Source organism: Rhodococcus sp. EPR-157 (assembly GCF_001647195.1).
Lineage (GTDB): Bacteria > Actinomycetota > Actinomycetes > Mycobacteriales > Mycobacteriaceae > Rhodococcoides.
On the sequence record NZ_LVCV01000161.1, the window covers coordinates 1 to 56343 of the forward strand.

A 56343-nucleotide genomic window follows, 5' to 3' on the forward strand; every position below is an offset into this window, starting at 1 on the left:
GGCTTCTTCATGGTACTGCCGTATCTGTCGGTGCACCTGACGAGCGATCTCGGACTCGGGGCCGCGCTGGTCGGCGTCGTACTAGGTATCCGAACGTTTTCCCAGCAGGGATTGTTCTTCGTCGGTGGGACACTCGCCGACCGCTGGGGCATCAAGCCGGTCGTGCTCATCGGATGCGTGTTGCGTGTGATCGGCTTCGTGGGCCTTGCCGCGTTCGACTCCCTGGCAGGCGTGCTGGCCGCGACTGTCCTCGTCGGCTTGGCAGCTGCCCTGTTCTCCCCAGCGGTCGAATCGGCCGTGGCCATCGAGGCAGGCAAGAGTGAACGTGACGGCGGACCTCGACGAGTCGAGACGTTCGCGTTGCTCTCGGTATGCAGTCAGATCGGATCCTTCACGGGCCCACTCGTCGGATCTCTGTTGCTGCTGGCCGACTTTCGAATTGCCTGCCTGGTGGCGGCCGGAATCTTCGTCGTGATCATTGCTGCCCACGTTCGGTGGCTACCGAACGAACCGGGCGAGCACCGTGACGAACCCTGGCTGTCGGGGTGGTCCGATGTCATACGCAACCGAGTGTTCGTGCTGTTCGCGATTGCGATGAGCGCACAGCTGGTCGCCTACAACCAGCTGTACCTTCTACTTCCGCTCGAGGTCGAACGTGCGTGGGGGTCGCAGACGGTCCTTGGCTGGTTCTTCGCCGTCTCCGCGGTGTTCGTCGTGACGACGCAGCTGCCGATCACAAGGTTGGTCGGGAAGTTCTCGCCTCGGGTGGTTCTCCCTGTTGGATTCGCCGTCATGGCGCTTTCGTTCGTAGTTGTTGCTGTGGCGTCGCCGCTGCAACTGAACGGTGTGCTCGGCCTCCTACCTGCGGCCGTGTTCGTCCTACTCCTCGCCCTCGGCCAGATGATTGCGATGCCGCAAGCGCGCGACCTGGTGCCGCAGTTGGCCGCCGAGCAACGACTGGGCTCGTACTACGGATTCATGGCCTCTCTCGGCGGAATCGGCGTCCTCATCGGATCGGTCGCGCTGGGTGCGGTCATCGATGCTGCACCCGACACGGGCTGGGGCGCCGCGATCCCCTGGCTGGTCGCATCGGCCTTTCCCGTCGCCAGTGTGATCGGACTGCGCGTCGTGCTGGCCAAAACACCGTCGTACGAGACGAATTGACGACGTCGGGCAACTACTGAGGTTCTCCGTCGGTACGGATCGGGGGCGAGGACGCCGTCAGAGCCGCGATCACGGCGCTGCGGCCGTGTTGCCACACAGGCCCTGCTGCAACGAATCCAGCGGATCTCATCGAGAACACATGGTCCTCTATGGACAGTTCGTTGTCGCGCTCGTGTGCCGGCACTTCGTGGGCGCGTCGAGCCAGCAGTGGTGCGAACGCCGGCTCGGATTCGGCCGCCCGCCACCATCGATCCCAGTCCTCGGGCGCAGCCCGCTTCGTTCGTCGGGCCCGGATGTCATCGGACGCCGAAAGAACCTGTGTCCATAACTTATTGGTGGGATAGAACTGATCGGCGTCGACCAGGATGGACTGCGGTCCGAGTAGGCGGTAGCAGTCGCGGTAGATCCCGTCCAGAACCTTTCGCGTGGGATAGTGCAGCGCCGTGCTGGAGATGATCGCGTCGATGCTGCCTGCATATATCGCGAGCTGCCTTGTCCACCCGTCGGCTCCGATGTCGGCCTGAACGAAGACGAGCTGAGGGTGAGCGGCAGTCCCCAGCGCGAGCAGAAAAGGATCTTGATCGACGGCGACGACTGTCGCATCCGGGAACCGCCGAGCAGCCCGAAGCGCCAACGATCCTGGACCACTGCCTAAATCGACGATCACGCGTGGCCGAGTCCGCACGGTCTGCACTACATCGAGAACGGAGTCGAAGCGCTCCTCTCTGTCACCGGCGTACAGCTGCTGTTGATCTTCCCACCGTTCGTACCAGTGCCGCGCCAGCGGCGTGCTGATCACGACGGGACCGTCGTCTTCACACCGTCGAGTGCCGTCGCAGTCGCCGCCACGACTGCTGCCACCACCGCGACGCCGCCCGCTGCCACACAGAGCCAGAATCCGAGGGCCGGCCCGCCGGGCGAATCCACGATCGGACCGGCTATCGCAGCCCCGCCCGCAGCGCACGACATGTTGATACACGTGAACCATGTGTAGCTTTCGGTGATCATGGATGCCGGGACGGTGACGTCGACCAGCTCGGCCAATACGGTGACCGCCGGCGCGATGACCGCCCCGGTGAGCATCAACACCACAGCAAGCTGCACCGAGTTGTCTGCAGCAATCCATGCCGCGTACCCGACGGTGAGTCCGAGCAGCAACACGATCAACCGCTTGGTCAGCGTCTGCGACGTGTCGGCCGGACGAAGAGGTAGGGCCCCGTAGAGAATTCCGCCGGCCGCGCTTCCGACGCTCCACACTGCGATCAGCACGCCCGCGGTCACGCCGCCCGCGACATCACCGGATGATTGCGCGAACGCCGCAATGGCCACCGGTGATGCGCCGAATGAAAACGCTACCCCGGCCGTGACCGTCAGAAGCAGGACGAACGCGGGCATACGCAACGGCCCTACGCCCATCGTGCGGGCTGATGCGGCTTCGCTTCGAAGTGCCTGTATTGCGCGACCCCGGCACACGACGACGGTCCCCACGAGCGTCGTTATCGTCGCGAAGGCGATCGCGGCGCCGGCCCCGTACATCGTCGGCTGCGTTGTGCTGTGGTCGGCCAGAATGATGAACAACGACGTGATGAGTGGACCGAGAACGAACACCAATTCGAACACCGCAGATTCTGCCGCCATCGCAGTGGTTCTCAGGGTGGGGTTGGGGCCGTCGGGTCGTGTGGCGTGCGTCCACGCCGAGCGCAGAGCCGGCGACATCGGAGGGAACAGTGCTCCGGTGAACACGGCCAGCACCAACAGAACCCAGAGAGACGACTCGCTGAGCACCGCTCCCAGCAGTGCAGCGTGGCCGAGCGCGTACCCGATCGCATACAGGGGTAGCACGCGGGCAGCGGAGAAGCGATCGACCAGGCGGCCCGCAACCGGCGCAGCGAACGCGGTGGCGAGCGAGACGGCTCCGGTCACGAGACCTGCTGTCGCATAGTCACCGTTGACCTCTCTGATCAGAAGCAGCCACGCGACGATCGTCACCCCGTGACCGATACGGGCCGCAGTCCCGCCGACGATCAGCATCGGTGCACCGGGCAATCGCCACAGCGCCGCGTACTTCCTCATACGTGTTCCTTCTCGTGAATTTCGACGGTGGTACCCGCTATCGCAAATTGTTGTGCAACAGCGTGTATGGCCTCTTCTATCGCGCTGGACGAACGGCCCCTGAAGCGGAACCGCCCGCCCACATGCTCGTAGTACGCGGCGGCATCCGGAATGATCTCCCCGACGGCACTGGTTTCCTCGGCATACAACTCCGGCGGCGCCCACGCTTCGCCCAGCGCCCGGTCGATCGACGTGATGCGGCACGGGCGGATCGCCGGTGAAGGAACCAGAAGAAAGCCCGCGTACTCGGTCGACTCCAACGTCCGCCTGTCCGGTTCCGGTGAATAATCGCCGAGGGCACAACGGAATGCCTCGCCCATCAGATCGAACTCGTGAACTTCACGCCATACGAATGGGATTTCCGCGCCCCCGACCCGTGCAGCGACCTCCACGAAGACACAGGACAGATGTCCGTCGCTGTCTGGTCGTAGAAATAGCTCCAGATGGAAGGGCATCGGTCGGTCCGTCAGGGCCGACAGCAAGGTATTGGCGTAGGACTCCACAACGGCAATTGCTTCCGGATCGTCCAGCTCCACCGAGCCGAGCCATCCGCCGGTTCTGAAGTCCAGCGGGCTGCCTACATAGCGAGAAACTCGCCACGGGTACATGATCCGATCATCGAAAATGCCATCGACATGCACAAGTGTGCCGTCGACGAACGACTGCACGATGGCACCGTCGGAACCTGCTCGCCAGGTCGGGTCGATGTCGCCGCTGCCGAACACGTGCACACCCTCGCTCGAACTTCCGCGCCGGGGCTTGACCACGACCGGCCATCCGTGACGGTCGCCGAATGCGAGCACGTCGGCCGGACCGGATGCCGACGCGAATGGTGGCTGAGCCAGTCCGATAGCGTGCACCGCCGTGGCCATCGTCAGCTTGTCTCGAAACACTTCGAGGTCGCCGGGCCGCCGTCCGGGTAGGCCGTACTCGACCGTCAACTGCGCGGCGGTGAGAAGGTCGTCTTCCTTCAGTGCGATGATCGCGGTCGGATCACCGTACCGTGCAGCGAGATTCGCAACCGCTGTGCGCACTTCGACGATGTCGTCGGTTGCCGAGACCAACCCGACCCCCGCGGCGGCGAGCGGAACACCCGCTGCGCCGACCTCGGTGGGCACGTACGACACGTGATGGCGGGTGTGGTCGAGGTAGCTCTCGTAGAGGGCATACGGCGCACGCCAACGGTGGAGAACGACGACGTGGTCGGTCATGTCGATGTACCGTCGCCGACGGCACCCCGTGAGGGCGACGCAATGTCGTAGAACCCGTCGCCGTCGAGGAACAGTACCGTCGACAGATCTCGTTCCAAGATGTCACGCACCGGGTGGGTGAGGCCGATCATCATGGGTTCGGTGACATCGGACACCGTGCGGTGCAGTCGTTCTCCCGGGGCGACGACGATCTGATGATCGAGATAGCTCGGCAGCGCCAGTACCTGGTCGAGCTTCGGATAGCCGCGGAGCGAGCCCTCGTAGGGAGATGTCATGAAGACCATCGCGGCATGAGATCGTTCCTGTGACGGTCGAGTGTGGATGCGGGCGAATTCGTCCGGTTCGGTGAAGGCCATCACCGTCCACTCGATCTGTGATTCACCCCGGGCGATCTGGGCGTACCGCGCGGTGTCCGCGCCGCACAACCGCGCCCCGATCTCCACGAGATGTGGACCCTGTGGCGTCATCATGATCTCCAGATGTGCTGGGCCGTAGTCGATACCCAGTGCATCGAGCACGCCCAACGCGTACTCTGCCAGAGCGTTCGTACGCGGGTCGTCGTCGGGGACGGAGACCGCGGCTGCCACCCGATCCGATACTCCGTTGGCAGAGATCTTCACGTACTTCCACATGTCGGTGACGCGGTGATCACCGGCACAACTGACGGTATTGACGACGTATTCACCTCCGACGAGGAACTGTTGCGCCACCACGCCCTCGTTGGTCACTCCGAAGATGTTCTGCTGATCGACTATTCGGCCGTACGCCTCGACCGAATCGGACGGGTCCCTGCAGAACTGGACACCGTCGTTGCCCGCGCTCCGGGTCGGTTTGACGACGACCTGTCCACCGATGGCTGTGTGCCACGCGAACAGTGTGTCTGCGTCAGGCACGAGAAGCTGCTCCGTTGCTCGCAGACCCTGAGCACGCAACCGTTCGACCATGGCGAACTTGTCTCTGCGGACGCTGCTCAACGCGGTGCCGTTCGACGCAAGGCCCAGTCGGTCGGAAAGGAGGTCCGCCAGTTCGACGCCCGTCTCACCGCCGGTGGTGACTGCCACTGGGTTCAGCGACGCCACCGCGCCGAGTGTGGCAACGAGTTGTTCACTGTCTGTGAGTCCTCCGTGGTGGACGATCTGACCGGCCAGACCGTTGCCGATGAACCCGCGATAGACGGGAGGGATGTCCGGGGTGCTCTGCAGTTGGACGACGTCGAATCCACGGTCCATGTAGCCCTGTGCGAGCCGCATGGTAGGGCCGTACAGATCGACCATCACGATCGTTCCGGTCATACGGCACCGTCCAATTCGGTTAGTACTTCGAGGAGTCGGTCGATCTCGCACCTCGTGTTGTACACGTGGACGCTGGCGCGTACCGATGCCGAGTCCTCACCGGCGTGGGCCTGACAGTGTCCGTCCGCTCGAACCATGAACCCTCGGCTCTCCAGGACGAACCCGAGGTCGTTCGACGAGATACCGCGATGTCGGAAGGTGACGATCCCCTGGCGTCGTTGGACATCCGAGTCGAGGCTCAGACTGGACTGACACCCCAGTACTTCGTAGGAGTTCAGCCGAGACAATCCGTCCGTCAGCACCGCGCCGAGCGCCGTCGTCCAGGAATGGATGTTGCCGAGTCCTGCCGCACCTAGCCACTCGAATGCCGCACTGAGACTGACGATTCCGGTGGTGTTGGGGCTTCCCTTCCATCCTGCCGGCTCGAACGGAAGTCCGCGCTTGTTTCGGGCCCACACCGCACCGATCCCGGGGAGTGCCATCGCCTTGTGACCGGAGAAGACTACGAAGTCGACGTCGAGTGCCGACACGTCGACGGGTTGGTGGCCCACGCTCTGAGCTGCGTCGAGGCAAATGACCGTGTCGGGCCCACACGCATTGCGAATCCGGTGCACGTTCATGTCGTTTCCGTAGACGTGGTGCACATGTGTGACGGCGACGAACTTGGTTCGCGGGCCGAGAAGTTTCGTGAATGCGTCGATGTCGTAGTCGCCGGAGCCGCTGACCTCGTACGGGAGGGCATGCACCGTCACACGGCGCCCTCGGTCGGTCAGCATCTGCTGCGCTTCGACCCACGGCATCGCATTGGCTTGGTGGTCGGCGAACGGCACGATGATCTCGTCACCATCGGTGAGATGCTCGATCAACCAGTCCTGGGCTACCTTACGCAAACCGCTCGACGCTCCGTCCACGAAAACGACGGACGATGAATCGGTGTTCCTGTCTCCTAGGAACTCGTGCACTGCCGCACGGCCTGTCTCGACGAGTTCGGTGGTGCTGTTGGCCCAGCCATAGGTACCGCGGCCTGCATTCGCATTCGTGGTGACGAGATAGCCGAGCACCGCGTCGAGGACGGGACGCGGCTTCTGCGCGGTGGCAGAGCTGTCGAGATAGGTGAGCGATGGGTGCGAGGTGACTATGGGGAAGTCTGCGCGCAGGTCTCGTTGCCAGCTCGCCAGGCGGTCGAGGACCGCATGGGGAGGCTCTGCACGCCTATCCGTGAATTGTGCTGTGGTGAGGGACATGTTCTCGCTTCCGTTCTCTAGTCGCGGACCAGTGGCGCGCCGGCGTCGCGCCAGGCGATGACGCCGCCCTCGAGGCTGCGCGTGTCGTTGTGGCCCATCCGTGAGAGTGCGGCAGCGTAGCGGGTCGATTTTTCCCCGACGGGGCAGACGAGCAGGACCTTGCGGCTCGTGCCGAACGGCACCCCGCCACGAATCAGCTCGCCGAACAGTTCGTCGACGATGTTGATCGATCCCTCGATGTGCAGGGCGCGGTAGGCGAACGCACCACGAAGGTCGATTACCAGGGGAGATTCCGTCTGGATCCACCTACGTGCATCGTCTACCGACAGTGTCTGTACGGCAGCGACTTCGGCGTCGGACAGCGTCGCAACGCTACCCGGGCGCGCCGGTTGTTTGAGCAAGTCCGGACGTCGATTGCGGACGTACGACATGTAGCTCTCGATGCGGTCGCAGACGATGAATACCGCGCTCTCGCGGCGGCCGGTACCGTCGAGTTGCGCATCGGCTTTCGCGAGATGACGAACGGCGCCGAAGTAGGCGGCTCCACCGGTGGGACCGGCCAGCATGCCGCAGCGTCGAACGAGGGTCAGCATCCCGTCGATCGCGTCGTCCGCGCTGACCGATTCGATGGTGTCGTAGGTGTCGGGATCGAAGAGTCCCACTTCGTGGACTTCGTCGATGTTTCGGATGCCCGGTATGAAGTCGGATTTGTGCGCGACGAGTCCGAGCACCTGCACGTCGGGATCGGCAGCACGCAGAACCTGTGCGACGCCGGTAGATGATCCCGCGGTGCCCACGCAGGCGATGAAGTGCGCGGGCGCGCCGCCCAGGTCTTCGATGATCTCCGGGCCGGTCCCATGGACGTGGGCGTCGACGTTGCGTTTGTTGAAGTACTGGTCGGTGTGGAAGTAGCCGCTACCGGGGCCGGAGATCTCCCGGTGGATGCGAGCCAGCGGGTCATCGGCATCGGTGGGATCGAGACACTCTGCCTGACCGGGCAATTCTTCGATGTCGGCGCCGATCAGTAGCAGCAGGTCTTTGATCTCCGGCACCTTCATGCGATTGGTGACCGATCGGAAGCGGACCCCGTGCATGCCCGCAATGACCGCGAGCGCTTTGGCGGTGTTGCCGCTGGACAGCTCGATCATCGTCTGATCGCCGTCACGCGCAGTGTCGATGCCGGCGCTCGCCATCGACCACGCCGCCCTGTCCTTGACCGATCCGAACGGATTGAGCATTTCGAGCTTGGCATACAGGTCGATGTTGCGCAGGCCCGTCACTTCTTCGCCGATGTGCACCAGCGGGGTGTCGCCGATGACGTCGATGACGCTGTCGTACAGCATTGTTTCTCCTCAGTTCGATTCGGTTCGTCGTGTGCTCGGCCCGTGAAACGGATCCGGCCAGTACTGCTCGTCGAGTTGCCACGACCAGCCAGCGGCGTTGCGCGACAGTGCGAGCACGCGCGCGATCGGTTGGTCGAGCGCGTGGTCGGCGCTGAAGTCCATGAAGTACCCGGCGGTGTTCACGAACGCGAGAAGATCTCCGGCGACGGGTAGCTGTTCGAACCAGATCTTCCGTCTGCTGATGAAATCAGCTTCCAGGCAGAGATTTCCGATCATGTAGCCCGAGCCGGCGCCGCGCTCACATGCGCGCGAGGGGATCAGAACCGGATCGAGGTGGACTCCGTGTTGCTCCAGGCTGACGTCTCCGGCATTGAGATCCAGTCGAATGAAATGCGTGTCGTCGGTCGCCGGGCGTACCTCGAGTACACGGGCGATCACCACGCCGCATTGATCGAGAAGGGAACGTCCGGGTTCGATCCACAGCTCGTGCATGTTGTCCAGTACGGCAGCGGCGAGAGTCGAGCCGAGATTCGGTGCAGCGGTGTTCAACAGATCGTCGAGGTACCGCGGTCCGCTGACCGGTCGATGCGCGGGATACAGGCCGAGGTTGCCGCGCAGCCGTCCACCTTCGTTGCGCAGTCCGTAGCCCGCGCCCTGCCACGTCACCGGTGCGCGACGCCCGAGAACTGCTTCGGCGAGTGCAGTTGTGAATGCCTCCCATTCCGCGCCGTCGGCCAGGTAGTCCACGCCGAACCCGCCCCCGATGTCGACCACACGTGGATCATGGCCGCGGACACGAGCTTCTTCCAGTGCCAGCAGGCAACCGTCGAAAGCGCGAGCCTTCTCGGGAATGCCGATGGTGTCGAGGTGGTAGGCGAACCCGAGCAACGTCAGGTGCTCTGGGTATTTGTCGAGAACAGCGAATACCGAGTCGAGTTCGTCGGTCGCAACCCCGAATCGAGAGGGGCGGCTCAGCATGGTGGCTCCGGAGTTGCTGAACGACGACAAACGCACCAGGATCTCCAGCTTGGGGAGCGCGTGCGCCTGTGCGATGTCACCGACCATTGCGAGCTCGTCCACCGTGTCGACGTTGACAGTGACCCCTGATCGCACTGCCAGCCAGAGAAATTCCGGCGTCTTGGGTCCTGTGGTCATGATCCTCGCGGGTGCGAAGCCGCTACCGAGTGCGCGTTGCAATTCGGCCAGGGAAGCTACGTCGATCCTTGCCTGAGTCGCAGCCAATTCACGAACGAGCGCCGCCGATCGATTGGCCTTGTGGGCGTAGTACACGGCACCCCGCATGCCGTGTGCGGCAATGGTGCGTTGGAACTCGTCGACGTTGTCTCGAATTTGTTGCGGTAAAACGACATTGAGTGGTGAGCCGAGTGCGTGAGCTAGTTCGAGAATCAGCGGAGTGTTCGTCAGAAGATCTTCGACAAGGTCGGACTTTTTGGGGGTCAGCGGGAGTGGTGCGGAGTTGGTCACGATGAGACTGCTTCCTTCAGTGGTCGCGGTGACTGTTCGAGGACGATCACACGGTCGACGTGACGCCCGACGAGTTCGAGGTCATGCGAGACGATGAGATATGCGAGGCCGAACCGGGCGCGTAGGTCGTCGAGTAGCTCCATGATCACCGTGCGTAGCGGCGCATCGAGCGAGGAGACGGGTTCGTCCAGCACGAGTAGTTCAGGTTCGAGGGCGAGAGCGCGCGCGATCGCCACGCGCTGTTGCTGGCCTCCCGACAATTGACGCGGATGGCGCCGTAGAGATTCCGGCGGCATTCCGACGAGGTCGAGCAACTCGCTGATTCGTTCGACCGGCGCGGGTCGGCGGTGAATCAGAAGGGGCTCGGCGATGATGGCCTCGACGCTCATTCGAGGGTCGAGGGAATCGCTCGGGTCCTGGAAAACGGCCTGCATCCGCGTTCGGATTTGCCGTCTGTCGGCAGCCGACATGTCGGCAGGATCCTGTCCGAACACTTCGATGCGCCCCTGCGACGGTGCACGCAGCGCGAGGACTTGTCGAAGCACGGTTGTCTTTCCGCTTCCGGAGGGACCGACGAGGGCGACGGCTTCTCCGGCGGACACGGTGAGCGAGACGTCGCGGCAGGCTACGACGGCGGGTCCGCGGCGGCGAAGGCCTGATCGAGCGTAGGTGACCGTCAGAGCGTCGATATCGAGGACCGTCGGGTTGCTGTGCGGTCCAGACTGTTTCACGATCGTGGCGCCGCAGGTAGAGGCAGTGACGGCGCCGTTCGGTGTAGTGGGGACGACCATCCCGTTCGAGACGGTGATGACGCGATCGCTCATGCGTTCCACGACGGCCGGGTCGTGGGAGATCAGCAGCATCGCCATGTGTCGCTCACGAAGCAGATCGTGGAAGAGGTCGAGTATCCGTGCGCCGATGTCGGCGTCGAGTGCGCTCGTCGGTTCGTCGGCGATCAGCAGCTCAGGTTCGTTGGCCACTGCGAGGGCGATCGCGACCCGTTGCCGCATGCCACCTGACAGTTCGTGTGGGTATGAGTCGACTCGGGTGGACGGGTCGGGGATGCCGACGCGTCCCAGTAGCTCGATGGCCAGCGTGCGTGCTTGTCGACGGGAGAGGGGTTGGTGCAACGTGATCGCCTCGACCATGTGCCCTGCGATCGTGCGGGTGGGAGTGAGCGAACCCATGGGGTCCTGGGGGATGAAGGACATCCGGTTTCCTCGGTACCGACACAGTTGCTTGTCGTCCAATGTTGTGAGTTCCGTGCCCGCGAACCGGATCGAACCGGTGATGCGCGCGGAGTCCGGGGCGAGGCCCATGACCGCCGACGCGGTCATCGACTTGCCGGAACCGGACGCGCCAACCACCCCGAGGACCTCGCCTCGTCGAATCTCCAGTGCAACATCCTGGAGTACCTTTCGGGCTCCGATGGTGACGCCGAGACCGTCGACGAGCAATAGTGGCTCAGCGCTCTGCGGTGTCATAGGGTTGCCGCCTCCCTCGAACGTCGGATGCCTTCGCCGACGAATCCGACGCCGAGCACCGTCAGGACGAGAGTGACTGCAGGAGCGACGAAAACCCAGGGATAGGTGACGGCCGAGGCGCTTCCTGTGGCGATCAGCGTGCCGAGTGAAATGTCGGGTGGCTGCACACCGAACCCGAAGTAGCTCAGTCCTGCCTCGGCGAGCACCGCTGTCGCGACCGTCAGCGCACAGTCGACGGACAGCAGTGGAATCATGTTCGGCAGCAGATGCTTTCGCATCACATGCCATTTGGATGCACCCATGGTGTCGGCTGCCCTGACGAAGCCGCTGACGCGCAGGGTGAGGGTGCGGGCGCGGATCATTCGAGCCGGGAGCATCCATTGGAACGCGGCGATAGCCAGGATGAGAAATAGCCACGATCGATCGACGAAGAGCGGTGAGAGCACTGCAATCACCAGTATCGGCGGGAGGACGAGCAAGGTGTCGACCGCCCACATCGACGTCTTGTCCACTGCGCCTCGCGCGAGGCCGGCGAGCATGCCGACCACCGCTGCCGCGCCGGTTGCAAGGATGGCTGCTGCGACGCCGATGAGCAGCGACTTCTGCAAACCGTGCAGCGTCTGGGCAAGAATGTCTTCACCCAGGCGAGCGGTGCCCAACCAATGTCGAACCGTTGGTGCCTCGAGTATCGATCCGTGATCCTGCTCGGAGTAGTGGAAGGTCAATGCATGCGGGCCGATGAATGCGACCGCAGTCAGCGTCACGAGAATGCCTGCGCCCAGGTATGTCAGGACCCGGCCGTCGCGTCCCGGTGGTGTGGCGGTACGGGCGGGTAGTCCGTCGGCGTCGATGAGCGTCCGCTGTTGTGCGTCCAGTGTCTGTCGTGCGTCCTGCGTCGTGCTCATGAGTTGGCTCGCAATCGAGGGTCGAGGGCGACCGACGCCAGGTCGGAGATCCAGCCCGCGAGCACGACGAGGACGCCGAACAGCAGCGTGACCGACGCGCACACCCGGGCGTCGTGGTCGTGGATGGCTGTGATGATCCAGTCGCCGAGTCCGTACCAACCGAAGATGCGCTCGGTGAAGACGCCACCCGCAAGATGGATGCCGAAACTGAAGGCGAACAACGAAACAACCGGTATGACGGCTGATCTCAGGCCGTGACGCCAGAAGGCAGTGCGTCGGGGAAGGCCACGGGCGCGTGCTGCTCGCACGTAGCCACTGTTCGCGACATCGAGGGCGGCCGCGCGTTGATACCGGCTGAAGAACGCGATTTGAGGGAGTGCAATGCAGATGGTCGGGAGGACGAGGTGCTGCAGTCGATCGACCAGGGCAGCCGTACCGGTGAAGTCGGCCCCGGCCGTGCGTTCACCGGAGAAGTAGAGGATCTGTGTTCCGGCCACATCATTGATCGGCAGCCACAGCATCTTCAACACCGTGCCGAGGACGAAAACCGGGACGGCGAGCACGGTCAGCGTCCACAGCATCGACCACTGGGCGCGCAGTGCACCCGTCGAGAGCGCGCCGCGGACGCCGACCACGATGCCGAGCGCCACTGCGATCGTCGCACCGATCAGATACAGCCGCAGGGAAGTTCCGGTTCGCGTCCACAGCTCGTCACCGATTTCCCGGCCGCCGACAGTGGTACCGAAGTCGCCGGTCAATACGCCGCCGAGCCAGGAGAAAAACCGCAGCGGCACAGGCTGATCCAGCCCAAGCCTGGCGGCTTGCGCGTCGATCACCTGTTGTGGTGGTCGGGGCTGCCGCGATTCGTACACCGCTAGGGGATCGAAGCTGTACGACGCCAGGCAGTAAGCAAGGAAGGTTGCCGTCAGGCACAGTGCCACCCGCGCGAACAGTCGGCCGGTCAGCCGGGCGACCCAGGTTCCCCCCTGCGACCCACCACGAGGGCGGACCGCAGGGGTGTCGGAGCCAGTCGGCTCCGCGGTGAAAGACGTTGTCACTCCTGCCAACCGGCGCTTTCGAAGCCGTAGGCTCCAAGTCCACGTGCGCCATAGTTGGCAAGTTCGGCGCGAACTGCATAGGCGCCCGAGTCGGCATACAGAGGAAGGTGATGTGCGTATTTCCATGCCAGCACGTCGATTTCGTTGGCGATCTCGTTGCGCTTGTCGGCGTCCAGTTCGGTCAGGCCGCGGTCGTAGAGTGCGTCGATCTCGGGGATGTAGATGCGGCCATAGTTGCTGCCTGCGTCGTCACCTTCCGGCTTTTGAAAGACTGGACGGTCGTGTGCGAACGGCGATGCTGACTTGGTCCATTCGAACGCAGCCAGGTCGAAATTGCCAGGGATGAGGTACTCGTCGTAGAACTGGTCCGGCGACACCGAGTTGACCTGTACCCCGATTCCTGCGGCGGTGAGCTGATCGCGGAGAACGCCGGACACCGTGTTCCCCACGGGGGTGTTCTGAGCCAACAGTCGCAGTTCGAGGGGCGCGCCGTCTTTCGTCCGAACACCACCGTTCTGTGCGGTCCATCCCAGTTCGTCGAGCAATTGTCCTGCTGCGCCGGCATCGTGTGGCAGGGTGGCGGAATTGTCGACGTACCCCGCATCGGTCGGCGGCAAGATGTGGTTGCCGACCGGTTCGGCTCCGGGAACGATGCGGTCCATCAAGACGGTAGTCACAGCGGCCGGGTCCAGGGCTTGGGCCACCGCGATGCGCAGTTGCTCGTCGGCCAGGGCGGCGCCTTCGGCACCGTTGAAAGTGATCTGCCCTGCCTTGCGCTCGGGAGCCTGCCTGATCTCGACGCCGTCGATCGACTGTGCGCGGGTGAACAGGTCGATATCGCCGCCGATCGGATACAGGTCTATCTCGTTGTTGGCCAATGCATCTGCACGAGCAGAGGGATCGAGGGCACGGAAGACGATCTGGTCCAGTGGGGGCTTCTCGCCCCACCAGTCGCTGTTGCGCTCCACCGCAATTGTTTTCGCGGTCTCGTCGATGCTGTTCACGATGAACGGGCCCGCGGTGATCGTCGGTGCGTCGACCCAGGCTGTGTTGAACGCATCCGCGTTGCCGGTCACCTCTTTGGGCGCAATGAGATTGAACAGCCCCTGCCATTCGGCGAACGGTGTCTCGAAGGTGACGACTGCCTGCTTGTCCGAGGCGCCGCGCTCGACCTTCTCGATGTCGGAGTAGCCGACGTTGCTGTAGCCCTCGAACGCGGTGTCGGCGCCACTGAGGGACCGGGCCTGGGACTCCAGATCCTCCCAGTCCATGGCGCGCCCGTTCGACCAGGTTGCGTCCTCGTTGATCTCGTACGTGACCACCTGTGGAGACTCGGATGTGAGCTCAGCTGAGGAGAAGAAGTCCTCCGCGAGGCGGTGGCGGCCGTCGGGTCCATCGCGGAACGCACTCGGCAGGAGGGCCTCGGAGAGCTGCCATGTGACCACACGGGCACCGTTGATCTGCAGAGGGTTGTAGTTGGTGGGCAATGCATCGACCGGGATGCGGAGTTCGCCGCCTTCGCGCAGCGAGGACGCCTCCTGCGCGTTGATCTGCTGTCCCCCGTTCGCTGCAGGCGAGCGTTCGGCGTCGCCGCCCGAACTGCACCCGCCCAACACCACTGTGCTTGCCATCGCGGCGGCCAGCACACGCCAGCGCCGAACTGTCATCGTCATCGGTTGTCTCTCCAGTTGGTTGTCCGGCCATTAATGTAAACAATAATCATTGTCATTAAAAGTCCGGACGTTGGTGCTTGGGTCCTGGGGAGCACCGATTCGTTCGTGCCGTCGTTTGTTCGTGGCAGGCGAAGAGGGGACGCAAGCGCGCCGGACGAGAGAACGTGAAGCGAACTGGCTTCGTTCTTCGCCGACGGTCTTACTCGTATGCTGGAGGGGCAGGGCTTTGGCTAGTCGAGCGCGCTGACGCTCATTCCGTATGGAAGGAAGCGCACGCGACGGGTCGGGTCGGTGTTGTCCTTGTGAGCACGAAGGGCATCGAGTTCAGTGGCGAACACCTGGTCGATGGCTGCGCCGTCGTCGGTGACCGTATAGATGGTCCAGACGCCGTCGCCCTTCTCGCCTGTGGTCTCGGGGGCCGGCTTTGCGCGAGGAGTCGCTGCCTCGCCGAAGAATGCACCCCAGGGTCCGACGGCGCCGGATTGGCCGATGATCTTACCTACTTGGCCGACCACGTCGCGGAGTCCATCGCTCGCTTCTTTCGCGAATCGATCGAAGTCCTCGGGGTCGATGTTGAACGGTCCGTTGTTTGTCATCTCTCCAGTGTGCGCCTGCGAGCCGCGCACCCGCATCACTGCTGTTGGAGCCGCGACCCGATGGTGCTGTGCAGAGCCCGCAGCGAGTTCTGGCCCAAGGACACGGTCTGCGACTCGATGTGCTTGAGTAGGTGACCGTCGTCGAGAACCTTCTCGCTGGACTGAATGAGGACGGTGCCAGCACCGGTGAAGTCGAACTGGCGTTCCTCGCCGCTGTTGGCGCCGAGGAATCCGCGTGCCGCACCGAGGAAGTTCTGCATCCACCCTGCGTCGAAGTGGTGCGACGGCGACGGGCAGTCGGCCCAGCCGACGAGCGCTTCCGGGTCGATACGCAGGGGCGGCTCGGCGAACATGACTGTCCCGTTCGACGACGCCAGGAACTTGCCGGTACCGAGCAACGTCAGGAACCCGGGAACGATGGACTGCTTGAGATCGAGCGTCGGCTCGAACGCGAGCAGATTCGACGCCCGGATCGTCAGGTTGCCTTCGTCGAGGTCGTAGCTGTTGATGTTGAATCCGCGGTCGCCGAGGATCAGCTTGCCCTGGCCTTGCGCGAGTACCCAGTCGTTCGAGTACAGCGGCGAGGAGAATCTCGCGGCCACGATCGCGGGCATCGATGTCTGACCCAGCGGTTCGAATCGGACGTTGCCGTAATACGCGATCATCGCGCCCTTGGAGGTGAACCACGGCTGGCCTGCGAGTTCGACGCAGAACGCGTAGTCGTTTCCGGGAACATTGTCGTTGACGGGAAGCGTGTACGGGGTGTGGATTTCGAGGCCCATGTGTGTGCTCCCTTAGAACTTCTGCTCGGAGGCCTGGACCCACACGGTGCCCATACCCGTCATTTTCAACTGGATCGCCTCGCCGCTGCCTTTGCCGACGGCGTCGCGCCAGCCGACGTTCGCCGAGATGTCCACGGTGATGTTGCCGATGTGGCAGACGTACGCCTGCGGGTCGACCACGACCTGTGGGTGTTCGGGTCCGACCTGCAACGGAGTTGCGCCGCCGTGCGACAGCACCGCGACACTGCCTTGTCCGGTGAGTTGCGTCGTGAACAAGCCCTGCCCGGTCATGGCGCCGCGGACGGCTCCCCGAACTCCACCTTGCGACGTGAGCGCGACGATCGAGCTTTGTAGGTACCCGTCGTGCACGAGTAGACGATCGGCTTCGACGGTCAGCATCGACGAACCGTCGAGATGGATCACCTCGACGTACAGTCCCGCGTGTCCGTAGAAGACCTCACCCTGACCTTCGGCGGCCATCATCGCGACGTGTTCGCCGGACATCATCCGACCGGCCATTCCGGCGACCCCGCCCATGCTCGGCATGGCGCTGGCAGCTCCACCCATCGAGTGTGGGATGAAGTGCACATCGCCGGTGTAGTAGAGCATCGCGCCCTTGCGGGCGAGAACGTTCTGTCCTGGTGCGAGAGTCGATTTGACGACTTTGCTGTTGACGAGTTCGAGCGGCACGTCAGCGCTCCTCGGGTTGGATGTAGACGACGCCTTGGCCGTCGAAACGGAGCGAGAATGCCTCACCGCTGCCACCGCCGATGGCGGATCGCCACGTGACGTCGGTGACGAAGCTCTGGTTCAGTTGACCGCGGTGCGCGACGAACGAATCGGGGTCGACGACGAGTGGGTACTGCGGATCGACGGCGAGCGCGATCAACGGACCCCCTGCCGAGAGCAGCGCGACGGTGCCGGACCCGCTGACGACCGTCGTGAAGAGTCCCTGTCCGGAGCTCGCGCCTCGGAGCCCAGAGAACTTGACCTCGGTCTTGAGCTGACCTGTCAGAGCGAGAAGTTGCGATGCTTCCACGTGCATGGAGTCGTTCGCGATCTCGACGATGGTGATGTCCTGGGCGTCGACGGCGAAGTAGACGGTTCCTTTCCCGGATACCTCCATGAGAGAGAGGGATTCGCCTGCGACCTTCTGCTTCAGAGCAGCGCGGAATCCGCCGCCGCCGCCCATCCCTGCGTTCTTGAAGGCCACATCGCCCTCGTACGCGACCATGGATCCGGAAATCGCACGCAGCGAATCGCCGGTGAGATTCGCGACGAGCACACGGTGCCCGTTCATTGTCAGCTGAGCCACGCCGGGAACTATGCCACGCGCGGTTCCGACGTGCCAGGGATACGCGTGCAGCCGTCGGTCGAGTACGCGATCGGAATGGACGTCCGAAGCGGCCGCGTACTCGACCTCGTGATTACACGAGCGGACGCAGCGTCTTGCCCGCTAGTTCGACGATGCCCGGCTCGTGGCCGTTGGTGACCAGGTTGATGATGATCCCGTCGATGCCCTGATCGAGCACCCGCTTCTGCACCTGCTCGGCGACGTCGTCCGGGGTACCGCAGAAATGCCGGTCCGTCGCGGCTGCCCTGTCGGCGTCGTCGAGGTTGGACAAGTCGACACCCGTCGACAACAGGTAGTCGCTCTGAAGCTTCTTCGCTTTGTCACCGTCTTCGTCGATGATGACGAACGCGAGGAAACTTGTTTCGAGGTCCTTGGGATCGCGATCGACTTCTTCGCACCGTGCTTCGACGGCCTTGACTTTGCGCGGCAATTCGCTTGCGTTGCAGATGATGTTGAGGTGATCAGCGAACTGTGCAGCAAGGCCGAACGTCTTCTTCTCGCCACCGCCGCCGAGCATGATCGGTAGATCGTCCCGAATGCGAGGTTCGTTGATGGCGTCCTCTACCTGGTACCAAAGGCCGTCGAACGTCGGACGCTGCCCGCGCAACATCGGCTCGATGATCTGCAGTGCCTCGTCGAGCCGCTCGAACCGATCGGTGAACGTTCCGAACTCCAACCCGAAGCTGGTGTGCTCGAGCTCGAACCAGCCCGCCCCGATCCCAAGGATCGCGCGACCGCCGCTGACGACGTCCAGCGTGGTGACGGTCTTGGCGAGAATCGCCGGGTTTCGGTAGGTGTTGCCCGTGACGAGGGCGGACAGCTGAATGGTGTCGGTTGCGGTGGCCAGAGCGGACAGGGCCGAATACGCCTCGAGCATCGGGTCGTCGGGCTTGCCGATCCCGGGTAGTTGGTAGAAGTGATCCATGACGAACGCGGTGTCGAATCCCGCGGCCTCTGCCTCGCGCGCCTGCGCGATGACCTTGGGGAACAGTTCTTTCACGGAACCGTCGTAGCTGAAGTTGGGCATCTGGTAACCGAGACGGATAGTCACCTGATCAAAGCTACTCCCGTCGGAGGCGTATGCCGCGGGTCTGACAAGGGCGACACCGGTTTCGCTGCAGAACACAACGGTCGGGGGAACAATCGGCGGCATGCCGACACTCGAACTCACTCGACCACCGTTCTCCGGATTCGCCGTCGATGACATCGACGCAGCCCGAGCGTTCTACGCCGATACTCTGGGGCTGACCGTCCTCGACGGCGAGATGGGGCTCCTTCGTCTGCAGCTGAGCGACGCTGTGGAAGTTCTGATCTATCCACGCGAACATCACCATCCCGCGCCGTACACGATCCTCAACTTCCCGGTCGCCGACATCGAGGCAGCGGTCGACGCATTGGCCGCCAAGGGCGTCGTATTCCAGCAGTACCCGGACATGGGTACCGACGACCGCGGAATCTTTCGGCACGGCGGGCCACTCATCGCTTGGTTCACAGACCCGGCGGGAAACGTCCTGTCGGTGCTGGAAGCGAAGATCACGCGGTCGGTGTACCGACCTCCAAGGTGACCGACTGTTGCTGGCGGACACCTTCTTCGGTGATCCACTCGAGTCGAACGGTGTCGCCGGGTCTGCGCCCGATCATTTCCGTGGAGAGTTCATCGGATGTCCGGACGGGTCGGCCGTCGAAGGACACGATGACATCCCCCTGGACCAGGCCGGTCCGCTCCGCCGGTGATTCGTACTGGACGGATGCCACCGCGGCTCCTTGTGTCGGTCCAGCCGTGCGGAAGGCGGATACATCGCGCACCCCGATTCCCAGATACGGCGTCGGGCCGACGTGCACTGTTCCTTCCGAGCGACCGTCACGAACTTGGTCGACGACGGCAATCGCGTCATCGATGGGGATCGCATAGGCCTCGGAAGCCTGCGTTTCGCGCGCCTCGTCGGAGAGGCCCGCGGCATCCACTCCGATGACGTTGCCCCATGCGTCCACGAGTGGCCCGCCGGAATCCCCGGCACGCACGTCGGCATCGATCTGAATCATGCCGACCAGCTCGTTGCGAGACCCGTCGACCGAACTCTGCGCGATTACCGAACGATCGAGAGCGACGATCTTGCCGGGCGCAGGCACGAGAACTCCGCCACCGGAGGCATTTCCGATCGCGGTCACATCGGCACCGACTTCCAGATTCGCCGACGACCCGATGGCCGCAACCTGCAGGTCGGATGCGGTGGCCAGCTGCAGCACGGCCAGATCCCGCGTCTTGTCGTAACCGAGCACGGAGGCGTCGTAGATCAGTCCGTTGCCCATGTGGACGGCCGTCACCGCTGTCGCCTCTTCGACCACGTGGAAGTTGGTGAGGACAAGTCCGCCCGGATCGACGACGAATCCCGTCCCCGCGACACCGTAGAGACCGAACTCGGCGGCGATCGTGACGACAGTCGGATTCACCTGCGCAGACAATTGCTCCAGTGTCAGGGGCGGCGGGGCTTCGACCGGAGGCGGGAGTGCAACGGCAGGGGGTACCTGGTCCGCGAGGAGGGTGCTGTCGAGTACGCCGGGGGCGAGGGGCGTCGCAAGTGCGGAGGCAGCGAGAGTCAACGCTACGAGGAACGCCGTGCGGCCCGTTGCCTGCATGACTACACACTATGGCCGCGTTGGGGGAGAACTGCGGGTTTCCGGCCGAGCGCATGGCTGTAGGCGGCACATGTGGAGCTCTGTGCCGCTGGCCGCTGGCCGCTGGCCGCTGGCCGCTGTTGCGATGGGGCGGGTGTGCCGGTCGGAGTCGGGCCGGCGTTCGGGCGACCCGTTCTGCTGCGGGTCGCCGCCCCGTCTCAGGCGGGTGGGTCGCCTGATTCTTGGCCGCCTGGCATTGAGCCTGGTGGCGGACTCGGTGGTGAGCCGCTTGTTTCGGCGGTGCCGGGAAGGGGGACGTCGGCGGGGTAGATGTACTCGTTGGGGTGGTGGAAATGATTGATGCGCCCGCGGCGCAGTGGATCGAGACTGATCGGTGGGTGCCAGAGGGTGCGGCCGGGGTAGGGGTGGTCAGGACCGGCTTTGGTTGTGGCCCAGTCGGTTTCCGCGGGTCCGACAAGGGGGTGGTGGGTATCGCAGCCGAATGTGAGTGAGTCGATGTCGGTGTTGCCGCCTGTCCCCCATTCGTCGACGTGGTGGACCTGGCTCCAGGTGGCGGGGCGGGTGCAGCCGGGGAAGGTGCATCCGCGGTCGGCGGCGATGAGGACGATGCGTTGATCGGGTGTGGCGATGCGTTTGGAGCGGCCCAGGTGCAGGGGGCGGCCGTGGTCGTCGAAGATAACGAGGTAGTGGTGGGCGTGGGAGGCCATGCGGATTGCGTCGCGCATGGGGATCAGTGATCCGGTGGCGGTGATGGCGTGGCCTGTGGCTTCTTCGAGTTCCTTCAGCGTCATGGTGACGACGGCAGTGACGGGGAGCCCACGGTGGCGTCCGAGTTGGCCTGAGGCGAGCATCTGCCGCAGGATCACCTTCAGCGCGTCGTGTTGGCGTCGGCCTTTGCTGCGGTGATCGCGTGCTGCGCGGCGTTCGGCATCGGCGTCGGTGATCGTGTCCCTGTCCGCACCAGCACCAGCACCAGCACCAGCACCAGCACCTGACCCTGTCCGGTCGGGTTCATCGCCGGGTTGGTCGAACAGGCTCGGGTCCTGTGTCGTGGTATCAGATTCGCTGCTGGCGGTGGGGTCGGGATCGTCGACGACGGGTGTGCTGTCGGCGGGGTTGCACATGCCGGGTTTGGCCCATTTTGCGAATCCGGCTTCGAGGTAGGCGCGGGTTTCCGCGTCGACGAGGAATTTCCCCCTGGTGAGTCCGTCGGCGCCGGGGTCGTCGAAGGAGACGAAACAGCGTGCGGCGATCTTGTCTTCGTCGTCGAGTTCCCCGTCGGGGTCGAGGACTGCAAACAGTCGCGCGGCGGCGGCCCGGAATTGGTCTGGGAGGAGTTCCCGGGCGAGTTGGGCCAGTTGTTTCTCTGCGTTCTCGCGGGTTTCGATGTCGACTTTGCGGCCGAGCAAGCGGAAGAAGTTCTTGATGATGCGTTGGTGTTCTTCGTCGAGAGCTCCGCTTTCGGCGGCAGTTGCGGTGGCGGGTAGGACCGGGTCCAGCCGTTCTCCGGTCATGGAGGTGCGTTGCCCGTATTCGTCGGCGAAGCGGATGCGTTGCGAGGCCCGTGCGACGGACAGGCATAGCAGTACCGCCACTGCTTGGGGTACGGAGCCGTAAATGTCGTCGAGACCGCGCTGGGCCATGAGGTCGGCGAGCCAGGTGTGGGAATATGCGAACAGGGAGCGGGCTACTTTTTCCATGCGGACCAGAAGTGCTCGCTGGTCGGCGGTGGATGCGGCGGACATGTCGATCCGCCCGAGGAGCTCTACCTGTTCTTCGATGGTGGCGACGAGGTTCGCCAGGAACGCGGCCTCGATCACCGGCACCCCAGACGCCGCAGCATCACCCGAGCCAGCAGCATTGCCCGTGTCAGCAGCATTGCCCGAGACACCAGCATCCCCTGCCGTGTCGTCGACCGTGTCGGTCATCCCTGAGTGGCTATCCCCCGAAAGCATGGACTCAAGATAACCCCACCCACCGACAGAAATTCGAACACCAGTTCGATCTACCGCTTCGGTAGCTCCTTAGGTATCACGATCGGACGCGAACACCGTGATCGACTCGGCATCAAGCGATGTGGGCGCGAACTCGATGAACACCACTCCACTGCCGAAGGATCCGTCCATCGTCACGCTCACTGTCCTGCCCGCGGCGAGGAACTTCCGGTAGGTTGCGCCGCGGAGCACCTGGGAGGAAACCGGTTGTCCCAACGCATCCGTCATGGGTGAACTCTTCAGCAGTTCCGCGGCCGCTTCTCTTCCCTGTGCTCCGACACTTCGCAGTCCGCCCATGAAGCCGAGGGCTCCGGCTATCCCCTGGTTTCCGATCAACTGCGGCGTCAGTTTCGCCCCCGCGATCAGTCCGCGGGAACCCGCGCTGAGAAGCTGACCGATCATCGACCGCAGCTCCCAATGGGCGGCGAGGCGCGAAATCTTCAGCTCACCGTCTTCCTCGACGAGGTCGTAGCGAATGTGCATCGGCACGTTCAGCACCGCGCCGGTCGACATGATCGTTTCCAGTGACAGATCTCGGACGACGGACATCCCGCAGACGAAGTCGTTCTCGATGTGAAAGTTGATGGTGTTCGGTGCGATGAAGGTGTCGTAGAAGCGCTCGATCGCCTCCCTCCCGCGGTGTGGCTTCGACCCGACGGGGTCGTTGACGACGCCTTCACGTGCGTAGAGATCGACCCACGTCGCCCGATCGTGAATCGCAACGGCATCGGGTGAACACTGGACTGCGGCGAGGAGGTCCTCAGCGGTGCGCATCTCTCGACGTTATCGCCCAGCGGCCCAGTGTGAGCCGAAATCGAAGGATCACGCGCTCAGCGTGCGCTGACTGCCCGCGGCACATCTGCACGCAGAGTGAAATCGGTGACGAACTCGCCGTCCTCGGGGAGGAACCGCCTGCGAGGGTCGAAGCTTTCGACGTCGTAGCGGTCCAGCGTAGGCGAATGCGTTGTCACGGCCAAGGTTTCACCGTCGATATCGAACTGGAGCATCCGTTGGAAGCCCGTTGCTCGCTCGCCGTCGATCTCGAAGTACTGGTAGTCGGCCAGTAGCTGTACGACGGTGCGGCCGGTGTCGTCGACGTCGCGGTCCACGACGGTGGCCTGCCCGTCGACGTGCCCGGACAGCACCAGGAACACCGATTCGAAGGGCTTCACGAGGCGGTTCCAGATCTGCTGGCCGGAGCTGGCACCGATGTCGCCGAATGCCATCAGCTTCTTCTCCCCGCCCTCGTCGAGGTAGTAGTGGGAGCCGATCACCACATTTCGATCCGGATGATCCGCGAGCACCTGCTCGGCCCACTTCATCACCTTCTCGGGCGGGTTGTATCCGATGTAGAGCATCAGGAACTTCGCACCGGCGATGTCGATCAGGTCGTAGTGCGCTGAATTGTCCTCTGCCGTGAACGAATCGCCCCACCACGGCTGGTCCCGATACCGATCCGGCCCGAAGTACTCGTTGTACAGGGCATGATTCTCCTCGTGCATTCCCGGCACGAGCTTGCCTGCTACGTTCCACAGATTGTCGTGGTTACCCGGCAGGACGCCGTGTGGAAGGTTCGCGTTCTCGAGAAGCTCCATCGACTTGCTCGCGGCTTCGAATTCGATGCGAGACTGCGTATCCGGTCGACCCGGGCGGATCCAGCTCTGAATGATGTCGCCGGTGTGCATGCTGTAGTCCACGTCGTACTCGGCGGCATTGTCGACAGTCCATTGCGTCATGTCGTCGTAGACGGACGGATTGTCCTGCGAAATGTACTGGGTATCGGTGATGTGTTGCAGCGCAAAGTCATAGGTACCGGGCTCGGCGAACGAACCGTCTGCCTCGGCGTTGTTCTCGGCGAACGAGCGGTCCTCGCGGGGGCTGTCGACGATCATGACCTCGACGGGGCCGTCGATTCCCGTCACCTGCGCGGTGAGGCTCACGAGTCCTCCGGGCGAGTCGGGTTGCGCGACGGCGACGGCAGGCCCCCAGCGTCTTTCGACAGGATCGAGGACGTGCATTGCCAGGTCGTTGGTGTTGACCGAGGTGCCCTGCCACGAAATCTCGGCACTGTCGACGTCGGGATCGAACGTGGCGGTGTACCGGAGATACGGGAATTCGTTCCACGCGGACGTACGAGATTCGAAGCCGGACGACTCGGTGCCGGCTTCCATGCTGCCGCTGACCTCCTTGCCGCTGACACCTGTGCCGCTGACACCTGTGCCGCTGACACCCGCGACCATCTCGGCGGAGACGGCGTGTGGAACTGCGACAAGGCCGAGCGCGGGCATCGCAGCAGCGGGCGCCTGGACGCGTGCCGCGGCGGGGTCGGCTACCGCGTCGGCACCTACGAGCGCGCAGGCGAAGAGAAGCGATCCGATGGTCGGTGCGGCCTTCACTCTGTTCAGGTTACATACTGTCGCAATGGCATCGCGGAAACGTCTGTCGGACGTCAGAATCGGCATTTCCGGTTGGACGTACGCGCCGTGGCGCGGCGACTTCTATCCCACGGGACTCGTGCATCGACGCGAGTTGGCATACGCATCGGAGCGATTGTCGTCGATCGAAATCAACGGGACCTTCTACGCGATGCAGAAGCCGTCGAGCTTCGCGAAGTGGCATGACGAGACCCCCGACGATTTCGTGTTCTCGATCAAGGGCGGTCGATACGTCACACATGTCAAGCGACTGGTCGGTGTGGAATCAGCGCTGGCCAACTTCTTTGCGACGGGTGTGCTCGGGCTGGGGAAGAAGCTCGGCCCCATTCTGTGGCAGCTTCCACCGAACCTGCAGTTCGACGCCGACAAGCTGGCCGCCTTCTTCGCTCTCCTCCCTCGAACCACGTCCGAGGCTGTCGCGCTGGCCGGGCGACGGGACGAGAAGCTGCCGGAGGATCGGGTGAGCCTCGTCGTCGCAGGCGAGCGACCGATACGCCATGCGCTCGAGGTTCGCCACCCCAGCTTCGATACTCCCGAGGCGATTCAAGTTCTGCGACAGCACGACATCGCCTTCGTCGTTGCGGATTCGGCAGGCCGGTACCCCTTCGTGGACACGCCGACTTCCGACTTCATGTACGTACGGCTTCACGGTGCCGAGGAGTTGTACGCGAGCGGATACGACGACACGTCACTGGACGCGTGGGCCGCCCGTGTCGCCGCGTGGACAACGTCGAAGCTCGACGTGTTCGTGTACTTCGACAACGACGTCAAAGGCTACGCGCCGCACGACGCGATGAGGTTGATCAGCCGTATCTGATCGTATTCTCTGCTGTCACAGGGGTTTTCTGCCGTCGAGCATTGCAATCAGCAGCTCACGCGGGAGCGAGAGTGGTGGCATCGAATCGAGATGAATGGCGTCGCTCGACTCGCCGCCCTTGATTTCGGCGACCTCGTCGTGCAGCCGTTCCATGGTGACATCGAGTCGATTCGCGCTGTCCGCTGCCTCGGTGAGCTCGGCGAGGAGCGGAGCGGGAATGGTGCCGTGGTACTTGTAGAAGATCTTGTGCTCGAGGCTTGCCCAGAAGTCCATCGCGATCGTGCGGATCTGCAGTTCCACCGGGACCGGTTGAATGCGGTCGCTCATGAACACCGGTATCTCGACGATGAGGTGAAGGCTCTTGTAGCCGTTGGGTTTCGGAGCGGCGATGTAGTCCTTCACTTCGAGCACGCGGACGTCGGTCTGGCTGCCGATCATGTCCGCGATGCGGTAGGTGTCGGAGATGAAGCTGCATGTGATGCGAATGCCTGCGATGTCGACGATGTTGGTGCGGATGTCGTCGAGTGTGAGAGGGCAGTTCTTTCGTCGTGCCTTGATGATGATGCTCTCCGGAGTCTTCAGCCGCGAACCGACGTGCTCGATCGGGCTGTACCGGTGGATGTGCGTGAACTCTTCCTTCAAGATATTGATCTTGGTCATGAGCTCGTCGATCCCGAACTTGTAGCTCATCATGAAGCGGGTGAAGTCGCTCCGAAGCTGATCGAAGTCGGCTATCTCGACGGCCTTGCCCCCGTTGTCCGTGGCGTTGCTTTCCATGGGTCGATTCTGTACTAAGCCCGGTTCGAACCGTCATCTGTGCTGGTCGGCGCCGCGTGAGTCGAAGCTGGCGTCGGCGCACTGCGGTCCGAGTCGAGGGCTGAACGTCACGTCACCGCACGTTCGGCAGGCATGGGTGCGGTGATGTCCCCGGCCGCAGGAGCACGCCCTCGACCCGACCAGCACGGTTCGCGGGCCGAGGGCGTGACCGTGAGCGCACCATTGCGGTGCGCTCTCGACCCATCGATCGCCCAATCGATGGAGTGTGTGGCCGGCATCGCCGGCTCCGGCAGGGGTGTTCATCTGGGACCGCCGATCGGAGTTGGACCGTCCGCGAGCGGGGGCTCCCGGACGGCCCGATCAGGTTACCATGTATTCGAACGTATGTTCCCATTGCTTCGGTGAACGATCCCGAATACGGTATTCCGTAATTACGGAAAAACAGAGAGGGATACCGATGCGTCGCACCGTCGCTGCTTCCGCCGGATGTGTGGCCGCACTGTTCGCGGCCGGATGCTCCGCTACGGAGTCGAACACGCAAGAACCAGACAACTGCGCCCCGGTGATGTCGACTGATTTGAACACCCAGGAGGGCTGGCTGGGGTTGATCGAGCAATCCCCGGAGACGGTATCTCTCGTCGTCGACGATGGCCGTGGCCACGTCGTCGAGCATCGGCAGGACGAACAGCAGGCATTGGCTTCCGCGGTCAAGGTCGTCCACCTGGCCGCGTATTCGCGTGCGGTCGCCGCTGGACAATTGGACGCCGACGAGCAAGTGCCACTGCTGGATTGGGAGCGCTGGTACGTCCCAGGGACCGACGGAGGTGCGCACCCGGCGGCGCTGGACAGGTTGGGCATTGCCAACGACGGTGTCGGTGCCACGGACCTCGGCGCAACAGTCCGACTGGACGACATGGTCACCGCGATGATTCAGGAGAGCGACAACGCGGTGCCCGACTACCTCCGCTACCGACTCGGAGACGATGTACTCGTAGAGGCCGCTGCGGCAGGCGGCTGGGAAGGATTCGAGGCGCCGACGCTCGTCACAACTGTTCTGGCGGTGTTCGATCCCGCTCTGGGCGAGGGTGATCAGTGGGCTACTGCCCAACGATGGGCATTCGACGAGCAATTCCGCGCCGTCACCGGCGCAGACGTCGTGGTACCCGCCTACGCAGATCAGGCCGCGTCGGTAGAGCTTGTGGGCGCGAGAGGTTCTGCTGCGCAGCTCGATTCGATGTATCGATCTCTTGCCGACGGCAGTTTCGGTGAGGGAGCCGACATCGCTCTTCGGCAGCTCGAGTACCAGCCGGCACCGGACGGCGCGGAAGGAATGGGCTTCAAGGGCGGCAATCTGCCCGGTGTCCTGACTCAGGCATTCGAGCTACGGCGCGACGACGACACCGTCGCCACTGCGGTGTGGTTGACCGACGGCTTGCCCGCCGACCGATACGACGCGGCCAACGCAGGCTTCGGAAACCAGCAGATGTTGATCATCGACGCCTTGCAGTCCCCGGAGGTCCTGGACCGGATAGCCTGCGTCGTGTGAACGAGCAGTTCGAGGCGAGGTTGGCCGAGCTGGAGGCACGCGTCGCCGAGCTCGAGCGTCGAGGGAGCGGCGACGCGGCAGGCACAAGCATGCCCACCGGCGGTGCCGTCGCCTATCAGGGCGATGTGCACCTGCACGGCGACGTCACGTGGAATATCGGCTACTCCCCCGATGCCGTGCTCGAACTGTCGGTGGCGCGAACCTCCGAGGTGCTTGCCGCGTTGGGCCATCCGGTGCGGCTGCAGATCGTTCGGAGGCTGTTGCGGGGTCCGGCCAACGCGGCAGACCTCCAGGAGGTGGTGGGGCTGGGATCCACCGGCCAGGTCTATCACCACCTCAAAGCCCTCGGATCGGCGAACGTGGTCGAACAACACGGCAGAGGTGATTACCGAATCAACGCGAAGAAGGTTGTGCCGCTGCTGGTGTCCATGCTCGCGGCAGCGGATATTTCGGGCGAACTCGGGACATAGCGCAGTCTCACCGATGAGTTTCGGGTTCGGGCGGTGTCGATACAGGCATGACTACAACCACAACCCCGGCGACCGCCTCGCGCACCGCAGCCCGCATCGGCTGGGCGCTGACGGCCCTCCTCGCGATCTTTCTGATCTTCGACGGAGTCACCAAGTTGATCAATGTGCAGCAAGTGCGAGATGCGACAGTCGATCTCGGACTCCGAGAGGAGATGACGCCGGTCATCGGCGTCGTACTGCTCGTGTGCGTTGCGCTGTATCTCGTGCCGCGGACAGCGTTCCTCGGCGCGGTCTTGTTGACCGGCTACCTCGGCGGCGCGGTCCTGACCAACTGGCGCGTCGACAAGCCGCTGTTCAGTACTGTGCTGTTCGCCGTGTACATGGGCGTTGCCGTCTGGGGTGCGTTGTACCTGCGCGATCCTCGGGTTCGACAGGTCATGCCGATCGTGCGCTGATACCGCCGGTGCGCGCGTGGTTGCGGTCGGAACGTGACTGCGGTCGGAATGTGACTACGGTCGGAATGTGACTACGGTCGGAATGTGACTACGTCGGAACGGGACTACGCGCGCTCGGCCCGCGCCGCCAAGAACGCCTCGGGGTCGATCAGATCCGACTGCCCGACGATGGAGCCGAGATCGGCGATCCGCTCGATGCCGGTCAGCACCATTTCCTCCTCGACGGTTCCCTCGGCGTAGCCGTAGTAGCAGGTCGACGTCGTGTGCTGATGGTCCTTGTCGATGCGATTTGCGCGGCCTTCGATCTGGCGGATGTCGATCGGGGTCCATCGAGGGTCGTGGATGAGCGTCACGCGCGGTGCCGACGTCGAGACGGACGGGAGCGAAGCCTGCGGGGAACCCCGATGATGCGCGTCCGGCAGCAGCAATTCGTTGGTGTGGAGGTTGATCGCGCTCGTCGTGGTGGACACGATGACGCGGGATGCGCCGGTCTGAAACCGTCGAATCTGCACTTCCTGCTCCGGACTGCTCATGCTGCCGTCGACGACTGCGACGTCGAGGCCCTCCTCGCGCAGGGTCTCGGCAAGGGCCGCCACGGACTCGCGGTAGAACATCGACACGAACACCTGATTACCGTCCCGCACCCAAGATCGAACTTGGTCGGCCGTCGCGGGAATCCTCAGGTAAGAGCACTTCTGGCGAAACCGCAACGTTGCAGCACGGGTGCTCGGATTCTTCTGCAGCACCCGCTTCCCACCAGACAACTTCCACAACGGGAGGCCCAGTTCCTTGCGGTAGTCGACCCACGCCGAGTTGTACAACCGCTTCTGAGCTGCCGTGAGCTCCTGCCCGAGAGGCTCACGTGGGGTCGGCGGCGAGGGACGGGAGATGGACCACGGCACGGCTCCTCCGGACAACCACCGGTGGATGGTTCCGATGTCGCGTTCGCGTCGGGCAGCGTCCTCGGGTTCCCAGCGCCAGGTCTTCAGACCGGTCGTCGCTTTGCCTTCCTTCAATGCAAAGCCCTCGTCCTGCAGGAATGCCGCCCACTTGGTTGTCACCGCGTAGCCGAGAGCGTCCTCGTCGCCGATGATCTGCCCGTCCCCGCGACTGAGTTCGATGGCTCGGGCCATGTAGGCGAAGTGCATCGGCTGGTATCCAGGAGTTGCAGACATCCATACGACGGCGCGTGCGGCCTCCTGGTAGCGCCACAGAATCTGCGACTGCTGGGACTCGATGTTCATCAAGGCGTGTGACTCGTCCGCGATGACGATGTCGATGTCGAACCGCAGCTCGCCGAGTGTGATGGTTCGCTTGTTCTGGGTCTTCTTGCGTTTGCCGAGATCGGTGTCCTCGGGAACGGTGAGAAGCTTCTTCGTGGACTGGTAGGTGACCAGCAGCCAGCGCTTGCGGTCCGCCGGATCCACGTCGGCTTCGGTGTCGGCGATCGTGCGCCGCCAGCCGGGGAGAGCGCCTTTGGGGGCGACGACGAGGACCGTACCGATGCTCGGATCCTTCATCTGACGAACGGCCTCGCACACGGCCAACGTCTTGCCGAGTCCCGTCGAGTCCATCTGGGCGAAGTAGGGGAAGCCGTTCGCCATGGCGTCGAGCTGCCTCCGAACCGATTCCAGTTGGGTTTCGCGAGGCGTCATCGAGCGCTCGTGGACTACCTCGTCACGCCACTCTTCGTTCGCGTCGTCCTCGACCCACCGCTGCAGGCTGTACGGCATCGACTCGAACGAGGCCAACCCGTCGGGAAGCTCGGTTCCGTAGTACGCGAACACTCGTAGGCCCGGATGCCAACGCGCGCCGGACGCCGAGGCGAGTGCTCTGTCCTCGAACGGGACGTCCAGCACCCACACGCGCTCGCCTGGGTCGGGCATTCTCAGGTCAGGTGACGCGGTCTTGCGAACCGCCTTCTTTCGCGTGGCCGGCCGCCTCTTGGAGGCTGTTGTCTTGGAGGCAGTTGAATTGGACGCCGCACCCGTCGACTGCTTGAACTTGCGCGCCGCAGCGCTCTTGCCCGCGGCGACCGTGCGGGCAGTGGTGGTGGGCTTTCGTCGACGTGGTGGCACGACAGACACCGTAAAGCACCTCACCGACAGATCCACGGACTGCACCGGCGTGGGGTCTGGCGTAGCCTTCGGCGGCGACATGGATGTCGGTGCGAGTAGAGGTGAACGAGCTGTGGGTAGTAGTCGTGCGGTCGTGCTCGTCCACGACCGTGACCGGGCGCTCGGTTACCGCAACATCGGAACCCTCGGGCCGGAGTTGCGCAGCCGGGGCTACGAGCTGGACGTGCATTCCTTCGACTACGGACTCGGTGAGGTTCCCCCTGCCCTCGACGATGCGGCGATGCTCGTGGTCATGGGATCTCCCGATGCCGCGTACGACGAGACTCCGTGGATTGCAGCCGAGAGTGCATATCTGCAGACGGCGATCGAGATGGACGTGCCGATTCTGGGCGTGTGTTTCGGCGGACAACTGCTGGCACGGGTACTCGGCGGAACAGTGACGGAGTCGCAGTTTCCGGAGCACGGTCTGATCGAGATCGCGACGTCCCGGCCCGAATTGATAGGTCCCGGCCCCTGGATGGAGTACCACGGCGACACATTCGTAGCCCCCGAGAGCGCGACGGTGATAGCCCGCAACGACGCTGGTCAGCAGGCGTTCGTGCAGGGACGGCACCTCGGTCTGCAGTTCCATCCGGAGATCGACGTCGACGTCTTCGAATCGTGGGCCGTTGCCTGGGTGCGCGACGGTGTCGAGCAGGACCAGGACATGGTCGATGTCATTCGCAAGGATCTGACTGCCAACGAGGTCGAGCTGCGCGTCCGGTGCAGCGCGCTGCTCGACGCCTGGATTTCCGGCCACTGACCCCCTCTTCCACGACACCGACGGTGGGGCTCCCGCTACGGTGGAGGGCATGAACTTCAGCGACCATCAGATCGGCATCTATGCGCAGGGCATGTTCACCGATCAGAGGCCGCAGATCACGACGAACCTCTCTGAGCTCGAAGCGGAGGCCGCGGAGTCGTTGACTGCCGAGGCGCTGGGGTACATCGTCGCCAGCGCCGGCAGCGGCTCGACGGCGCGTGCCAACCGGGATGCGTTCGACGCTTGGCGGATTGCGCCGCGCATGATGAGAAGTTCCGTCGAACGTGACCATTCGTGCACGATCCTCGGCACCGAATCGGCTGCGCCGTTGCTGATCGCGCCCGTCGGAATCCAGACGCTGGCGCATCCGGACGGCGAACTCGCCACCGTCAGGGCCGCGGCTGCTCTCGGCGTCCCGTACGTGCATTCGACGCAGGCCTCGCACTCGTTCGAGCAGATCGCCGAAGCCGGTGGCAATGCAGCCCGGTGGTATCAGTTGTATTGGCCTACAGACGAATCCGTGCTGTTGAGTTTTCTGGGCCGCGCGAAGGACTCGGGGTTCACCACGCTCGTCCTCACGCTGGACACGACGTTGCTCGGATGGCGCCCGGCGGATCTCGACCGCGGCTACCTCCCGTTTCTGGCCAATCTGGGAATCGAGAACTACCTGACCGATCCCGCATTCCAAGCCGGCCTCGAGCAGTCCGTCGAAGCCAATCCCGTTGCCGCTGCGATGCACTGGGCTCAGATGTTCCCGAATCCCGGGCTGAGTTGGTCGCAGCTGGCCTTCCTTCGCGAGCATTGGGACGGGCCGATCGTACTGAAGGGCATCTGCACCGTCGGCGATGCACGTCTGGCCCTCGATCACGGTGTCGACGGAATCGTCGTATCGAACCATGGTGGTCGTCAGATCGATGGTGCCCGAGCATCGTTGGATGCCCTACCCGAGATCGTGGACGCCGTCGGCGAACAGCTGACGGTTCTGTTCGACTCCGGTGTGAGGACCGGTGCCGACATGGCGAAGGCCCTCGCGCTCGGCGCCGATGCGGTGCTGCTCGGTAGGCCGTTCCTCTACGGACTCGCCCTCGGCGGTCAGGAAGGCGTCGAGCACGTCCTGCGCTGCATTCTGGCCGAATTCGATCTTGTCACCAGCCTTTCCGGACACACCGGTGCCGCCGAGCTCGACCGCGATTCGGTGGTTCACGTATGAGTCCTTCATGGGTCGAACACGCGATCTGGTGGCACGTCTACCCGCTCGGTTTCGCGGGCGCACCGGTCCGTGATTGGGACGGGGAGTCCATGGCCGACGAGCACCGTCTTCTCAAGGTCGTCGAATGGCTCGACTACGCAATCGAACTCGGAGCGTCGGGAATTGCGCTCGGCCCGATCTTCGCCTCGGAGGGGCACGGGTACGAGACCATCGACCATCTCCGCATCGATTCCAGGCTCGGTACCGAGGCCGACTTCGATACTCTGATAGATGCGGCGCACGGTCGTGGTCTGAAAGTGATGCTCGACGGTGTCTTCAACCATGTGGGACAGGGATTTCCGAAATTTCAGCAGGAGCTACGCGAGGGCGCCGGGTCGTGGTTCCGGATCGACAGGTCGTCGGGCCAGCCGAAGCATCGCAACTTCGAAGGCCACGATGAGCTCGTCACGCTCGATCATGACAGCGCCGAAGTGCAGGACTACGTCGCCGACGTGATGGATCACTGGCTGGGCCGCGGCGCGGACGGTTGGAGGTTGGACGCGGCATACGCTGTGCCGCCGAAGTTCTGGAGTGCGGTGATTCCCCGCGTCCGGGAGAAGCATCCGAACGCATACTTCCTCGGTGAGGTGATACACGGCGACTACGCCGCGATCGTGACGTCGAGTTCACTGGATTCGGTGACACAGTACGAACTGTGGAAGGCGACGTGGAGCGGCATCGTCGAGGAGAACTTCTTCGAGCTTTCCCATGCTCTGGGCCGCCACAACGACTGGATGGACACGTTCGTCCCGGCGACGTTCATCGGCAACCACGACGTGAACCGGATTGCCAGCACGATCACCGACGAACGGCACCTCGCGCACGCCCACGTCGTGCTGTTCACGACCGGTGGAACGCCGATGATCTACTACGGCGACGAGCAGGGCTTCCGTGGTGTCAAGGAAGAGCGCGTCGGTGGCGACGACGATGTTCGTCCCGAATTCCCCATGGCGAAAGAACAACTCGATCCGGGTGGGTGGCCGATCTTCCACTTGCATCAGGAGTTGATCGGTCTACGCAGACGCAATCCCTGGCTGCACCACGCACGTACCGAGACTCTCGAGCTGACCAACACAGCCATGCTCTACCGGGTTTTCGATGCCGAGAATGCGCTGTACGTCGCTCTCAACCTCGGGAACGAGGCGGTCGACTATCGCGTGTCCGGTGAGATCGTGGCCGGCGAAGCATCCGAACATGCGGGGTGGAACTCGGTGCCGGCGCACGGGTGGGCAGTCTTCGGTTGAGGAACGGTGCCCGGCAACCGGATCGCAGTCAGCCTCTAGCGTGCTTCGCGCGGTCGAAGAACGCCAGCACATGCGGGACTTTGTCCTCCGGGACGTCGAACACCGCTTGCCCGCCGAGGTACGACATCGAGTCGTCGGGCAAGCGTGCGCCGATCTTGACGCGTAGTCCGCCGCCACGGGGCTTGGCGTCGACTCCGATGTGCGCGACGTGCCAGCGTGGTCGACCCGAGACGGTCTTTTGTGAGGCATCGAAGATTTCGACGACGCGGTTGTCGAGGACGAGCACGACGTTCTCGTCCAACCAGTATTCGACGTACTCTCGTTCGCGCATCGTAGGAGCCTATATCCATCTCTACTGCCAGTGCTAGATACAGGTACAGAGCCCGAGATGTACACTCGTCGGCGACACGGGGTGCCGCACCGAAGCGGCTGAGATCACACCCGTCGAACCTGATCTGGTCAACACCAGCGTAGGGATGTCTGCATCCGCACGGGTGCATTGTCTTCTCCGCCGCCGCATGTCGACCAGCGAGCGAGAGGGAGCGCATGAATTTCGACAAGCAGACCGTAGTGGTCACCGGCGCAGGACGAGGACTCGGGACTTCGATCGCGCGAGCATTTGCCTACCAGGGGGCACGCGTCGTCGTGAACTATCGCGCCAGCGCGGTATCGGCCGAGAAGCTCGCTGCGGAGATCGGTGGGTTGGCCGTACAGGCCGACATCACTGTCGCCGACGAGGTCGACGCGCTCTTCACGGCCGCCGAGCAGCACTTCGGAACCACGGTCACTACCGTCGTCAACAACGCCCTCGCCGACTTCTCGTTCAACGGCGACGCCCGAAGCAAGGCCGACACCATTTCGTGGGAGCAGTTCGATGCGCAATTCCAGGGAACTGTTCGAGGAGCGTTGACCACGACCCAGCGTGCGGTGCCCGGAATGCGGGCCGCGGGTTTCGGCCGCATCATCAACGTCGGAACCAATCTTTTTCAGAACCCGGTGGTTCCGTACCACGACTACACGGCGGCGAAAGCGGCCCTGCTGTCCCTGACCCGCACGCTCGCAGCCGATCTCGGCATGGACGGCATCACCGTCAACATGGTATCCGGTGGATTGCTGCGTACCACCGACGCCAGCGCGGCGACGCCGGAGGAGGTGTTCGACATGATTGCTGCGTCGACTCCCCTGCAGCGAGTGGTGACGCCCGCGGAATTCGCCGATGCACTGCTGTTCTTCGCATCACCGTGGTCGAGGTCGGTGACCGGACAGAATCTCGTGGTGGACGGCGGACTGGTCAAGGACTGAACGATGCTGCATCTCAACGCATTTCTGTTCGGTTGCGGCCACCACAGCGCTGCGTGGCGCCATCCGAGCTCTCGCGTCGAGGATCTCGGCGACATCGGCTACTACGAGGAGCTCGCGCAGACTGCTGAGCGAGGGAAGCTCGACGCGGTATTCTTCGCCGACGGTCATTCGGTGCGTGATCCGGCGGGAGCGGGAACCTGGTTCCTCGAACCCATCACCGCGCTGACGGCGATGGCGAGGGCGACGTCACACATAGGACTGGTGACGACGGTGTCCACCACCTTCTATACTCCGTTCCATGCTGCCCGGCTGCTCGCCTCACTCGATCACATCAGCGGCGGGCGTGCGGGGTGGAACGTCGTCACCTCGATGTTCGACGCCGAAGCCCGCAATCACGGATTCACCGAGATACCCTCGCGTGCAGAGCGGTACGCTCGCGCCGAGGAGTTCGTCGAGGTCGCTCTTGCGCTGTGGGACAGCTGGGACGGCGACGCTCTGAAGCTCGATCGCGATGGTCAGTATGCGGACCCTGACGGTGTGCATTCGATCGATCACGTGGGCAAGCACTTTCGAGTCGACGGTCCATTGACGGTCCCTCGCTCGCCACAGGGAAGGCCGGTGCTGTTCCAGGCCGGTGCGTCGGGAGAGGGGCGGGATCTCGCGGCGCGATACGCCGAGGCGATCTACGCGGTCGCCTACGATATCGATTCGGGGGCAGGCTATTACGCCGATGTGAAGACTCGAATCGACAAGGCCGGCCGCGACGCCGATTCGGTCGGCATCATGCCCGGCCTCGTCACGTACATCGGGTCGACCATGGCCGAAGCGCACGCGAAGAAGGCCGAACTCGATGCGTTACTCCCCGTGGAACAGTCACTGCGTCAGCTGGGCATGTACATCGAACAGGATTGCCGGGAGTGGGAACTGGACGCGCCGGTTCCCACGCTCCCACCCGTCGAGGAGTTCACGGGTCCGCACGGACGCTACGAGACCATTCTGCGCATCGTTGCCAAGGACAAGCCAACCGTGCGTGAGCTTCTCGGCACGCTTGCTGCCGGTGGCGGGCACGCGACGATGATCGGCACTCCTGAATCGATCGCGGACGAGATGGAGGCCTGGGTCAGCGGCGGCGCCGCCGACGGCTTCAATCTGATGCCTCCACTGTATCCCGCGGGGTTGGAGGACTTTGTGGGCCAGGTTGTCCCGATCCTGCAGTCGCGAGGGCTGTTTCGGCATGACTATGCGGCTGCGACGTTGCGTGGTCGACTCGGCGAGGGAGACAGTCGATGAACTCATCCGTCAGGGCAGCGATCTCGGCCGCATGCGAGATGGGTGACCAGTGCCCTGCTGGGATGTCGTTGCGGGTCAGATTCTTCACCCACCGGTGCGTGTCTTCGTAGTGGTAGGGGCGCACCGCCACGTCCTCGGTGTTGATGATCAACTGCACCGGGACATCGATGTAGCGTTCCCTGGGGTTCAACATTCGTGGAATCAGGTTGGCGCGATAGAGATTCGTCCCGTTGCTTGCGTCGGAGAACAGCGTCGGGTTCTGTGTCACGAGGGCAGGGTCGACGTTCGAGAACTCCTGCAGGAATGCGGGCCACCCCTTGGCGAACTGGCGCTTGATCCGCAGCGTCGACAGGCCGGGAATGTGGAACGTCACCGTGTACCAGGATGCTCGCAGCTGCGCGAACACCTGCTTCAGTCCGGTCCACGACGGTGTGGTGAGCCGTGCACGCGACCACATGGCGAGGTGATCGAGATTCGGCCCCGAAATGGATGTGTACGAAGCGATTCGGTCGATTGCGCGCGGCTCGGCTGCGGCCTCCCATACCTCGACGGCACCCCAGTCGTGCGCAAGGACGTGCACCGGCCGGCCAGGGCTGACGGCGTCGAGAACCGCGTAGAAGTCGGAGGCCAGGCTGCTCAGGCGGTACGCCGCGCGCTCCTGCGGTACCGTGCTCTCCCCCGCACCGCGGGAGTCGTAGGTGATGACGCGAAACTTGTCGGCAAGTAGCGGCACGATGTGGCTCCACAGTTCGTGGGTATCGGGCCAGCCGTGCACCAGCACGATCGTGTCACCGTCGGGGTTGCCCGTCTCGAACACCGCCAGCTGCATGCCCTCGTTGACGACGGTCGTTCGCTCGTAGACTGTTTCCATGAACCCACATTAGTATGAATCGTGGTTACATGTAACCACCTGTCGGAACCGCCTGCGAGAATCGATGGGTGATTCCAACGCCCGAGTGGCCACCGACAGTGCGTGCGATCGCCCGCGCAACCGAAGACGCGATCGGCTCTGCTCGGGTCAAGGCGAAGGTCGCGTTCGCCGACGCCGTCGAGAAGCTGTCGTCCGAGGATCACGCGCAGGTCGGAGCCATTCACGCCGAAATGGTCAGGTCTCTCCTGGAGGAACTGCATCCCGATGGCCTGACGGGTGAGGACGTACAGGATGCGCTGTCCAGTGCCGTCCGGTCAGCCGTCGAGTGGTATCCCGACCTCGACGTACAAGGGTTCGTCGAGGTGCTGACGGGAGCGCTCGGGGTGGCGGATACCGAGGGGAATCGCCCGAGTCCGCGCGCAGAGCATGCGGTGCTGATCATCGCGGATCTGCTGGTCAGGCGTAATGCCGCCGCCGATGTCTACATTCGGCGCGCGGTTGCCGAGATTCAGCGCGCGCAGACGATGGAAATGCCGTAGGGGCTTCTACGGCAATCTAGCTCGTGGCAAAGAGAGCCGTAGATCGAGCTAGCAAGCGTCTCTGTGACCCTCTATCCATATCTAGCAGATGAGGTAGATATGAATAGAGGGACCGATTGTCAGCCGTGCAGCATGTTCGCAGCGCCGATGATCGCGCGGATCGAGGATTCGGTGGCACCGGATTCGATTGCCATCGACCAGCGCTGACGGCCGTCGAACTCGGCGAGGACGAAGGTGGCGGTGCGATCTCCGCGCTCGGCAGTGGGGTTGGCGGAGTTGGGGTCGGCGGAGTGAACGGTCTGCTGGTGGAACGAGATGATCTCGAGATGGAAGCCGGCGTCGTAGAGCATCGAGGTCAGCGCGTCGATCGGGCCGTAGGTAGTTGCGCTCGCGGAGTGGATCGAGTCGCCGATTCCGAAGGTGGCGGCAAAGGACGTCCGTCCGCCCCGTGCGGTGGTGGAGTCCCAGCTTCCGAGGCGGATGGGTCCTGATGATGCCGCGAACTGCTGCGTGAAGTTGGTCCAGCTCATACCCTCGGCGTGCTTCTGCAGGTCGCGCGGGAGTGGGGCGCCGAATCGAGCGGCAAAGGAATCGTTCGAGATGGGGGACGTGAGAGCGTTCATGATGATGGTCTTTCCGGATGTGAAGGAAGGACCGAGGCAGCACGACGACCCGCAGCGAGGGGTCGGTCCGAATTAGACCCCGCTACGGCGGCGTACTACGAGAATGCGCTTCACGGACGCCAATGTAGCCGCAGCCGCTCTCGAGATGCAAGCATTGGACTTTCTATCGATATCTAGCCTTTGACTTAGAGTGCCCGAGATTGTGCAACAGAGCCGATAGCCGTTCATAAGGCTCTCTAGGACACGAGCTAGATGTCCACATAATTTGCTATCACTGTTGTTACTTTGGCCCCATGGACCCCGTGCGTAACCCCTACGCTCCCGGCGCAGGTCAGCGCCCTCCCGAGCTCGCAGGTCGTAAGAAGCAGCTGGACGCCTTCGATGTCGTCCTCGAACGCATCACCCGCGGCCGACCTGAACGCAGTGTCGTTCTGACAGGGCTGCGAGGCGTCGGGAAGACGGTGCTGCTCAACCACCTGCGATCCGCCGCGGTCGCGCGCGGGTGGGGAACCGGAAAGATCGAGGCGAGACCCGATCAGGAATTGCGACGCCCGCTGTCGTCGGCGCTGCATATGGCGGTTCGAGGTATCGCGGCGTCGCACCGGGATCCGGAGCGTGTCGACGAGTTCCTCGGTGTGCTCAAGGCATTCGCGCTGCGCGCGTCGGCGGACAAGGGCATGAGGGAACGCTGGCAACCCGGGATCGACGTTCCGGCGAAGACCGGTCGTGCCGACTCCGGTGACATCGAGATCGACTTGGTGGAACTGCTTCTCGACGCTTCGTCCCTGGCCGGCGATGTCGGCGTGGGCATTGCGATCTTCATCGACGAGATGCAGGATCTGGGACCGGCGGACATCTCCGCTCTGTGCGCTGCGTGTCATGAGCTGAGCCAGGACACCGCTCCGCTGATCATCGTCGGCGCGGGTCTTCCGCACCTGCCCGCTGTGTTGTCCGCGTCGAAGAGCTACTCGGAGCGGCTGTTCAGCTATCACCGGATCGGCAGGCTGGAACGGGCAGCTGCGGACCTTGCGCTGATCGCGCCCGCCGATCGGGAAGATGTCGAGTACACGACCGAGGCGCTCGACGCTCTATACGAATCTGCCGACGGATACCCTTATTTCGTGCAGGCGTACGGCAAGGCGACGTGGGATCTGGCGGCGGAGTCCCCGATCACAGCCGAGGACGTTCGAGTCGCCGCGCCCACGGCCGAGGAGGAACTCGCCGTCGGGTTCTTCGGGTCCCGCTACGAGCGTGCGACGCCTGCCGAGCGCGAATACATGCGTGCCATGGCAGATCTGTCGGGCGACGAGGCGTCAGTGCCGACGTCCGCGGTGGCAACGGAGCTGGGGCGCAAGCCGGCCTCACTGTCACCTGCGCGCGACGGCTTGATCAAGAAGGGTCTCATCTACTCCGCAGAGCGGGGAACGATTGCCTTCACGGTGCCCCACTTCGGGCGGTATCTGCGGGCGCAGACGGACGATTAGGCGCTCCGCCAGTGCCCGAGGTCGCTCCGCTCCAGTGGCATGGTTGAGTGCACCGGGGTGCACTCAACCATGCCACTGCGGCGGAGCCGCTATGCCACTGCGGCGGCTGAAGGCCGAAGCTACTGATTGACCCGCGACATGTCGCCGTCGTAGTAGTCGATCAGCCGCTTGTCCATCACCTTTCGCCAGAGCGGCGGAACGAGTGCGCAGAAGATCATCACCGCGTACCCCGCCGGCAGCTGGGGGGATTCCTCCAGGGTGCGCAGCGATTGGTACCGCCGAACCGGGTTCGCATGGTGATCGCTGTGCCGTTGCAGGTGGTACAGAAAGAGATTGCTCCACAGGTGATCGCTGTTCCAACTGTGCGTGTGGTCGGTCCGCTCGTATCGCCCGTTCGACCTCTTCTGGCGAAGCAAGCCGTAGTGCTCGAGATAGTTCGCGGCCTCGAAGAGGATCACGGCGATGACGGCTTGCATCACGAGGTAGGGCGCGACAATCCACCCGAAAGCCGCAATGAGGACCCCGAACACGACGAACGAGATTGCCGCAGCGTTGAACAGGTGATTGTGCGCGGACCACTTGGCTGCCCCGATGCGTTGTAGTCGCCGCTGCTCCAGCTCCCACGCCGATCGGATTCCACCGATGATGCTGCGCGGCAGAAATTTCCAGTAGCTCTCGCCGTACCGAGCGGATGCCGGGTCTTCTGGGGTCGCCACTCGCACGTGGTGACCATGATTGTGTTCTACGTAGAAGTGGCCGTAGAACGACTGGGCCAGCGTGATTTTGGACAACCAACGCTCTACGTTCTCACGCTTGTGCCCGAGTTCGTGAGCTGCGTTGATGCCGACGCCCCCGACGATGCCGACCGTCACTGCCAGCCCGAGTCGCTCCGGGACGCCGAGGGGACCGTACGCCCAGAGGTAGCACGCGGTCGCAAGTCCGGCGTACTGCAGCGGAATCAGCAGGTACAGACACCAGCGGTAGTACCGGTCGTTCTCGAGTGCCTCGGCAGCCTCGAGTGGCGGATTGGTCCGATCCACTCCGGTGACGGCGTCGACGAGCGGGATTGCGATGCCCATGATGAACAGTCCGAGCAACCAGAATGCGCCGGGGCCGAGCCACGAGACCAGTCCCCACGCCATGAACGGACTCAGCGGAATGACGAGGCCGAGCGGCCAGAGGTAGCGCTTCGGGTCCCGCCACGCTGGGACTGACGTCTGTCCGCTCATAAGGGAGTGAGTACCCCCTCTCCGCAGAACAACCACCAACAATTTACCCTTACTAACGATAACAGCTATTTCCGTGCGACTCTTCTACTCTGGGCTTCGGCCCCAGGTCATGAGCGGATGGCCACTTGTCCATGTGAGGAGTAACACCAGTGCACAGAACCGAGTCGGAGTTCACCGGGCGGCGCGGTACCCGCATCGTGTACGACGTATGGACGCCTGACGTGCCGGTTACCGGGCTCCTCGTCCTGTCTCATGGTCTCGGCGAACATGCCCGACGCTACGACCACGTCATTGCCGAGTTGGGCAAGCTCGGGCTTGTGGTCTACGCCCCGGACCACCGGGGGCACGGTCGATCGGGTGGCAAGAGGCTGGAGCTGAAGAGTTGGTCCGACTACGTCGTCGACCTGCACGAACTGTTCCGCATCGCGCGCGCGGCGCATCCGGACACCAAGAATTTCTTGCTCGGGCACAGTATGGGTGGCGCGATCGCCTTGTCGTACGCGCTCGAGTACCAGGCCGAGTTGGACGGGTTGATGCTGTCCGGTCCGGCGGTGGTCCTCGGTGACGGTACGCCCAAGATTCTCATCCCCATCGGCAAGATTTTGGGTCGCATCGCGCCAGGTGTTCCAGTTCAATCGCTCGCGTCGTCCGATGTATCCCGTGATCCGGCGGTCGTGGCAGCGTACGACTCCGATCCGCTGGTTCACCACGGCAAGGTTCCTGCCGGATTGGCCAGCCAGCTCGTCGGCGCGATGGAAAGCTATCCGGCGCTACTCTCGTCGCTCACGCTCCCTGTCCTGCTTCAGCACGGCAGCGAAGACCGGCTCGCTGACGTGTCGGGTAGTCGGATGATTGCCGACAAGGCAGGTTCGACGGATCTCACGATCGAGGTCTACGACGGCCTGTTCCACGAGGTCTTCAACGAGCCGGAACAGGAGAAGGTTCTCGGTGACCTGATCGCTTGGCTGTCGCCGCGTCTGCAGTGACCTAGTAGGTTCTCACCCGGGGCAAGCCGAAGAGGGGGTTGGACGATGGCGCGCACAGCACTTGTTCTGGGTGGCGGCGGGGTCGCAGGAATCGCGTGGCAGACCGGTGTACTACACGGTCTGGCCGAGTCCGGCATCGATGTGACTGCACCTTCTTGGTCCGACATGTTGTTGGGGACGTCGGCAGGTTCGACCGTGGCCGCGCAGGTGACCAGCGGCGCCACACTGAGCGAGCTGTATTCACGGCAGGTGGATCCGGAGTTGCAGATCGACGAGCCGCGCCCTGACGTGTCGATCGACGAGCTGAACGAACTGCTCGACCGGGCGACGGAGCGCTCTGCCGGTGACCGGCAGAAGTTCGCGCGCGAAGTCGGGAAGGTGGCGCTTGCAGCTGTGACGCCTCCCGAGGCCGAACGACGAGCAGCCATCAAGCGCAGGTTGCCGGCTCACGAATGGCCCGACCGCGACTTGCGTGTCGTCGCGGTCGACGCCGAATCCGGGCGTCACCGAGTTCTGAATCGAGACTCGGGAGTGCGTCTCGTCGACGCTGTTGCCGCGAGCTGCGCCATTCCGGGTATGTGGCCACCGGTGACCGTCGGGGTTCACCGCTACGTCGACGGCGGTGTCCGATCGAGCGAGAATGCCGATCTTGCAGTCGGTTTCGCGAGGGTGCTCGTCCTTCAGGTCGGCGTCTTCGAGCCCGGTCTCGATCCGCTCGAGGCCGAGCGGGCGCATCTGTCCGCACGGGGCTCAGCCGTCGAGGTCATCCGTCCGGACACCGAAGCGCTGGCCGCGATCGGACCGGATCTCACCGACTTGGCGGTCAGGGCCGCCGCCGCGGAGGCCGGTTATCGGCAGGGGCAACGCACAGCCGACGTGATCAAGCACTTCACGGTAGCTTGATCGGCCCGAACAGCGCAGCACCGTTGCTGTAGCAGACATCTCGAGTCCAGTCGTCGCCGAGGTCGAGCCGCGCGACGGCGTGCAGGGCGTCGAAGTACGTGTACGGAATGTTGGGAAAGTCGCTGCCGAACAGTATGCGGTCCTGCAGGTCTCGAAGGTGTGGCCTCGCGGAGACGGGGAACGGCCAGGACGTTTCCGAGAAGTCGGTGAAGGCCATCGTGGTGTCGAGTCGCACGTGCCCGTATCGTTCGGCCAACTCGAGGAACTCGACGTACTCGGGCATGCCCATGTGCGCGATGATCAGCGGAAGTCGGGGGAACCTGTGCAACAGCGCGGCAATGGGTTCCGGGCCGGTGTACGTTCCGGGTGACGGGCCGGATCCGCAGTGGATGACTACCGGTATCGCAGCGTCCTGGAGCGCGCCCCAGACCGGATCGAGCAGGGGATCGTTCGGCGAATAGTCACCGACCTGTATGTGTGACTTGAAGATTCGCGCCCCGGCCGCGATCGCGTCGGCGACGTAGCCGCCGGCCGAGCTTTCGGGATAGAACGTCGCGGTCTGCACGCAGTCGGGTGTCCGTCGCCCGAAGTCGGCTCCCCAGGAATTGAGCCACGCAGCCATGTCAGGCTTGTGCGGATAGATCATCGACGTGAAGCCGCGTACCCCGAACTCGCGCAACGTGGCCAGTCGTACGTCCTCGTCTTCGCGGTACGTTATCGGCCATGCCATACCTGTCAGGGGCCCGACCGAGTCGAAGTAGGACCAGACTTTGTCCATGACGTTCTTGGGCATGAAGTGGGTGTGCACGTCGAAGATCCCGGGAAGGCCGAGGTCCTCCCAGAACCCCCGGACCTGATCCGTCTCACTCGGCGACATGGGTCTCGACCTGCTCGAGCGTCGTAGCCGGTGCCTCGACGGTCAGTGGCGTGTTCATACTTCGATTGGAGCACAGCCGGACCGCGCAGGTGGTGGCGGTGTCGGCGTAGTACCCGATACGACCGGTTGTACCGTGGGTCACAGAATTGTCGGCCGAGGAGAGGGCAGTACATGCGCGCGGTACACATCACGAGTCTCGACGGACCGGATTCGGTACAGATCGTCGACGTCGACGAACCCGCCGCCCGTGAGAACGCGGTGGTCATCGATGTTCACGCGGCCGGCGTGGCTTTCCCCGACGCCCTGCTGACGAGAGGGCTGTACCAGTACAAGCCCGATTTGCCGTTCGTCCCGGGCAGCGAGGTTGCGGGAATCGTCCGGTCCGCGCCCGAAGGCTCGGGCTTTGCAGCGGGCGACCGTGTCGCGGCACTGACAGGGTTGTCCGACGGTATGGCCGAGGTCGTGGTCGTCTCTCCGGACACTGTGTTCGCGTTGCCCGATTCGGTGTCGCTCACTGCAGGCGCTGGATTGCTGTTCAACGACTTGACGGTCCACTTCGCTCTTCGGCAGCGCGGACGGCTTGCCGAGGGCGAGACGGTTCTGGTGCACGGCGCCGCAGGTGGCATCGGAACCTCAGCGTTGCGTATCGCTCCGGTTCTGGGTGCATCGCGTGTCATCGCGGTCGTCAGCACCGCCGCGAAGGCCGAGACGGCGAAGGCCGCAGGCGCCACGGATGTCGTGCTCGTCGAGGACGAGAACGGCCGAGGGTGGAAGGACGCGGTGAAGGAACTGACTGGAGGGAAGGGCGTCGACATCGTCGTCGATCCGGTCGGAGGTGACAGATTCACCGACAGCATCAGGAGTCTGGCGCCGTCGGGACGCATTCTCGTCCTCGGCTTCACAGGTGGTGAGATTCCCACGGTGAAGGTCAACCGGCTTCTGCTCAACAACGTCGACGTCGTGGGTGTCGGATGGGGAGCGTGGTGGATGACGCGCCCCGGTTACCTCGCCACTCAGTGGGCCGAGCTGAAGCCGCTGCTGGCATCCGGGAAGCTCAGCGCTCCCGAGCCGTCCGTGTCCCCACTGGACAAGGCGGGCGAGGCAATCGCTTCGCTCGAAAATCGCACTGCTGCAGGCAAAGTGGTCCTGCAGCTCGCCTGAGCCGCCCATCGACTCAGGCGGCTCCGCCGCCAGTGGCACGGTTGAGTGCACCAGAGGACACTCAGTCGTGCCACTAGTCGGGCAGCTCCACCCCGCGGGCCTGCGACAACGCCGCCACCTCGGCGGGAAAGACGTTCCTGAACACGAACGGATCGGTCCCCAGCGCCCAGTTCGGGGCCAGCTCGATCGCATACCGTTCGAAGTAGCCCAGCTGCTTGCCGACGAGAATGAGCTCCTCGGGGCTCGACGTGCGGTACTGCTTGCCCATGCCGACGAGCGCTTTGATGAAGTCGGTCAGACTGAAGTGCGCCAACGTGTCCGACAACATCGGCGCGAAGACGGCCTGCAGAATCATGCCGACCTCGGCATCGGTGCCGACGTCCTCGGACACGATGCCGAGGCGTTTGACGCTGCCTGCCAGGCGGGTGAAGTCTCCGTCGATCACCGTGGCGTGGAACAGATCCTGCAGTAGTGAGCGCCACTGTTCGTCGAGCTCACCCATCACGCCGAAATCGAGGAACGCCACTCGTCCGTCGTCGAGCACCCATACATTGCCGGCGTGCACATCGCCGTGAAAAAGGCCGTGCAGGACAAGCGCTTCCATCCAGACCTTCGCTGCTCGGCGTACCACCAGCTCGGAAGTGTCGCCCGGCGTGCACTGATCGAGCGGGGATCCGTGCATGCGTTCCATGCAGATGACCCGGTTGCCGCAGTACTCGTCGATGATCTCGGGGGCCGTCACGTACTCGTTGTCGCCGAACGCGGATATCGCGGCACGGAACGACGCTTGGCGACGTGCCTCGACGACGCTGTCCAGTTCGGCAAACGTCGCGGCGTGCAGATCGACGATGATGGCGGATGCGTTGGCGGTCGCGAAGAATCCGATGTACTTCTCGAGTGCACGCGCGAAGATGTAGGCGATGCGCAGATCGATCTTCATGCGGTGGTAGATGCCGCGTCGCTGAACTTTCATGACGGCTTCGCGGCCGTCCTGCAGAACGCACAGGTGCACTTGGGCAACAGATGCCGAGGACAGCGGAGTGTCATCGAAACGCTGGAACAACTCGTCGGTGCTGCGGCCCAGATCGGCTTCGATGATGGCTCGGGCTTGCGCCCCGGGGAACGACGGAACCTCGTCGAGACATCGAAGACAGGTGTCGGCAAGAACTTTCGGGAACAATCCGGGCGAGGAGCCCATCAACTGTCCGACCTTGACGAACGTCGGGCCGAGTACGAAGAACGCGTCGACCACACCCTCCGATGCATGAATCGGCCAGCCGCGGCGGGGACGAACCATCCACCGTCCGAGAGCGCGAAACTGGTACAGCACCAGAACGGCACCGATGACGATGAGGCGGAGAAATTCGCGAACGCCGAACGTGCGCAGCGGCGGAATGCGCTTCCCGCTCATCGGCCAACCCCGGGAGTGCCTGCGCCGAGGGCCGCGGTTTCCAGCCGAGTCAACACGCGTTCGAAACTCCGGCCGTCGTCGGATGCTCGTGCGAGCACGAGTGCGCCTTGGATGCCTGCGACGATCTCCTCCGCGAGTCCGCGGGAGTCCTCACCGTGACCGAGCTGGCGTAGGACCGGCGTCAGTGCGTCGATCCAATCAGTGAAGTACTTGGCGACCCGGGTGCCGAACAGAGCTCGCTCCATTCCGAGGGAGAACGCGCCGAACAGGCAGACGCGGCGGCCGGACTGGAAGTACTTCAGTGTCTGCGCGAACATGTCGGAAGAGTGGGCGCGGGCGTCCGTTGCCGCCTGCAGTGGCGTGAAGACGTTGACCTGGAACCACGCCTCGACGTCGTCGAGAACGGCCTCTGCCATCTCCGTCTTTCCACGAGGGAAGAAGTGGTAGAGACTGCCTTTGCCGAGCCCGGTCCTGCTGCTGATGACCGACAGTGACGATCCGTTCCAGCCGTGATCGCCGAATACGCCCGCCAGAACCGGCACCACATCTCGCCGGTCGGTAGTTGCTCGTGACACTGTTACTCCTCGGGGTCGCCCCTCGCGCCATTGCGGGGAACGGCTTCGACTGTACCTATCGGTACAACAGGCCGACACCGACCCCGTCAGGAGCACACGATCGACACCACACGTACCCGCCTGGCAGGGTGGCTCTTCGGGCTCGCCGCAATGCAATATCTGCTGGCCGAGGCAGTTACCGCGGCCATGTTCGGCGGGTACCGCCCGGCGTACGACACCGTCAGCGAACTCGGCGTACCTTCCGTCTCGGACTGGCACGTCCTGATGAACATCGCGTTCTGCGTATCCGCAGTATCGGTGTTGGTCGCGGGTTTCTGTTCGGCGCACCTCCTTGCGACGCGACGGCGGGTCTATCTCGGAGCCGTGATCGGGTACTCGGTGGGCAGCGTCCTGGTCGCTACCGTGCATTCCGGCGACGGCAGCGCGCACGTCGTGGGGGCGGTGCTGGCGATCGGGGCGGGAAACGTCATTGCCGTCGTCGTCGGAACAGGTGCGCGTGCCTGTCCACGATGGTATTCCGGTGGAAGTCTGGCCCTGGGCGTCGTCGGATTTTTCGCGTCGGCCCTGCTGATAGCCGGAATCGGGCCGGTGGGAGCCGTCGAACGAGCCTCGATCTATACGTTCGTGGCCTGGGAGCTGTTGACGGCGTTGGTTATCGGAAGGCGCAGCCGTTCTGCTCACAGCAGAAATACAGCGGTTCGGCCGACGCCCTGTCGTCGCGCCTTCTAGCCTGGACGGCATGGCCGAGGACCGAGCAGAAGCGACAGTCATTCCCCTACGTCCCACCCCGCCCCGTGAGCCTCTCGTCCGCGACGGTATGGGACGGGTGCTGCGTCGGATCCGTCAGGAGCAGGGCAGGACGCTCGACGACGTCTCGTCGCAGGCCCGGGTGTCGATGCCGTATCTGTCCGAGATCGAACGTGGCCGCAAGGAAGCGTCGTCCGAGGTTCTCTCGGCACTGTGCGGAGCACTCGAGATCGCGCCGTCGAAGCTGTTGATGCTCACCGGACGTGAACTCGCCGGTGCGGATTCTCGCCGGCGAGTCTCACGTGGGCCGTCCCCGGTCGTCATGCTGGCTGCCTGACTTACTGGTTCCGGTTGGTGGCGATCAGGTCGGCGAGGCCGTAGTCGACGGCCTCGGTGGCCGAATAGATCTTGTCGCGGTCGGTGTCTCGCCGCAATACCTCCGGCTTCTGCCCGGTGTGATGCGCGAGAATCGTCTCCATTTCGCTACGGACCCGGACGATCTCGTCCCGTTGCAGCGTGAGGTCGGAGATCGTTCCTTCTCCTCCTCCCGACGGTTGATGAAGCAGAATTCGGGCGTGGTTCAGCATGATTCGCTTCCCGGGCGCTCCCGACGCCATCAGTACGCCTGCCGCCGACGCCGCCTGCCCCACGCAGAATGTAGAGACATCCGGTTTGATGTATTCCATGGTGTCGTAGATGGCGGTCATCGCGGTGAACGAACCACCGGGAGAGTTGATGTAGAGGCTGATGTCCGCATCGGGATTGTCGGATTCGAGGTGAAAGAGTTGCGCGATAACGACATTGGCGACGCCGTCGTCGATCTCGGTCCCGAGGAAGATCACTCGTTCCGACAGTAGCCGACTGTAGATGTCGAAGGCCCTCTCACCGCTGTGCGTACGTTCGACGACGGTAGGAATCGTGTACTGGCTCATGGTCACAGGCCTACTGTGCGACTGGGTGCCGGCGGTCGGATGTCGTCTAGAGCGGTGACGGTCTGATCGATGAGTCCGTAGTCGCGTGCCTGTTCGGCGGTGAACCAACGATCCCGTTCGCTGTCTGCCGTGACGGTATCCACGTCATGCCCGGAATGTTCGGCATTGAGCCTGTGCATCAACGCTTTCGTGTATTCGAGGTTCTGTGCTTGAATCTCGATGTCCACGGCTGTTCCGCGAATTCCCGCTGACGGCTGGTGCATCATGATTCGGGCATGCGGGAGACTGAACCTCTTGCCCTTGGTTCCGGCCGTCAGCAGGAACTGACCCATGCTGGCCGCGAATCCCATTGCGAGAGTGCTGACATCGTTGGGGATGAGTCGCATGGTGTCGAGTATCGCAAGCCCGGCACTGATCGATCCACCGGGAGAATTGATGTACAGGCTGATGTCTCGACGAGGATCGGAGGCGGACAGCAGCAGAAGTTGCGCGCAGACCCTGTTCGCGATCGCATCGTCGACAGCGGCGCCGAGCACCACGATGCGCTGATCCAGCAATCTCGAGGCCAGTTGGTCGTCGAACGGCGTCACGGTGGCGGATTCCCGCTCGGTCGCTGCCCTCGTGGACATGGTGGACATGGTGGTCATGGTGGTTCCCTTCGTCGATGGTTCGCTCACCAGCTTTCGGGAGCGCCCGCTCGGGAGGAAGGATTCTCTGCTGCCGGCAGAGATCGCCCTCGGCATAACGGGGATGACCAGGCGATTGGGTGGATCGGCGCCGGTGCATGTACTGTTGTGGAACACCCGACGCGGGGTGGAGCAGCTCGGTAGCTCGCTGGGCTCATAACCCAGAGGTCGCAGGTTCAAATCCTGTCCCCGCTACCAAAGTAGAAGAACCCCGGAAACTATGTTTCCGGGGTCTTTTCGTTCCGGGTTACTGCAGTCGTTCCGGGTTACTGCAGCCGAAACCTGACGATGTCGCTGACGCTCTCGATCGCGTCGGTCAGCACCTGCAGGCGGTCCGAGGCTCCGAGAGCCTCCAGCACGTCTTGACGGTCGGACTGGCCCATCGGAACCTGCGCCGCGAGGGTGAAGAGTCGTTCACCGGATCCGGCCGGCAGATCCGAGAACTCGGGCGGGTCGGGAGGGATGGATCCTTCGGCTTCCGCAAGCTTCCCGATGAGCTGGTAGAGGGCCGTGATCTGGTCCCGGAGCTCGCTGAATTCGGGTTCGGCGACCGAATCTTCGGGATGGTCGGGCCACGGGCGCACATCGGCGCGGGGGTACGGATCGTCCTCGAGCCACGCGTCGACCCTGATGCGTTCTCCACCTACACATTCCACGAGGAAGCGGCCGTCGCCGATGTCCCGGTGCGCGACGATGTGGGCGCGCGTGGCGACGTCGTGGCGGATGTCTCCACCACCTGCCTCGTGTCCGCGCGCGATCAGTACTACGCCGAAGCTGGGGTCGGTCGTTGCCAGGCAGTCGCGCAGAAGTTCCTGATAGCGGAGCTCGAAGATGTGGAGCGGAAGAGATTCGCCCGGCAGCAACACGCTGCCGAGCGGAAACATGGGTAGCACGGTCATGTCTGGTCCGACACTGCTGCCTGTGTCTGTTTGTCGGAAGTAGAGCTCGACTGCAAGAACTCGTCGAGAACCCGGAAGAACAGATCGGGCTCGTCCAACTGCGGGAAGTGCCCTGCGCTGGGGAAGATCTCCACGCGGGAGTTCGGCACTTCACGTCGAATGTTGTCGGCGTGCGACGCCGGAATCATGTGGTCCTTGCCGCCCCAGATCAGCAGTGACGGGATCGAATCGAACTTCTCGAAATGTTGCTTGGCGCTGACGGTTTGGCCTCGGGGGCCGACAACTGCGCGGGTGGACGCAAGAAAGGCGTCGCGTGAACCCTTGTCGGCGACCGTCTTGAAGGAACGCCAGGTTTCTTCCATGCTCTTGCCGGGGCGCACCGGTAGACCCCACTTGCCGAGCTGCCCGATGATGCTCTCGGTGTGCTTGCGTACCCAATCGGATGCCAGAACAGGAAGCACCAGCTCACTGCCGGGCAGTGTCGCAGCTTTCAGCAGCAGCGAAACCTCGCGGCCGAGACCGCCGCTGCTGACGAGAGCCAACCGCTCGACACGCTCGGGGAACAGGTACACCGCCTGCATGACGATGCCGCCGCCGAGCGAATGACCGACCATCGGCGTGGATGCGATGTTCAGGTGGTCGAGCAGGTCCCGGATGGTTGCCGAGTGCGAGCTGAGTGAGTAGTCGCCGGACGGTTTGTCAGAAAGCCCGTGACCGAACAGGTCAGGTGCGATAACCCGATATTTCGTGGACAGCCGCTCGATCTGCCCTGCCCATGACTCGTGCGACCCGAGCAACCCGTGGACGAGTACGACGGGTGGACCGTCGCCGACGTCTACGTATCTCAGGACGTCCTTGTGGAGCTCGACGGAATCGAGCTCGTACGGTGACGTGTGGTTGTTCATCGTGCCTCCTCGCTGCTCGTCGACGCTCTCGTGGCAAACCTACGCGGGTCGGGGTGCCGAAGGACAGTAGATGTGGTGCGCACTGCACCTCACGTCATCGGATCGGCGAGCCCACAGCGTTCTCCACAGCCTCCGCCACCGCAACGACCGCGGGTTCGCGAACGAACTCGTTGTGGGAACTTTTCACATGCACCAGCGTCAGCCGACCGGTCACCACCGCCGCCCAGGACGCCGGGTCCGCGACGTTATCATCGGATACGACCACTGTGGCGGCGCCCGCCCAGGGCTTCGGGCGGTGCCGACTCATCGCCTTCGATGCCACCAGCGCGAACGTCAACCAGCGCTCGGTCGTCGATTCCCGTTTCAGACCTGCCCTGGCCAGTCGAATGCGGTAGCGGATTCGGTCGCGAATCGGGATGTTCGCGGGTCGGACGAACAGGGGCGCCGCATGAGGCAGGCCCGGGCCTCCGGGGAGACGATCGAGGATGTCACGAAGCAGCAAAGGGTCCAATAAAACAACCTGTTCGACGACATCACCGGCTTCTGTCAGTAGCCGCGCTACCTCCAGGGCCGTCCACCCGCCGATCGAATGACCGGCAACGATGTACGGGCCTTCGGGCTGCACCGATTTGATCTCGCGAATGTATCGGCGTGCGGCGCCCCGCACAGTGCGGTCGGGTATCGCCGTGCCGTCCAGCCCCCGTGGTTGCAGTGCGTAGACCGCCCGGTCGCCGCTCATCCGTCGGGCGAGCGGCACCATGCCGAGAGCGGGTACACCGGCGCCGGTCACGACGAACAGAGCTGGGTGTCCTCCGGACTTGTTCAAGCGGACGAGCACAGTGCTGCCGTCGTTCTTGGTGACAGTTTCCGATTCGCTCAGCTTCCGGTCGATCAACTCCGCGAGTGTCCGCACTGTCATGGCCGATCCGAGATCGGACGGGGTCAACTGGACGTGCATCATGTCGTTGACGGCGATCAGGATGTTGACCATGGACAACGAGGTGGCACCGAGTGCGGAGAAGTCGTCGTCGCGCCCGATGCGATCGGTGTCGATCTGTGTCGACACGACCGAGGCCACCCAGCGTTCGGTCGCGCCGACGGCGGCATGGTGCGGCGTCGGACGTGAGAGCGGCGAGGGAAGCGCGTTCCGGTCGACCTTTCCTCGCTCGTTTCGGGGAATGGAGTCCAGTTCGACGACGAACATGGGAACCATCCACTCCGGAAAGTTCTCTCTGAGTGCGCTGCGCACCTCGGACTCGGTGTGGCAGCTTCCGACGAAGTATGCGGCGAGTTCGGAACTGCCGTCGTGAACGCATGAGGTGACGAACACGTCGGTGATTCCCGGGAGCGAGCGCACGAAGCCCTCGACTTCGGCAGGTTCGACGAGATAGCCACGCACCTTGATCGCCTCGTCGACGCGGCCGGCCAGATGAAGGACTCCGTCCGAATCGACTCGACCGAGGTCACCCGTCCGGTAGTGGTGCTGAACTCGGTCCGAGAAGAAACGTGACCGGGTCAGATCATCGAGCCCGAGGTAGCCGTCGGCGAGCACGGGGGCCGATACCCGCACCTCACCGATGGCGCCCGTCGTCACCGGGGTTCCGTCCGGCCCGACGATGTCGACGGTCTTACCTCTCGGCTGTTTCCCTGCAGGCAGATATCCCGGAGGAAGTGGCCGACCGGCGCTGTACACGTCGAAGGCGACAGCACCGGCTTCGGTCGTCGCATACCAATTGACGAAGGATGCGCCGGAACCGAGCGCGCTGCGGAACGCGCTGACGTCCTTCGAGTGCAGCGCCTCGCCGTACGTGGTCACCACCCGGAGCGAGGGGACCGCGTCGTCGGGCACCGACGATATCGGTTCGACCCCGGTCGCGAAGCTGCGCACGAGCGACGGAGAGCAGTGCAGTGTCGTCAGCGCGGATTGCTCGATCCACTCGGTCAATGCCGTCGACTGCGTGCTTCGCGGGTCCGTGCAATACACCGACGCGCCGCTGAGAAGGCCGGCGAACAGCGTGTTGAGGCCGGCACCGAAGCTGACAGGGAGTGCGTTCCCGACGCGGTCTCGGGTGGTGAGCCCGAGTGCCGAACTCACTTCGTAGGCTTTGGTCAGGCACATGCGATGGCTGAGAAGTACACCTTTGGCCGCGCCGGTGGATCCCGAGGTGAACGCGATCAACGCGGTTCGACCGCCGGTGAATGCGGGCAGTGGCAGCGAGGAAATCTGGGCGTCGGCGAGGTCCGATGTGGTGAGACGTAGCGCAGACGCTGCCTTGGCGATGCTCGCCGAACGATTCTCGGGCAGGTTCGTGTCGAGCGGAACGAGGGAATGACCGGACGCCATCACCGCAAGCATCAGGGTGATGGAATCGATGGTGCAGGCCGCGTCGACGGCGATCGGTCGGAGATCGTTCGACGTCAGATCCGCAATTTTTCGTGCCGATGCGTACGTCCGGTGCAGTAGTTCGTCGAAGGTGACGGTGCCTTCGCCGCTGTCGATGGCGATCGCGTCGGGTACCGAGTGCGCGACTTCGCACAGCCGGTCGAGCAGGGTATCTCGGGGATCGGGCCTGCACAGGGGAGCGAGCGGCGCGTGTACCGGGGCATCGATCCGGTGCAGCGACATGGCCACTCCTCGCATAAGGCTGTCGTTCTGCTCAGGGCGGTCGTTCTGCTCAGGCAACCGTGGCGGCGGTGATGCCTGTGTTCGCGACCGAAAACAATCGTAAAGTATGTTTTAACCGTAACAAAGTAACCTCATGGTCCTTTTGGGCGCAACTTCTCGTGAACAATCGAGAAGTTGCGCCGGACAGTCAGGCTTCGCTGATTGCTTCCAAGGGTGCGGTTCGGGCCGCGCGAATTGCCGGCCACAGTGCGGCGAGCACGCCGACGACGGCGGATCCGACGAGCATTGCGCTCATCTGCCCCCACGGAATCGTGAGTAGCCCGAGTCCCTCGTCGCGCAAAGTCCTGACGAATCCCCAACCGAAGGCAATCCCGAGGGCCAGGCCGACGATCGCACCGAAGAGTGCGATGAGCAGAGATTCCAGGTAGATGATGCGCCGGACTTGAGGCCTCTGCATGCCGACCGCGCGGAGCATCCCGATCTCGCGTCGTCGTTCGACGACGGATAGGGCGAGCGTGTTGATGATGCCGAGGATGGCGATGACAACCGCGAGAGCGAGGAGACCGTACAGAACGGCGAGCAGGGTATCGATCTGCTGGCTCTGGGCGCCCTTGAACTCCTCGCGGTCCTGAACCTGCACGACGACGAAAGGTTTGGTTGCTGTTTCGAGGTCGCTACGCAATGTATCGAGATCGGTTCCCGGTGCGGCACCGACGAGAACGACGATGTCGGACCGCACGATGCTCGGAGTCACTTCCTGATAGACCTCGTTGGAGATCATCCAATCCCCGACGAGTGGACTGTCCTCGTAGATCGCGGTCACCGTCACGGGTACTTGCTGACCGTCGACCGAGGTCATGTCGACGACGCTGCCGAGGTTCCACCCCTCGCTCGCCGATGCTGACTGCGAGACGGCCATGCTGTCCCCGGTCAGTTCGGGAGAACCGGATACGACGACGGTGTCGAACAATCCGTCCGGGCTTCCTTCGAGCGCAACGCCGAACGCTGGTTCGTCGTCGATGTCCACCGACACCGGATGGAGGATTGCGACGCGATCGACGCCGGCCACCGAGCGTGCCGCCTCACCTGCGCCGGTGGGAACGCCGATGGCGGGTGGACCGCTGAAGATGTAGTCGGCTTCGATGCCGTTGTCCACGAGTGCATCCACGCTCGCCTTGGCCGTCGAACCGAGCACCCCGATGACCGAGACCAACATCAGTCCGAGCATCAGTGCGAAGGCCGTCGCGGCAGTGCGCCTGGGATTGCGGACTGCGTTGGTGCGGGCGAGACGCCCGATTGCCCCGAACGGGCGCGTCAGTACCGAACCGAGAGCGCCGACGATCGGCAGGGAGAGGGACGGTGCGGCAAGGGCGACGGCGACGATGACGGCGACGGCGCCTGCTCCGACGATGGCGGCAGCAGTGCCGCCCGTCGACTGTGCGCCGACCACCACGGCTGCGGCCCCGAGTGCACCGATGCCGACGCCGGCCAGCGTGCGGGTCCGCAGGCTGTCACCGGCGGAAGCGAACTCCTCACGCATGGCCGCGATCGGCGGAATCTTGGCTGCTCGGCGAGCCGGAGCGTATGCGCTCAGAACCGTCACGACGATACCGACCGAGAACGACACGATCACCGTTCGTGGTTCGAGAGCGAGGGTGCCACCGGGCAGACCGAGATCGAACGCATTGAGCAGAGCGCGCAGTCCGTATGCGAGACCGACGCCACCGGCGAAGCCGATCGCACTTCCGATCACACCGACGACGAGCGCTTCCAACACCACAGACCGGCTGACCTGACCTCGGCTCGCTCCGATCGCACGCAGTAGCGCGAGCTCACGAACACGTTGGGCGACGATCATCGAGAAGGTGTTGTAGATGATGAATGTTCCTACCAGCAGCGCGATTGCGCCGAACGCAAGCAGGAAGTAGTTCACGAACGACAGTGCCTGCTCGATCTGGGCCTGTGCCTCCTCGCGTACGTCGTCGGCGGTCTGTACCTTCGCATCGGGCAGTGCCGCGGCGATCTCGTCGCGCAGATCGCTCTGACTCTTTCCGCTTCCGGCCAGGTCCTTGCCGGCGACGTCGTAGTAC

54 protein-coding genes, 1 tRNA gene, 1 pseudogene and 1 riboswitch (1 of these 57 only partly in view) are annotated in these 56343 nt (G+C 63.7%); of the genes and pseudogenes, 19 read left to right on the forward strand and 37 right to left on the reverse strand.

Translation table 11 applies throughout. From position 1 onward, the window contains the following. A partial coding sequence (locus A2J03_RS06735; RefSeq protein WP_068371166.1) for an MDR family MFS transporter occupies positions 1 to 1164 on the forward strand: 1164 nt, incomplete at its 5' end. A gap of 13 nt (positions 1165 to 1177) precedes the next feature. On the opposite strand, the gene A2J03_RS06740 is transcribed toward A2J03_RS06735, so the two are convergent. From A2J03_RS06740 to A2J03_RS06815, 16 genes are all read right to left on the reverse strand, one after another. Beyond that, positions 1178 to 1963, reverse strand: a complete 786-nt coding sequence (locus tag A2J03_RS06740) for a class I SAM-dependent methyltransferase (RefSeq protein WP_197480645.1) — start codon at positions 1961 to 1963, stop codon at positions 1178 to 1180. Then, a complete protein-coding gene (locus A2J03_RS06745; protein WP_068371169.1) occupies positions 1960 to 3237 on the reverse strand; it encodes an MFS transporter in 1278 nt (425 codons plus the stop codon). The genes A2J03_RS06740 and A2J03_RS06745 overlap by 4 nt, the downstream gene beginning before the upstream one ends. Then, a complete protein-coding gene (locus A2J03_RS06750; protein WP_068371172.1) occupies positions 3234 to 4487 on the reverse strand; it encodes an ATP-grasp domain-containing protein in 1254 nt (417 codons plus the stop codon). Before A2J03_RS06750 ends, A2J03_RS06745 begins: the two co-directional genes overlap by 4 nt. Then, positions 4484 to 5779 carry an ATP-grasp domain-containing protein gene (locus A2J03_RS06755; RefSeq protein ID WP_068371175.1) on the reverse strand — a complete coding sequence of 432 codons (1296 nt, stop codon included), beginning with the start codon at positions 5777 to 5779 and terminating at the stop codon, positions 4484 to 4486. The genes A2J03_RS06750 and A2J03_RS06755 overlap by 4 nt, the downstream gene beginning before the upstream one ends. Then, the gene (locus tag A2J03_RS06760; RefSeq protein WP_068371178.1) at positions 5776 to 7023 is read right to left on the reverse strand and encodes an aminotransferase class V-fold PLP-dependent enzyme; all 1248 of its coding nucleotides are present in this window, start codon (positions 7021 to 7023) and stop codon (positions 5776 to 5778) included. The genes A2J03_RS06755 and A2J03_RS06760 overlap by 4 nt, the downstream gene beginning before the upstream one ends. Positions 7024 to 7040: 17 nt before the next feature. Continuing rightward, positions 7041 to 8366, reverse strand: coding sequence for a pyridoxal-phosphate dependent enzyme (locus A2J03_RS06765; protein WP_068371182.1), 1326 nt, complete (start codon positions 8364 to 8366; stop codon positions 7041 to 7043). A gap of 9 nt (positions 8367 to 8375) precedes the next feature. Beyond that, complete coding sequence (locus A2J03_RS06770; RefSeq protein WP_068371184.1) at positions 8376 to 9851, reverse strand: alanine racemase; 1476 nt, start codon at positions 9849 to 9851, stop codon at positions 8376 to 8378. Beyond that, on the reverse strand, positions 9848 to 11335 hold the full coding sequence (locus A2J03_RS06775) for an ATP-binding cassette domain-containing protein (protein WP_068371187.1): 1488 nt from the start codon (positions 11333 to 11335) through the stop codon (positions 9848 to 9850). Before A2J03_RS06775 ends, A2J03_RS06770 begins: the two co-directional genes overlap by 4 nt. Next, positions 11332 to 12240 carry an ABC transporter permease gene (locus tag A2J03_RS06780; protein WP_082897655.1) on the reverse strand — a complete coding sequence of 303 codons (909 nt, stop codon included), beginning with the start codon at positions 12238 to 12240 and terminating at the stop codon, positions 11332 to 11334. Before A2J03_RS06780 ends, A2J03_RS06775 begins: the two co-directional genes overlap by 4 nt. Beyond that, entirely contained in the window at positions 12237 to 13298 is a 1062-nt protein-coding gene (locus A2J03_RS06785; RefSeq protein WP_082897656.1) for an ABC transporter permease, read from the reverse strand. Before A2J03_RS06785 ends, A2J03_RS06780 begins: the two co-directional genes overlap by 4 nt. Continuing rightward, entirely contained in the window at positions 13295 to 14971 is a 1677-nt protein-coding gene (locus tag A2J03_RS06790) for an ABC transporter family substrate-binding protein (protein WP_068371190.1), read from the reverse strand. The genes A2J03_RS06785 and A2J03_RS06790 overlap by 4 nt, the downstream gene beginning before the upstream one ends. 230 nt (positions 14972 to 15201) lie before the next feature. Further along, positions 15202 to 15567 (reverse strand): hypothetical protein, encoded by a 366-nt coding sequence (locus A2J03_RS06795; RefSeq protein WP_068371340.1) that lies wholly within the window; start codon positions 15565 to 15567, stop codon positions 15202 to 15204. 35 nt (positions 15568 to 15602) lie between these two features. Beyond that, positions 15603 to 16349 (reverse strand): AIM24 family protein, encoded by a 747-nt coding sequence (locus A2J03_RS06800; protein WP_068371193.1) that lies wholly within the window; start codon positions 16347 to 16349, stop codon positions 15603 to 15605. A gap of 12 nt (positions 16350 to 16361) precedes the next feature. Further along, the gene (locus tag A2J03_RS06805) at positions 16362 to 17039 is read right to left on the reverse strand and encodes an AIM24 family protein (RefSeq protein WP_068371196.1); all 678 of its coding nucleotides are present in this window, start codon (positions 17037 to 17039) and stop codon (positions 16362 to 16364) included. 1 nt (position 17040) lies between these two features. Beyond that, complete coding sequence (locus tag A2J03_RS06810; RefSeq protein WP_068371342.1) at positions 17041 to 17649, reverse strand: AIM24 family protein; 609 nt, start codon at positions 17647 to 17649, stop codon at positions 17041 to 17043. Between the two features lie 127 nt (positions 17650 to 17776). Next, the gene (locus tag A2J03_RS06815) at positions 17777 to 18754 is read right to left on the reverse strand and encodes an LLM class F420-dependent oxidoreductase (protein WP_197480646.1); all 978 of its coding nucleotides are present in this window, start codon (positions 18752 to 18754) and stop codon (positions 17777 to 17779) included. Positions 18755 to 18854: 100 nt separating this feature from the next. Between A2J03_RS06815 and A2J03_RS06820 the strand changes: the two genes are divergently transcribed. Beyond that, positions 18855 to 19268, forward strand: coding sequence for a VOC family protein (locus A2J03_RS06820; protein WP_068371199.1), 414 nt, complete (start codon positions 18855 to 18857; stop codon positions 19266 to 19268). Here the strand turns inward: A2J03_RS06820 and A2J03_RS06825 are convergent. From A2J03_RS06825 to A2J03_RS06840, 4 genes are all read right to left on the reverse strand, one after another. Next, complete coding sequence (locus A2J03_RS06825) at positions 19237 to 20340, reverse strand: S1C family serine protease (RefSeq protein ID WP_068371202.1); 1104 nt, start codon at positions 20338 to 20340, stop codon at positions 19237 to 19239. The genes A2J03_RS06820 and A2J03_RS06825 overlap by 32 nt on opposite strands. Positions 20341 to 20537: 197 nt before the next feature. Further along, complete coding sequence (locus A2J03_RS06830) at positions 20538 to 22268, reverse strand: HNH endonuclease signature motif containing protein (protein WP_068371205.1); 1731 nt, start codon at positions 22266 to 22268, stop codon at positions 20538 to 20540. Between the two features lie 96 nt (positions 22269 to 22364). Continuing rightward, positions 22365 to 23108, reverse strand: a complete 744-nt coding sequence (locus A2J03_RS06835) for a nuclear transport factor 2 family protein (RefSeq protein WP_068371208.1) — start codon at positions 23106 to 23108, stop codon at positions 22365 to 22367. A 56-nt stretch (positions 23109 to 23164) separates the two neighbouring features. Beyond that, the gene (locus tag A2J03_RS06840) at positions 23165 to 24730 is read right to left on the reverse strand and encodes a metallophosphoesterase (RefSeq protein WP_068371211.1); all 1566 of its coding nucleotides are present in this window, start codon (positions 24728 to 24730) and stop codon (positions 23165 to 23167) included. A gap of 25 nt (positions 24731 to 24755) precedes the next feature. Between A2J03_RS06840 and A2J03_RS06845 the strand changes: the two genes are divergently transcribed. After that, positions 24756 to 25586, forward strand: a complete 831-nt coding sequence (locus tag A2J03_RS06845; protein WP_082897660.1) for a DUF72 domain-containing protein — start codon at positions 24756 to 24758, stop codon at positions 25584 to 25586. Positions 25587 to 25601: 15 nt separating this feature from the next. Here the strand turns inward: A2J03_RS06845 and A2J03_RS06850 are convergent, their stop codons facing one another. Next, positions 25602 to 26363, reverse strand: a complete 762-nt coding sequence (locus A2J03_RS06850) for a GTP pyrophosphokinase (RefSeq protein ID WP_068371213.1) — start codon at positions 26361 to 26363, stop codon at positions 25602 to 25604. A gap of 107 nt (positions 26364 to 26470) precedes the next feature. Continuing rightward, positions 26471 to 26641, reverse strand: coding sequence for a hypothetical protein (locus A2J03_RS30400; protein WP_156520247.1), 171 nt, complete (start codon positions 26639 to 26641; stop codon positions 26471 to 26473). Positions 26642 to 26820: 179 nt separating this feature from the next. Here A2J03_RS30400 and A2J03_RS06855 point away from each other — a divergent pair, with 179 nt between their 5' ends. Genes A2J03_RS06855 through A2J03_RS06865 form a run of 3 tightly spaced genes read left to right on the forward strand, consistent with a single transcriptional unit; the run spans position 26821 to position 28834 of the window. Then, a complete protein-coding gene (locus A2J03_RS06855) occupies positions 26821 to 27909 on the forward strand; it encodes a serine hydrolase (RefSeq protein ID WP_068371216.1) in 1089 nt (362 codons plus the stop codon). Beyond that, positions 27906 to 28379, forward strand: coding sequence for an ArsR/SmtB family transcription factor (locus A2J03_RS06860; RefSeq protein WP_068371219.1), 474 nt, complete (start codon positions 27906 to 27908; stop codon positions 28377 to 28379). The genes A2J03_RS06855 and A2J03_RS06860 overlap by 4 nt, the downstream gene beginning before the upstream one ends. Positions 28380 to 28426: 47 nt before the next feature. Next, positions 28427 to 28834, forward strand: coding sequence for a DoxX family protein (locus tag A2J03_RS06865; RefSeq protein WP_068371221.1), 408 nt, complete (start codon positions 28427 to 28429; stop codon positions 28832 to 28834). 104 nt (positions 28835 to 28938) lie between these two features. Here the strand turns inward: A2J03_RS06865 and A2J03_RS06870 are convergent, their stop codons facing one another. After that, complete coding sequence (locus tag A2J03_RS06870; RefSeq protein WP_231912401.1) at positions 28939 to 30912, reverse strand: helicase-related protein; 1974 nt, start codon at positions 30910 to 30912, stop codon at positions 28939 to 28941. Positions 30913 to 31024: 112 nt separating this feature from the next. Here A2J03_RS06870 and A2J03_RS06875 point away from each other — a divergent pair, with 112 nt between their 5' ends. From A2J03_RS06875 to A2J03_RS06885, 3 genes are read left to right on the forward strand one after another with little or no spacing between them, the layout of a single operon-like run. Next, positions 31025 to 31714 carry a type 1 glutamine amidotransferase gene (locus A2J03_RS06875; protein WP_231912402.1) on the forward strand — a complete coding sequence of 230 codons (690 nt, stop codon included), beginning with the start codon at positions 31025 to 31027 and terminating at the stop codon, positions 31712 to 31714. Between the two features lie 49 nt (positions 31715 to 31763). After that, positions 31764 to 32924, forward strand: a complete 1161-nt coding sequence (locus A2J03_RS06880) for an alpha-hydroxy-acid oxidizing protein (RefSeq protein WP_068371227.1) — start codon at positions 31764 to 31766, stop codon at positions 32922 to 32924. Further along, complete coding sequence (locus A2J03_RS06885) at positions 32921 to 34207, forward strand: alpha-amylase family glycosyl hydrolase (protein ID WP_068371230.1); 1287 nt, start codon at positions 32921 to 32923, stop codon at positions 34205 to 34207. The genes A2J03_RS06880 and A2J03_RS06885 overlap by 4 nt, the downstream gene beginning before the upstream one ends. Positions 34208 to 34235: 28 nt before the next feature. On the opposite strand, the gene A2J03_RS06890 is transcribed toward A2J03_RS06885, so the two are convergent. Then, positions 34236 to 34538 (reverse strand): hypothetical protein, encoded by a 303-nt coding sequence (locus A2J03_RS06890; RefSeq protein ID WP_068371233.1) that lies wholly within the window; start codon positions 34536 to 34538, stop codon positions 34236 to 34238. A 67-nt stretch (positions 34539 to 34605) separates the two neighbouring features. Further along, positions 34606 to 34701, forward strand: a riboswitch (TPP riboswitch). 52 nt (positions 34702 to 34753) lie between these two features. Here A2J03_RS06890 and A2J03_RS06895 point away from each other — a divergent pair. Next, the gene (locus tag A2J03_RS06895; RefSeq protein ID WP_068371235.1) at positions 34754 to 35509 is read left to right on the forward strand and encodes a 3-oxoacyl-ACP reductase; all 756 of its coding nucleotides are present in this window, start codon (positions 34754 to 34756) and stop codon (positions 35507 to 35509) included. A gap of 3 nt (positions 35510 to 35512) precedes the next feature. Then, positions 35513 to 36799, forward strand: coding sequence for an LLM class flavin-dependent oxidoreductase (locus A2J03_RS06900; protein ID WP_068371239.1), 1287 nt, complete (start codon positions 35513 to 35515; stop codon positions 36797 to 36799). On the opposite strand, the pseudogene A2J03_RS06905 reads toward A2J03_RS06900, so the two are convergent. Beyond that, positions 36795 to 37670, reverse strand: a pseudogene (locus tag A2J03_RS06905) (alpha/beta fold hydrolase); the annotation flags it as partial. The gene A2J03_RS06900 and the pseudogene A2J03_RS06905 sit on opposite strands and share 5 nt — an antisense overlap. Positions 37671 to 37738: 68 nt before the next feature. On the opposite strand from A2J03_RS06905, the gene A2J03_RS06910 reads away from it, so the two are divergent. Next, entirely contained in the window at positions 37739 to 38209 is a 471-nt protein-coding gene (locus tag A2J03_RS06910) for a hypothetical protein (RefSeq protein WP_068371242.1), read from the forward strand. Positions 38210 to 38328: 119 nt separating this feature from the next. Here A2J03_RS06910 and A2J03_RS06915 read toward each other — a convergent pair whose 3' ends face one another. Then, positions 38329 to 38832: a 2-isopropylmalate synthase gene (locus A2J03_RS06915; RefSeq protein ID WP_068371245.1), complete on the reverse strand. Its 504-nt coding sequence runs from the start codon at positions 38830 to 38832 to the stop codon at positions 38329 to 38331. A gap of 293 nt (positions 38833 to 39125) precedes the next feature. Here A2J03_RS06915 and A2J03_RS06920 point away from each other — a divergent pair, with 293 nt between their 5' ends. After that, the gene (locus A2J03_RS06920; RefSeq protein WP_068371248.1) at positions 39126 to 40316 is read left to right on the forward strand and encodes an ATP-binding protein; all 1191 of its coding nucleotides are present in this window, start codon (positions 39126 to 39128) and stop codon (positions 40314 to 40316) included. Between the two features lie 119 nt (positions 40317 to 40435). On the opposite strand, the gene A2J03_RS06925 is transcribed toward A2J03_RS06920, so the two are convergent. Next, positions 40436 to 41545, reverse strand: a complete 1110-nt coding sequence (locus tag A2J03_RS06925; RefSeq protein ID WP_068371251.1) for an alkane 1-monooxygenase — start codon at positions 41543 to 41545, stop codon at positions 40436 to 40438. Positions 41546 to 41694: 149 nt separating this feature from the next. Here A2J03_RS06925 and A2J03_RS06930 point away from each other — a divergent pair, with 149 nt between their 5' ends. Together A2J03_RS06930 and A2J03_RS06935 are read left to right on the forward strand one after the other, a co-directional pair. Continuing rightward, positions 41695 to 42531 carry an alpha/beta hydrolase gene (locus A2J03_RS06930; protein ID WP_068371254.1) on the forward strand — a complete coding sequence of 279 codons (837 nt, stop codon included), beginning with the start codon at positions 41695 to 41697 and terminating at the stop codon, positions 42529 to 42531. A gap of 45 nt (positions 42532 to 42576) precedes the next feature. Further along, positions 42577 to 43434, forward strand: a complete 858-nt coding sequence (locus A2J03_RS06935) for a patatin-like phospholipase family protein (RefSeq protein WP_068371257.1) — start codon at positions 42577 to 42579, stop codon at positions 43432 to 43434. On the opposite strand, the gene A2J03_RS06940 is transcribed toward A2J03_RS06935, so the two are convergent. Beyond that, on the reverse strand, positions 43421 to 44311 hold the full coding sequence (locus tag A2J03_RS06940; protein WP_068371259.1) for an amidohydrolase family protein: 891 nt from the start codon (positions 44309 to 44311) through the stop codon (positions 43421 to 43423). The two genes, A2J03_RS06935 and A2J03_RS06940, sit on opposite strands and share 14 nt — an antisense overlap. After that, complete coding sequence (locus A2J03_RS30405) at positions 44298 to 44453, reverse strand: hypothetical protein (protein WP_156520248.1); 156 nt, start codon at positions 44451 to 44453, stop codon at positions 44298 to 44300. The genes A2J03_RS06940 and A2J03_RS30405 overlap by 14 nt, the downstream gene beginning before the upstream one ends. A gap of 29 nt (positions 44454 to 44482) precedes the next feature. On the opposite strand from A2J03_RS30405, the gene A2J03_RS06945 reads away from it, so the two are divergent. Next, on the forward strand, positions 44483 to 45472 hold the full coding sequence (locus tag A2J03_RS06945; RefSeq protein ID WP_068371261.1) for an NADPH:quinone oxidoreductase family protein: 990 nt from the start codon (positions 44483 to 44485) through the stop codon (positions 45470 to 45472). Between the two features lie 73 nt (positions 45473 to 45545). Here the strand turns inward: A2J03_RS06945 and A2J03_RS06950 are convergent, their stop codons facing one another. Both A2J03_RS06950 and A2J03_RS06955 read right to left on the reverse strand, forming a co-directional pair. Continuing rightward, a complete protein-coding gene (locus A2J03_RS06950) occupies positions 45546 to 46883 on the reverse strand; it encodes an ABC1 kinase family protein (RefSeq protein ID WP_068371264.1) in 1338 nt (445 codons plus the stop codon). Next, positions 46880 to 47458, reverse strand: a complete 579-nt coding sequence (locus A2J03_RS06955) for a TetR/AcrR family transcriptional regulator (protein WP_197480647.1) — start codon at positions 47456 to 47458, stop codon at positions 46880 to 46882. Before A2J03_RS06955 ends, A2J03_RS06950 begins: the two co-directional genes overlap by 4 nt. A gap of 150 nt (positions 47459 to 47608) precedes the next feature. On the opposite strand from A2J03_RS06955, the gene A2J03_RS06960 reads away from it, so the two are divergent. Both A2J03_RS06960 and A2J03_RS06965 read left to right on the forward strand, forming a co-directional pair. Next, the gene (locus A2J03_RS06960; RefSeq protein ID WP_068371269.1) at positions 47609 to 48187 is read left to right on the forward strand and encodes a DUF998 domain-containing protein; all 579 of its coding nucleotides are present in this window, start codon (positions 47609 to 47611) and stop codon (positions 48185 to 48187) included. A gap of 10 nt (positions 48188 to 48197) precedes the next feature. Further along, complete coding sequence (locus A2J03_RS06965) at positions 48198 to 48542, forward strand: helix-turn-helix domain-containing protein (RefSeq protein WP_068371270.1); 345 nt, start codon at positions 48198 to 48200, stop codon at positions 48540 to 48542. Between the two features lies 1 nt (position 48543). On the opposite strand, the gene A2J03_RS06970 is transcribed toward A2J03_RS06965, so the two are convergent. Next, positions 48544 to 49137, reverse strand: coding sequence for a ClpP family protease (locus tag A2J03_RS06970; protein WP_068371271.1), 594 nt, complete (start codon positions 49135 to 49137; stop codon positions 48544 to 48546). 2 nt (positions 49138 to 49139) lie between these two features. Beyond that, positions 49140 to 49784 (reverse strand): ClpP family protease, encoded by a 645-nt coding sequence (locus tag A2J03_RS06975; protein ID WP_068371272.1) that lies wholly within the window; start codon positions 49782 to 49784, stop codon positions 49140 to 49142. Between the two features lie 160 nt (positions 49785 to 49944). On the opposite strand from A2J03_RS06975, the gene A2J03_RS06980 reads away from it, so the two are divergent. Then, a tRNA-Met gene (locus A2J03_RS06980) sits at positions 49945 to 50021 on the forward strand. Positions 50022 to 50089: 68 nt separating this feature from the next. On the opposite strand, the gene A2J03_RS06985 is transcribed toward A2J03_RS06980, so the two are convergent. The 4 genes from A2J03_RS06985 to A2J03_RS07000 form a co-directional block, all read right to left on the reverse strand. Beyond that, a complete protein-coding gene (locus A2J03_RS06985) occupies positions 50090 to 50722 on the reverse strand; it encodes an LON peptidase substrate-binding domain-containing protein (RefSeq protein ID WP_068371275.1) in 633 nt (210 codons plus the stop codon). After that, a complete protein-coding gene (locus A2J03_RS06990) occupies positions 50719 to 51627 on the reverse strand; it encodes an alpha/beta fold hydrolase (RefSeq protein ID WP_068371280.1) in 909 nt (302 codons plus the stop codon). The genes A2J03_RS06985 and A2J03_RS06990 overlap by 4 nt, the downstream gene beginning before the upstream one ends. Before the next feature lie 94 nt (positions 51628 to 51721). Beyond that, positions 51722 to 54253, reverse strand: a complete 2532-nt coding sequence (locus tag A2J03_RS06995) for an alpha/beta fold hydrolase (protein ID WP_068371352.1) — start codon at positions 54251 to 54253, stop codon at positions 51722 to 51724. A 187-nt stretch (positions 54254 to 54440) separates the two neighbouring features. Then, positions 54441 to 56343 carry the 3' portion of an ABC transporter permease gene (locus A2J03_RS07000; RefSeq protein ID WP_068371355.1) on the reverse strand. Its footprint extends 620 nt past the window's final position, so 1903 of the gene's 2523 nt are visible here — the last part of the coding sequence; the start codon falls outside the window, past its right edge; its stop codon occupies positions 54441 to 54443.

Excerpts from the sequence above, each read along its gene's own strand:
- A2J03_RS06745 (WP_068371169.1), bottom strand. The coding sequence starts at position 3,237 with ATGAGGAAGTACGCGGCGCTGTGGCGATTGCCCGGTGCACCGATGCTG.
- A2J03_RS06750 (WP_068371172.1), bottom strand. The coding sequence starts at position 4,487 with ATGACCGACCACGTCGTCGTTCTCCACCGTTGGCGTGCGCCGTATGCC.
- A2J03_RS06755 (WP_068371175.1), bottom strand. The coding sequence starts at position 5,779 with ATGACCGGAACGATCGTGATGGTCGATCTGTACGGCCCTACCATGCGG.
- A2J03_RS06760 (WP_068371178.1), bottom strand. The coding sequence starts at position 7,023 with ATGTCCCTCACCACAGCACAATTCACGGATAGGCGTGCAGAGCCTCCC.
- A2J03_RS06765 (WP_068371182.1), bottom strand. The coding sequence starts at position 8,366 with ATGCTGTACGACAGCGTCATCGACGTCATCGGCGACACCCCGCTGGTG.
- A2J03_RS06775 (WP_068371187.1), bottom strand. The coding sequence starts at position 11,335 with ATGACACCGCAGAGCGCTGAGCCACTATTGCTCGTCGACGGTCTCGGC.
- A2J03_RS06780 (WP_082897655.1), bottom strand. The coding sequence starts at position 12,240 with ATGAGCACGACGCAGGACGCACGACAGACACTGGACGCACAACAGCGG.
- A2J03_RS06790 (WP_068371190.1), bottom strand. The coding sequence starts at position 14,971 with ATGACGATGACAGTTCGGCGCTGGCGTGTGCTGGCCGCCGCGATGGCA.
- A2J03_RS06795 (WP_068371340.1), bottom strand. The coding sequence starts at position 15,567 with ATGACAAACAACGGACCGTTCAACATCGACCCCGAGGACTTCGATCGA.
- A2J03_RS06800 (WP_068371193.1), bottom strand. The coding sequence starts at position 16,349 with ATGGGCCTCGAAATCCACACCCCGTACACGCTTCCCGTCAACGACAAT.
- A2J03_RS06810 (WP_068371342.1), bottom strand. The coding sequence starts at position 17,649 with ATGAACGGGCACCGTGTGCTCGTCGCGAATCTCACCGGCGATTCGCTG.
- A2J03_RS06820 (WP_068371199.1), top strand. The coding sequence starts at position 18,855 with ATGCCGACACTCGAACTCACTCGACCACCGTTCTCCGGATTCGCCGTC.
- A2J03_RS06825 (WP_068371202.1), bottom strand. The coding sequence starts at position 20,340 with ATGCAGGCAACGGGCCGCACGGCGTTCCTCGTAGCGTTGACTCTCGCT.
- A2J03_RS06830 (WP_068371205.1), bottom strand. The coding sequence starts at position 22,268 with ATGACCGACACGGTCGACGACACGGCAGGGGATGCTGGTGTCTCGGGC.
- A2J03_RS06835 (WP_068371208.1), bottom strand. The coding sequence starts at position 23,108 with ATGCGCACCGCTGAGGACCTCCTCGCCGCAGTCCAGTGTTCACCCGAT.
- A2J03_RS06845 (WP_082897660.1), top strand. The coding sequence starts at position 24,756 with ATGGCATCGCGGAAACGTCTGTCGGACGTCAGAATCGGCATTTCCGGT.
- A2J03_RS06850 (WP_068371213.1), bottom strand. The coding sequence starts at position 26,363 with ATGGAAAGCAACGCCACGGACAACGGGGGCAAGGCCGTCGAGATAGCC.
- A2J03_RS30400 (WP_156520247.1), bottom strand. The coding sequence starts at position 26,641 with ATGCCGGCCACACACTCCATCGATTGGGCGATCGATGGGTCGAGAGCG.
- A2J03_RS06855 (WP_068371216.1), top strand. The coding sequence starts at position 26,821 with ATGCGTCGCACCGTCGCTGCTTCCGCCGGATGTGTGGCCGCACTGTTC.
- A2J03_RS06865 (WP_068371221.1), top strand. The coding sequence starts at position 28,427 with ATGACTACAACCACAACCCCGGCGACCGCCTCGCGCACCGCAGCCCGC.
- A2J03_RS06880 (WP_068371227.1), top strand. The coding sequence starts at position 31,764 with ATGAACTTCAGCGACCATCAGATCGGCATCTATGCGCAGGGCATGTTC.
- A2J03_RS06885 (WP_068371230.1), top strand. The coding sequence starts at position 32,921 with ATGAGTCCTTCATGGGTCGAACACGCGATCTGGTGGCACGTCTACCCG.
- A2J03_RS06890 (WP_068371233.1), bottom strand. The coding sequence starts at position 34,538 with ATGCGCGAACGAGAGTACGTCGAATACTGGTTGGACGAGAACGTCGTG.
- A2J03_RS06895 (WP_068371235.1), top strand. The coding sequence starts at position 34,754 with ATGAATTTCGACAAGCAGACCGTAGTGGTCACCGGCGCAGGACGAGGA.
- A2J03_RS06900 (WP_068371239.1), top strand. The coding sequence starts at position 35,513 with ATGCTGCATCTCAACGCATTTCTGTTCGGTTGCGGCCACCACAGCGCT.
- A2J03_RS06915 (WP_068371245.1), bottom strand. The coding sequence starts at position 38,832 with ATGAACGCTCTCACGTCCCCCATCTCGAACGATTCCTTTGCCGCTCGA.
- A2J03_RS06920 (WP_068371248.1), top strand. The coding sequence starts at position 39,126 with ATGGACCCCGTGCGTAACCCCTACGCTCCCGGCGCAGGTCAGCGCCCT.
- A2J03_RS06925 (WP_068371251.1), bottom strand. The coding sequence starts at position 41,545 with ATGAGCGGACAGACGTCAGTCCCAGCGTGGCGGGACCCGAAGCGCTAC.
- A2J03_RS06935 (WP_068371257.1), top strand. The coding sequence starts at position 42,577 with ATGGCGCGCACAGCACTTGTTCTGGGTGGCGGCGGGGTCGCAGGAATC.
- A2J03_RS06940 (WP_068371259.1), bottom strand. The coding sequence starts at position 44,311 with ATGTCGCCGAGTGAGACGGATCAGGTCCGGGGGTTCTGGGAGGACCTC.
- A2J03_RS06945 (WP_068371261.1), top strand. The coding sequence starts at position 44,483 with ATGCGCGCGGTACACATCACGAGTCTCGACGGACCGGATTCGGTACAG.
- A2J03_RS06950 (WP_068371264.1), bottom strand. The coding sequence starts at position 46,883 with ATGAGCGGGAAGCGCATTCCGCCGCTGCGCACGTTCGGCGTTCGCGAA.
- A2J03_RS06960 (WP_068371269.1), top strand. The coding sequence starts at position 47,609 with ATGCAATATCTGCTGGCCGAGGCAGTTACCGCGGCCATGTTCGGCGGG.
- A2J03_RS06965 (WP_068371270.1), top strand. The coding sequence starts at position 48,198 with ATGGCCGAGGACCGAGCAGAAGCGACAGTCATTCCCCTACGTCCCACC.
- A2J03_RS06970 (WP_068371271.1), bottom strand. The coding sequence starts at position 49,137 with ATGAGCCAGTACACGATTCCTACCGTCGTCGAACGTACGCACAGCGGT.
- A2J03_RS06975 (WP_068371272.1), bottom strand. The coding sequence starts at position 49,784 with ATGACCACCATGTCCACCATGTCCACGAGGGCAGCGACCGAGCGGGAA.
- A2J03_RS06985 (WP_068371275.1), bottom strand. The coding sequence starts at position 50,722 with ATGACCGTGCTACCCATGTTTCCGCTCGGCAGCGTGTTGCTGCCGGGC.
- A2J03_RS06990 (WP_068371280.1), bottom strand. The coding sequence starts at position 51,627 with ATGAACAACCACACGTCACCGTACGAGCTCGATTCCGTCGAGCTCCAC.
- A2J03_RS06995 (WP_068371352.1), bottom strand. The coding sequence starts at position 54,253 with ATGTCGCTGCACCGGATCGATGCCCCGGTACACGCGCCGCTCGCTCCC.